Genomic DNA, 55,075 nt, shown 5'->3' with positions numbered 1-55,075 from the left:
GCGACCACCGGGCTGGGCGTGGCGCAGGCGCAGCCAAGGCCGGGCCAGCCCCTGGCATTGGTCTTCCCGCCCGGCATCACGGAAGGCGCTGCGCTGCTGCGTGTGCTGGCGGAGCCGGGCTGGGACCCGATCACGATCCGCCGGCTCGGCCCTGTCACCCTGGCGCTGGTCGCGCCCACCAGCCTTGCCTCGGCCAGCAACCCGGCCGGCACCTGGCTGGTGCTGCCTGCCTTCGGCCGCGCGCCCTGTGCCGGCGCAGTACGCCCCGACCTTTCCGGAAAGCCGATCTGAATGAACCTGGACCACATCCGCCGCAGCAGCGGCCGGGCCCTGTTGTGGCTGCTCGTGGCCCTCGCGGCGATCACCGGGCCGGTCGCCTGGCTGTCCGGCGGCGAAGGCCTGGAGGTCTGGGGCGGCGCCGGCCTCGCCACGACGGCGGCGCTGGCCGCGCTCGGCGCCGGGCTGCGGGATGCCGCGGCGCCGGCGGCGCGGCAGATGATCGCCGTGGCGCTGATGGTACAGGTTTCGGTGCTGGTCTGGGTGGTGGCGCCCTGGCTGCGCACCGACATGCACATGGCCTATTTCGCGGCGCTGGCCACGCTGGCCGGGCTGGTGGACCGCCGCGCCATCATCCTGGCTGCCGCCACCGTCGCGCTGCATCACACCGTGCTGAACGAATTGGCGCCGATGGCGGTGTTCGGCGGCGAGGGCACGCTCGGCCGCGTGGCGCTGCATGCCGGGATCCTGGTGGCGGAGGCCGCCGCCCTGCTGATGGTGCTGACCTATCTGGAACGCGCCGCCGCCGCCGCCACCGCCGCCGAGGCCGAGACCGCGGCCGCCCGGCAGCGGGAGGAAGCGGAACGGGCGCGGAAGGAGGCCGAGAAGGCCACCGCCGCCCGCCTGGCGCAGGATATGCGCCTCGCCCTGGCCGGCCAGATGGAAGGCGAGATCGGCGGCTGCAGCCGCCAGCTCACCTTCGCCGCCCGCGACCTCGGCTCCGCCGCGGAGGGCCTGGCCCATGCCGCCCGCACCGGCACCGACGCGGCGCAGGTCGCCGCCTCGGCGACCGCCGAAGCGGCGATGGATGTGCAGACCGTGGCCTCGGCGGCGGAGGAACTGGCCGCCTCGGTGCAGGAAGTGACGCGCCAGGTGGCCAGCGCCGCCAGCGTCGCCCGCAGCGCCGCGGAACGCGCGCGCAATACGGACGGCATCGTCACCGGCCTTTCCGAGGGCGCCGGGCGGATCCATGAGGTGGTGCGCCTGATCGGTGCCATCGCCAGCCAGACCAACCTGCTGGCGCTGAACGCGACGATCGAGGCGGCGCGGGCCGGGGAGGCGGGCAAGGGCTTCGCCGTGGTGGCCGGGGAAGTGAAGGCGCTTGCCGCGCAGACCGCCCAGGCGACCGAGGAAATCGGCCGCCAGGCCGGCGGCATCGAGACGGCGACAGGCGAGGCGGTGCTCGCCATCCGCGGCATCGTGGAGGTGGTGGCGGAACTGGAACAGGTTTCCTCCGCCATGGCCGCGGCGGTGGAGGAACAGGGCAGCGCCACCCAGGAAATCGCCCGCACCGCGCAGCGCGTGGCGCAAAGCACGGAACGCGCCTCCGGCGCCGTCAGCAACGCGGAAGGCGCCATCGGCGCCACGGCCAAGGCGGTGGAACAGCTCGAAGCCACCGCTCGCACGCTGGATTCCAACGCCGACTCCCTGCGAACCTCGCTGCAGGCCACGGTGGCCGGGCTGCGCGCGGCCTGAGGCGGGCCGGATGGCACGGCACGGGCTTCAAGTCCTTGCCGCGCCCCACCGGGACGCTTAGGTGATGGCCAGCACGCCGACCCCACTCCGCGAGTCAGAACACCCGATCCATGAGCGATACCCAGGACACGCCGACCCCGGCCGAAACCGCCGCGGCCGAAGCCCAGAACGGGGCTCACGCCGGGGCAAAGCCGGGCACCGACACCGCCACCCCGCCCACCGACGCCGAACGCATCGCCGCGCTGGAAGCCGAACTGGCCCAGATGCGGGACAAATGGCTGCGCGCGGAAGCGGACATGCAGAACCTGCGGACCCGCACCAAGCGGGAAATCGAGGATGCGCGCCTCTACGCCGTGCAGAAATTCGCACGTGACGTGGTGGAAACCGCCGAAAACCTGCGCCGTGGCCTCGACAGCCTGCCGCCGGCCGCCGACGACGAACCCGAATTGCTGGCCAAGCTGCGCGGCGGCTTCGACAGCGTCGAACGCGCCTTCGTGACCATGCTGGAACGCCACGGCATCGCCAAGGTGGACGCCCAGGGCCAGCAATTCGACCCGGAACTGCACCAGGCGATGGCTGAGCAACCCGCACCGGAAGGCACCACCCCCGGTACCGTCATCCAGGCCTGGACCCCCGCCTGGACCCTGCACGGCCGGCTCCTGAAGCCGGCGATGGTGGTGGTTGCGGGGAAGTAGGCAGCGCAACTGCGCTGTTGGTTCACGAGGGGCGTTGCCCCTCGCCCTCAAGGCATGGGTTCAAAGGGCCAAAGCCCTTTGTGGGGGGTGCCGGGGGGCAAAGCCCCCGGCGGGCCACCCGCGCAACGCGTCCGCCTATTTCGCCGGCTTCCGCCGCCGTCGTCGCATCCTGATCCAGACCAGGCCCGCGACCACGGGGACCAGGGCGGCGAGGATGATGTCGAGGCGGATTGGGCCCCAGGGCAGGGGTTTCAGCGCGTAGCCTGCCAAGGACAGCACGTAGTAGCTGATGCCGGCGACCGACAGGCCTTCGACGGTTTCCTGCAGGCGGAGTTGGGCGCGGCCGGTTTCGGCCATGGCGGCCAGCAGTTTCTGCGTCTGCGCTTCCTGGGCGACGGCGACGCGGGCGCGCAGAAGGTCTACGGCGCGGCCGCAGCGGACCGAAAGGGCGGAGATGCGGGCGCCTGTCGCCTGGATGGTGGCGAGTGCCGGGTCCAGCCGGCGTTCCAGGTATTCGGTCAGGGTGGGCAGGCCGTGCAGCCGTTCCTCCCGCAGCACCTGCAGGCGGCGTCCGACCAGGGCGTGGTAGGCATTGGCGGCGGAGAAGCGGTCCGCCGTGGCATTGGCGATCTGTTCGATGCCGGTGGCGAGTTCCGATAGTTCCTCCAGCGCCGCCCGTTCCGCTTCCAGCTCCGCCAGCCCGGTCAGCCGGTCGGACAGCGTCGCCAGGCGGTCCGAGGCGCGGGCGAGTTCGCCGGAGGCGGCGCGGGCTGGCGGCAGGGCCAGCAGGGCGAACAGCCGGTAGGTCTCGATTTCCCACAGTGCCTGGGCCAGGCGGCCGGCCAGCGCCGGGGTCAGGCCGTGATCCTGCAGCAGGATGCGGGTGAAGCCATCCGGGCCGAGGCGGAAATCGGTCCAGGCGGTGGCGGCACCGCCGGACAGGCTGGCGCCGGCCAGGCCATCGGGCGCGAAGCAGCCGGGGGGCGGGGGTTCGTCCTCGCCGGCCGTGGCGTGCACGGCGATATGGGCGGCGACCAGCGTGCGGCCGGGCAGGGCGGCCAGCCAGTCGGTCGGCACCGCGGCGATGGCGGTGAAGGCGAAGGGGTCGTCCGGGTGGTCGGACAGGCCGGGGCGCAGGAAGGTCCAGCCATCGAATTCGGTGTGGCGTTCGTAGCGCACGCGGAAAACGCCGAAATCCGCCATGACGAAGTCGGACCCTGGCGCCGGCGGGGTGACGCCGTAGCGGCGGCACAGATTGGCCAGATGGGCCACCCCCGCGCCGCGTTCGCCGCCCGCTTCACCGGACAGGGCCAGCCGGCTGATCGCCACCGGCGTCTGCAGCGGCAGCGGCGGCCGGGCGTGCAGTTCGCCCGTCAGGATGTCGCGTTGCGGGTGGGGAGGCAGGTGCTGGATCATCTCGCAGCCGCACCTTACCGGCGCGGTGCGGCCAGGAATACGGGAATCGCGAGTCTTTCCAAGGCCTCGGCGCGGCGAAGGTCTTGTCCACCCCGCCTTGCCTGAATACATGACGGTCACGCGGCGAGGCAGGGTGTTCCCTGTTGTCGCCGCCTTATCACCCACCCCGCATCCGTCACGGATCAGGGGGCGGGAACGGTGCCGCAAGGGCCGTACCCGTCCGCCGCACAGGAGAGACACTCGGATGAGCAAGGTCATCGGCATCGACCTCGGCACCACCAATTCCTGCGTCGCCATCATGGAAGGCAAGGACGTCAGGGTCATCGAGAACGCCGAGGGTGCACGTACCACCCCCTCCATGGTTGCATTCGCCAAGAATGGCGAGCGCCTCGTCGGCCAGTCCGCCAAGCGCCAGGCGGTCACCAACCCGACCAACACGCTGTATGCCGTGAAGCGCCTGATCGGCCGTCGCTTCGACGATCCGATGGTGAACAAGGACAAGGGCCTGGTGCCCTACACCATCACCCGCGCCGCCAATGGCGATGCCTGGGTCGAGGCCGATGGCAAGCAGTATGCGCCGCAGCAGATCAGCGCCAACATCCTGACCAAGATGAAGGAGACCGCCGAGGCCTATCTCGGCGAGAAGGTCACCCAGGCGGTCATCACCGTCCCGGCCTACTTCAACGACGCCCAGCGCCAGGCGACCAAGGAAGCCGGCGCGATCGCGGGCCTCGAGGTGCTGCGCATCATCAACGAGCCGACCGCGGCGGCGCTCGCCTATGGCATGGACCAGAAGAAGGGCGGCACCATCGCGGTGTACGACCTCGGCGGCGGCACCTTCGACGTCTCGATCCTCGAGATCGGCGACGGCGTGTTCGAGGTGAAGTCGACCAATGGCGACACCTTCCTCGGCGGCGAGGATTTCGACGCCCGGGTGATCGACTACCTGGCGGACGAGTTCAAGAAGGAGCAGGGCATCGACCTGCGCGGCGACAAGCTCGCCCTGCAGCGCCTGAAGGAAGCGGCCGAGAAGGCGAAGATCGAGCTGTCTTCTTCCAAGCAGACCGAGGTGAACCTGCCCTTCATCACCGCCGACGCCTCCGGGCCGAAGCACCTGGTGATGCAGCTGAGCCGCGCGAAGCTGGAAGCACTGGTCGACGACCTGATCACCAAGACCCTCGAGCCCTGCAAGCAGGCGCTGAAGGATGCGCAGGTTACCGCCGGCGAGATCGACGAGGTGATCCTGGTCGGCGGCATGACGCGCATGCCGAAGGTGATCGAACTGGTGAAGCAGTTCTTCGGCAAGGAGCCCGCGCGCAACGTCAACCCGGATGAGGTGGTCGCCATCGGTGCCGCCATCCAGGGCGGCGTGCTGAAGGGCGACGTCAAGGACGTGCTGCTGCTGGACGTGACGCCGCTGTCGCTGGGCATCGAGACGCTGGGTGGCGTGTTCACCCGTCTGATCGACCGCAACACGACCATCCCGACCAAGAAGAGCCAGGTCTTCTCGACGGCCGATGACAACCAGTCCGCGGTCACCATCAAGGTGTTCCAGGGCGAGCGCGAGATGGCGGCCGACAACAAGCTGCTCGGCCAGTTCGACCTGACCGGGCTCCCGCCGGCGCCGCGTGGCGTGCCGCAGGTGGAGGTGACCTTCGACATCGACGCCAACGGCATCGTCTCGGTCTCCGCCAAGGACAAGGCGACGGGCAAGGAGCAGCAGGTCCGCATCCAGGCCAAGTCCGGCCTCTCGGATGCCGATATCGAGCGGATGGTGCGTGACGCCGAGGCGAATGCCGAGGCCGACAAGCAGCGCCGCGCGGCGGTCGAGGCCCGCAACGGCCTGGATGCCTTGGTGCACTCCACCGAGAAGACGATCCGCGAGAATGGCGACAAGGTCCCGGCCGCGGAGAAGGCCGAGGTCGAAGCCGCCATCGCCGCGGCGCGCACCGCGATGGAAGGCCAGGATGTCGAGGCCATCACCAAGGCCAACGAGACCCTGTCCCAGGCCGCGATGAAGATGGGCGAGTCGCTCTACAAGGCGCAGGCAGCGGAAGCCGGCGCCGCGGAAGGCGCCCCCGGCGGCAATGCCGGCGGCAAGCCCGACGACAAGGTGGTTGACGCCGAGTTCGAGGAAGTCGACCCGACCAAGAAAAAGCCTTCGTAAAGCCGGGCTTTTTCCGGATCTGCTCGAGCGGCGCGCCCGGCTTCGCAAGAAGTCGGGCGCTGCCATGTTGACCACGCCGCCCCGCGAGGACCCACGGGACCATGGCCAAGCGCGACTACTACGAAGTCCTGGGCGTCGCCCGGGACGCGAGCGAGGAAGACCTGAAGAAGGCCTACCGCAAGCTCGCCATGCAGCACCACCCGGACCGCAACAAGGGCGACACCGGTTCGGAAGCGAAGTTCAAGGAAGCCAATGAGGCGTATGACGTCCTCAAGGACGCCGAGAAACGCGCCGCCTATGACCGCTTCGGCCATGCCGCCTTCGAGCAGGGCGGCGGCGGTGGTGGTGGCGGTGCCGGCATGGGCGGCAACCCCTTCGGCGGCGCCTTCGAGGATATCTTCGAGGAGATGTTCGGCGGCCTCGGCCGTGGCGGGCGTGGCGGTGGCCGTGCTGCCGCGGGGCGCGGCAACGACCTGCGCCACCAGGTCGAAGTCACGCTGGAGGAAGCCTTCGGCGGCACCAAGAAGACGGTCCGCGTGCCGTCCTCCGTGGTCTGCGAGGCCTGCAAGGGCACGGGAAGCGAAGGCCCGGCGGCGCAATCCGCCAGCACCTGCCCGACCTGCAACGGCGCCGGCAAGGTGCGGGCGCAACAGGGCTTTTTCCTGATCGAGCGCACCTGCCCGACCTGTTCCGGCAGCGGCCGCATCATCAAGAACCCCTGCAAGATCTGCGCTGGCCAGGGCCGCGTGCAGCGCGACCGCACCCTGGCCGTGACCATCCCGGCCGGCGTCGAGGACGGCACCCGCATCCGCCTGTCCGGCGAGGGCGAGGCCGGGCTGCGCGGCGCGCCGGCGGGCGACCTGTATGTGGATGTTGCGGTGCGCCAGCACGCCATCTTCCAGCGCGACGGCGCCAACATCTTCGTTCGTGTGCCGCTGCGGATGACGCAGGCGGCGCTCGGCGGTGGCGTTGAGGTTCCGGTGATCGATGGCGGGCGCGCGCGCGTCACCATCCCGGCCGGCACCCAGACCGGGGACCAGTTCCGCCTGCGCGGCAAGGGTTTCTCGGTGCTGCGTTCGGCTGCGCGCGGCGACATGTATGTGCAGGTCGCCGTCGAGACGCCGCAGAACCTGTCGAAGCGGCAGCAGGAACTGCTGGCCGAGTTCGAGAGCGAAAGCGAGAAGACCGGCCGCAGCAACCCGGAGACGGAAGGCTTCTTCGCCAAGGTGAAGGAGTTCTGGGACGGTCTCGGCCGCTGAACCAGGGCGTGCGCGGGGGATGCAACCCGCGGCGCCCCGGCACGTTCTGACCGGGCCATCGCATCCCCCCTGCGATGGCCCTGGCAGGCGGCGGCGCGGTACGCAGGTCCCACCCGTGTCGCCGCCCGCCCCCCCCTCTCCTCCCTTCCGCTTGACCATGACCGCGCTGGCGGGCAGCTTCGATCGCCTCGCCGGGAGGGGCCTTCACGCATGATCCGCATTGGCATCGCCGGCATTGCCGGACGCATGGGCGTGTTGCTGGCCTCGGAGATCGAGCGGGCGGGCGAGAAGCTGGCCGGCGGCACCACCCGCCCCGGAAACCGCCCGCCGGCGGAATGCGCCGGGCCGCTGCTGGTGGATGCGGCGGCGCTGTTCGCCGCCAGCGATGTCGTCATCGACTTCACCCATGCCGAGGAAGCCGTTCCCCATGCCACCCTGGCCGCGCGGCATGGCGTGCCGCTGGTGCTCGGTTCCTCCGGCCTGTCGCCGGAACAGTCGCGCGTGGTGGCGGAGTCCTCCGCCTTGGTCCCGGTGGTGCATGCCGCCAATTTCGCACCCGGCGTGAACCTGGTGCTGGCGCTGGCGGAGAAGCTGGCGGCGGCGTTGCCGGCCGAGAGCTACGATGCCGAGATCGTCGAGATGCACCACCGGCAGAAGGTGGACGCCCCCTCCGGCACCGCCATCGCCATGGGCCGAGCGGTGGCGGCCGGGCGGGGCATGACGCTGGAACAGGCCGGGATGGAAAGCGGGCGGGATGGCCACACCGGCGCCCGCGCCACCGGCACCATCGGCTTCGCCGCGCTGCGCGGCGGCCAGGTGGTGGGGGAGCATACGCTGCTTTTCGCCGCGGCCACCGAACACATTGCGCTGACCCATCGCAGCTTCGACCGCCGGTCCTACGCGGTGGGCGCCGTGCGCGCGGCGCAGTGGATCATCGGGCGGAAGCCGGGGCTGTATTCCATGATGGACGTGCTGGGCATGCGCTGACCGCCACGGGAATGGCGGCCGGCTGACTGGCAAGGGCACAACTCCGGCGTGCAGGTCGCGGCTCAATCGGGGCGCGCCAGCCTTGACCCCGCCACATCGCACTGCAATACGCCGCTGTCCCGGATCCACCGGGCCACCTAGCCAGGCCGGGGCGAACCGGCCCTCCCGCGACAAGAGGCCGAACCACGCCATGCGCGACAAGGGCGAATACCTTTTCACGTCCGAGAGCGTCTCCGAAGGCCACCCGGACAAGGTGGCGGACCGCATCTCGGATACCGTGCTCGACGCCTACCTTTCGGCTGACCCCTATTCCCGCGTGGCTTGCGAGACTCTCGTGACCACCAACCGGGTCGTTCTGGCCGGTGAGACGCGTGGCCCGGGCAGCGTGACCCCGGAACTGCTGATGCACCTGACGCGGATGGCGATCCGCGACATCGGCTATGAGCAGGATGGCTTCCACTGGCAGAATGCCAGCGTGGAATGCCACTTGCACGCCCAGTCCGCGCATATCGCGCAGGGCGTGGACGCGGCCGGTAACAAGGACGAGGGTGCCGGCGACCAGGGCATCATGTTCGGCTATGCCTGCACCGAGACGCCGGAGCTAATGCCGGCGCCGCTGTACTACGCCCACCTGATCCTGCGCCGCATCGCCGAGATGCGCCGCGCCGGTGACGTGGCCGTGGCCGGGCTGCTGCCGGACGCCAAGTCCCAGGTGACGCTGCGCTACGTCGATGGCAAGCCGGTTGGCGCGACCAGCGTGGTGGTCTCGACCCAGCACGAGGAACGCCTCGACCAGGCCGAGATCAAGCGGATGATCCGCCCGATCATCGAGAGCAGCCTGCCCAAGGGCTGGATGTGCCCGGACAACGAGCTCTACGTGAACCCGACCGGCACCTTCGTCATCGGCGGGCCGGACGGTGACTGCGGCCTGACCGGGCGCAAGATCATCGTCGACACCTATGGTGGCGCGGCCCCGCATGGCGGCGGCGCGTTCAGCGGCAAGGATCCGACCAAGGTCGACCGTTCGGCCGCCTATGCGGCGCGCTACGTGGCGAAGAACGTCGTGGCCTCCGGCCTCGCGGACAAGTGCACCATCCAGGTGAGCTACGCGATCGGCGTCTCCAAGCCGCTGTCGGTCTATTTCGACCTGCACGGCACGGGCAAGGATGTCGATGAGGCGAAGCTGGCCAAGGTGATGGACGGGCTGATGAACCTTTCACCGCGCGGGATCCGGGAGCATCTGCACCTGAACCGCCCGATCTACGCGGTGACCAGCGCCTACGGCCATTTCGGCCGCACGCCGGATGCCGAGAAGGGCACCTTCACCTGGGAGAAGACGGACCTGGCGGATGAGATCCGCCGCGCCTTCAACCGCTGATCCGTTCCCGGCCCGCGCTTCGGCGTGGGCCGGATCTGCCTGATTGGGCGGCGGGCGCAGGTCCGTCGCCTCTTTTCGTTTCGGGGCGCTTCATGACCGCAGACCGTCCGCCGCTGGCCGAGGGCGTGCCGGACCGGCTCTATGGCCGCCAGCGCGGCCACAAGCTGCGGCCGCGCCAGCAGATGCTGCTCGATGCCACCCTGCCGCGGCTGCGCCTGCTGCCCGACCAGGCGGCCGACCCGCTTTCCGCCTTCGGCATGCCAGGCGCCAGGCTGTGGCTGGAGGTGGGCTTCGGCGGCGGCGAGCATGCGCTGGAACAGCACCGCGCGAACCCCGACGTCGCCTATATCGCCTCCGAGGTTTTCGAGAACGGGCTGTGTTCCCTGCTGACCCGGCTGGTGCCGGATGGCGGGGAGGCGACGGCGCCGCTGCCGCGTGGCCTGAAGCTGTGGCCGCAGGATGCCCGCCATCTGCTGGGCCTGCTGCCGGATGGCGCGCTGGATCGGCTGATGCTGATGTTCCCCGACCCCTGGCCGAAATCCCGGCACGCCAAGCGCCGCTTCGTGCACCCGGAACTGCTGCCGCTGGTCGCCCGCGTGCTGCGGCCGGGCGGCGAATGGCGCATTGCCAGCGACGACCCGACCTACCAGGCCTGGGTGACGGAGGTCTTCGCCGACCAGCCGTTCTTCACCCAGGCCGAGCGCCACACCACCCGCCCCGAAGGCACCCCCGGCACCCGCTACGAGGCGAAGGCGGTGCGGGCGGGGCGGCAGCCGGTCTGGTGGGTATTCGTCCGCCGGTAGCGACCCGCTGCCACTGATGCCCCGCTGGCGACCCACCGCCAGCGCCGCGAACGGCTCTATCAGGCTGCGGAGATTCGCCTTGAAAGCCCTCTCGCCCCGCTGGGTGGAGAGGGCTTTTCCTCAGCCTGCCAGGTCAGCGCCGCTGGCGGCGACGCCGCAGCAGGCCGAGGCCGACCATGCCGGCGCCGAACAGCGCCAGGGATGCCGGCTCCGGCACCGGCACCGCCCGCTTGGCCACGGTCAGGTGCGAGACATCCTCGCTCACTTTGCCCGGCGGCAGCTCGAAGGGCGGGTTGAAGAAGGGGGTGGTCCAGACGCCCTCCGAGAACAGCTCGTTCAGCAGGAAGGCGGTCAGGTTCGTGCCGGGGCCGTCCTTGAAGACGACGATGTAGTCGAACAGCGTGAAATCGACGTTGCTGATGGCCCAGGTGCCGAACTGGCCGGTGCTGGCGGCATCCGCCAGCAGGGTCTGGCCGTTATCCTGCCAATCGGCGAAGCCGAAGAAGCCGGCCGCGTTGATGTTGGCGATCTCCGCATCATTGCCGGCATCGGCCGGCGTCACATACTGGCAGGCGCTGGCGGCGGATTGGGTGCCGGCGAAGTTCTCGACCTGGGCCCCGAGATCCGAGGTGTAGAGGGGCGGACAACTCATCAGGTCCGCCGCGGCGGGCTTCGCCGCCAGAAGGGCGGCGCATAGCGCGGCCGCCAGGACGCATGAACCAGGACCGCTCCACTTCGTCATCTAGGCCTCCACACGCTTTGATGTGATTGCAGACCAAGTCTCCGCCGGGAGGGACACAGCAAGCGCAATGCCAATATTGCGAATCAACAACTTGCACGGTGCAGGGCCCCGTTTCATGCGTTCGGCGTCAATTCCGCCGACGCGGGCTCGCAACGGTGGGTGCCGCCGATGCCGTGGCGCTTGCGGCGGCTGCTGATCGGACATATAGTATGTTCACGAGATCGCTTTCCGACCTGTCCGGGAGGTGGCCCCTAACCGGGCCGCCTTTTTTGTTGGCCGCTTCCCGGCCCCGGGCTCGTCGGCCTGGAAGGCATCAATGGACGACGACCAACCCCATCACGAGGGCCTCGAGGCCCGCATCGCCACGGCGATCCTGCCCACGCTGGGCCAGCTCGGCTACGAGCTGGTGCGCGTGCAGGTCAGCGGCAAGGAACGGCCGGTGGTGCAGATCATGGCCGACCGGGTCGATGAGGCGACCTTCCGCGTGGAGGATTGCGAGATCATCAGCCACGCCGTCGGCGCCGTGCTCGACGTCGAGGACCCGATCCGCAGCGAATGGTCGCTGGAGGTTTCCTCCGCCGGCATCGACCGGCCGCTGACCCGGGTCAAGGACTGGAACCGCTACGCCGGCCAGCTTGCCACCGTGGATCTGCAGGTGCCGCAGGATAATCGCCGGCGGCTGCGCGGCATCGCGCTCGGCGCTGATGCCAATGAAGTTCGCATCCGGCTGGAGGATGGCACGGAGATGGTGGTGCCGCGTGGCAACATCCGCCGCGCCAAGCTGGTGCTGACGGACGAGCTGATCGAGCACAGCGCGGCGCTCGCCGCCGTGGCCGATGCCCGCCGCGCGGCGCTCGAGCCGCCCGTCGCAGACCAGGATTCCGCTGAAGCGCCGGAGGTGGAGGAGGAGGACCCTCCCGCCCCACCCCGTCGCCGCTCAACCCCGAAGAGGAACTGACGCCATGGCGATGGATGTCGCGATCGCGCGCCCTGAACTGCTGCTGGTGGCGGATGCCGTCGCCCGCGAGAAGATGATCGAGCGCGACGAGGTGCTCGAGGCGATGGAGCAGGCCATCCAGAAGGCCGGCCGCGCCAAGTATGGCCACGAGAAGGACATCCGCGCCGTCATCGACCGCAAGTCGGGCGAGGTGAAGCTCTCCCGCTGGACCGAGGTGGTGGACGCCGAGCCGGTGGAGAACGAGGCGACGCAGCTCAGCCTGCGCATCGCCCAGAAGATCAAACCGGGCATCAAGACCGGCGAGTTCATCATCGACCCGCTGCCGCCGATCGATTTCGGCCGCATCGCCGCGCAGACCGCCAAGCAGGTGATCGTGCAGCGGGTGCGGGAGGTCGAGCGCTCCAAGCAGTTCCACGAATACAAGGACCGCGTCGGCGAGATCATCAACGGTGTCGTCAAGCGCACCGAGTACGGCAACCTGATGGTCGAGCTCGGCAAGGCCGAGGCCCTGCTGCGCCGCGACGAGACCATCCCGCGCGAGGCTTTCCGGAACGGCGACCGCGTTCGGGCGTATATCTATGATGTGCGCGAGGAGCCGCGCGGGCCGCAGATCTTCCTCTCCCGTACCCACCCGGGCTTCCTGGCCAAGCTGTTCGCGCAGGAAGTGCCGGAAATCTACGACGGCATCATCGAGATCAAGGCGGTGGCGCGCGACCCCGGCAGCCGCGCCAAGATGGCCGTGATCAGCCGCGACAGCAGCATCGACCCCGTCGGCGCCTGCGTCGGCATGCGCGGGTCGCGCGTGCAGGCGGTGGTGCAGGAACTGCAGGGCGAGAAGATCGACATCATCCCCTGGTCGCCCGACCAGGCGACCTTCATCGTCAACGCGCTCGCCCCGGCCGAAGTCACCAAGGTGGTGCTGGACGACGATGCGCGGCGGGTCGAGGTTGTGGTGCCGGATGACCAGCTTTCGCTGGCGATCGGGCGTCGTGGCCAGAATGTACGTCTTGCATCTCAGCTCACGCGTTACGATGTGGACATCCTGACGGAAGCCGAGGAATCGGAACGCCGCCAGGAAGACTTCCGCAAGCGCAGCGGGCTGTTCGTCGAGGGGCTGGACGTCGACGACGTTATTGCCGGGTTGCTGGTGACCGAGGGCTTCGGCTCGATCGAGGACATCATCAACGTCGATGACGAGGAACTCGCCGAGATCGAGGGCTTCGATGAGAACGTGGCGACGGAGCTGAAGCGCCGCGCCCAGGCCTTCCTCGACAAGCGCGAAGGCGAGATGGACGACAAGCGCCGCGAGATGGGCGTCGAGGATGCGGTGGCCGAGGTCGGTGGCTTCTCCCCCGCAATGCTGGTGGCGCTCGGCGAGAAGGGCGTGAAGTCGCTGGAGGATCTGGCGGATCTGGCCGGCGATGAGCTGGTCGAGATCCTCGGTACGGATGCGGTGGATGAGGAGACGGCGAATGCCGTCATCCTCGCCGCCCGTCAGTCGGCCGGCTGGTTCGGCGACGAGGATGTGGTAGGCGCGCTGGCCGCGCAGAACGGCGAATACGAGTACGCCGAGGGTGAGGAAGCAGGGGCTGAGGATTCTGAAGGCACGGAAGGCGACGCCCAAGGGGAAGAGCTCCCGGAAGGCGACTCCGAAAGCGGCGCCGAAGCGGCACCGGAGGGGGAACCCGATGGGGAACAAGACGACGCAGCCAGGACCTGATTCCGCGCCGGAGCTGACCGGCCCGGCGGTGCTGCCGCCGCCGGCGGTCTTCCACCCGGACAGCCTCGCCATCGAGGCCGACGATGCGGAGGAGCCGGAAACCGGCCCGCTGCGCCGTTGCCTGGTGACGCGTGAGCGGCTGCCGAAGGAAGTGATGCTGCGTTTCGTGCTGTCGCCGGACCGCGAACTGGTCCCCGACCTGAACGCAAGGCTGCCCGGCCGGGGAATGTGGTTGAGCGCCCGGGCCGATGTGATAGAACGTGCCGCAACCCGCGGGGCCTTTGCCAAGGCCGCGCGTGGCTCGGTGCACGTGCCCCCCGACCTTCGCGCGCGGATTGAAACCGGCCTACATGGCCGCGTCCGCGATCTTGTTGGTTTGGCACGGCGGGCCGGGCAGGCGGTGAGCGGGTGGCAGGCAGCCCTCGAATGGCTGCAGGCGGGGCGTGCGGCGTTGCTGGTCCAGGCCTCGGATGGCAGCGCGGCGGAAAGGGCCCGGTTGGTTGGGCTCCGGCAGGTGCCAGCGGTAACCCCGCTGACCGGCGCGGAGCTTGGGGCGCTGTTCGGTCGTGACCGGGCGGTGCATGTTGCGGTGGCGCCGGGCAGACTGGCGCTGGCGATCGCGGCGGAAGCCGCACGGCTCGCGGGCGTCGCCGCCGCAGCCGCAAGCAAGGGTGGTGCGCCAACAGGGGGAGTTCCTCCGGCGCCGCCCTAGGCGGACCGCCCCCCGGCGGCGACCGGGGACCATTCGGCCGTGGCCGGACGGGGACATGATCGCTGTGCTCCGCGGTTTCGGGGTGCGGTTACGACTTCACCCGCGCTTGCGCGGAAGCACAGGGTGCCGCGTTCAACGCGCGGCTGGACATGACGGACGAAAGATCAGGTTCGGATCGGCGGATGAGCGACCAGAACGACCAGGATGCGGCCAAGGGCCGGCTTTCCCTCCGACCGGGGGGGCGCCTGGAACTGGGCAAGACGGTGGATGCTGGCAGCGTGCGCCAGTCGTTCAGCCATGGCCGTAGCAAGGTGGTGCAGGTCGAGGTGCTGAAGAAGCGCGCCGCGACCCCAGGCGCGCCCGCAGCGCAGCCCAAGCCCGGCGTTGCCGGCCCGGCTGCGGCAGGGCCGCGCCCGGCAGGTGGACCGCCGCGCCCGGCAGGTGCCGGCCCGGCGGGCAAGCCACCCGCCGCGGCGGGTCGCCCGCTGACGCAATCGGAACTCGCCACGCGCCAGCGCGTGCTCGAGGAACAGCGCCGCGCCGAAGCGCAGCGGCAGCGGGAGGAGCGCGAGCGCCAGGCGCTGCAGGTGCGCTCGGCCGCCGAGGAAGCGGCTCGCCGCGCCGAGGAGGACCGCCGTCGCGCCGAGGATGAGGAGCGCCTGGCCGCCGAGGAGGCGCGTCGCGCCGCCGAGGAAGCCCGTCGCGCCCCGCCCCCGGTGGCGGAGGAGCCCGAGCAGGAGCCCGCACCGACCCGTGCGGCTGAGCCCCCGGCCGAGGCTGCGACCCAGACCCCGGCGCAAGCCCCGGTGCAGGCCGCCCCGGCACGTGCCGAGGCGCCCGTGCCGCCGCGCCGTGATGCGCCGCAGCAGACGCGTGCCGCCGAGCCGGCGCGCCCGGCTGGCCGGCCCGCCATGCCGGCGCCGCCGCGTCCCGTCGCGCCGCCGCTGCGGACCGGTCGTCCCGGCCCGGTGCCGACGGCGCTCGGCGCGCGTCGCCCGACGCCGGCTCCGGCCGCGCCGCAGGGCGCGCCCGGTGCCGTGGCGCCTGGTGCCAAGCCGGCCGCCGCCGCTGCCGCCACGGCAGAGACGCCCGCCGCCAAGCTGACGCTGAAGGCGCGCGCGCCGATGGCGGAGGATGAGGAGGCACCGCGTGGTGTCGTCCGTCGTCCGGGCATGCCTGGCCCCGCTGGCGCCGTGAAGAAGGCGGTCATGCCGCCGGCCAAGAAGTCGCTGGTGCCGGGTGGCGATCGTCGCCGCGACGGCCGCATCGACGTATCGGCCGCGATCGAGGGAGAGGATGAGCGCACGCGCTCCATCGCCTCCGTCCGCCGTGCGCGTGAACGCGAGCGCCGGCAGCAGGAGCTGCAGCGCCTGCGCTCGGGTGCCGAGAAGGTGGTGCGCGACGTGGTGGTGCCGGAAGCCATCACCGTGCAGGAACTGGCGAACCGCATGGCCGCGCGTGGCGGCGAAGTGGTGAAGGCCCTGTTCCGCATGGGCGTCATGGCCACGCTGACCCAGTCGATCGATGCCGACACCGCGGAGCTCGTGGTGCAGGAATTCGGCCACCGCATCCGCCGCGTGGCGGAAGGCGACGTCGAGATCGGCCTGGAGGGCGAGGTGGATGTCGATACCGACATGCTGCCGCGGCCGCCGGTCGTGACCATCATGGGCCATGTCGACCACGGCAAGACCAGCCTGCTGGATGCGTTGCGCAAGGCCGATGTGGCGGCGCGGGAAGCCGGTGGCATCACCCAGCATATCGGCGCCTATCAGGTGACGCTGCCGGGTGGGCAGAAGGTCACCTTCATCGACACGCCGGGCCACTCCGCCTTCACCGCCATGCGTGCCCGTGGCGCCAGCGTGACGGACATGGTGGTGCTGGTTGTGGCGGCCGATGACGGCGTCATGCCGCAGACGATCGAGGCGATCAGCCATGCGAAGGCGGCAAACGTGCCGATCATCGTGGCGATCAACAAGATCGACAAGGAAGGCGTGCGGCCGGAGCGCGTGAAGCAGGAATTGCTGCAGCACGAGATCGTGGTCGAAAGCCTGGGCGGCGAGACGCAGGAGATCGAGGTCTCCGCCACCAAGAAGCTCAACCTCGACAAGCTGCTGGAGGGCATTGCCCTGCAGGCCGAGATCCTCGACCTGCGGGCCAATCCGAACCGTGCGGCGGAAGGCACCGTCATCGAAAGCCGGCTGGACCGCGGGCGTGGCCCGGTGGCCACCGTGCTGGTGCAGAAGGGCACGCTGAAGACCGGCGACATCGTCGTGGCCGGCGCCGAGTGGGGCAAGGTTCGCGCCATGCTCGACGACAAGGGCCGCCAGGTGAAGGAAGCCGGACCCTCGCTGCCGGTGGAGCTGCTCGGCCTGTCCGGCGTTCCCACCGCGGGCGAGAACTTCGTCGCGGTGAAGGACGAGACGCAGGCCCGCGAGATCAGCGAATTCCGCCAGCGCAAGCTGCGGGAGAAGCAGGTGGCGGCGGTTTCCGCCGGCCGCGGCAGCCTGGTCGACATGCTGGCCCGCATCCAGGCGGGCGCGCAGAAGGAAGTGGCCGTCGTCGTCAAGGCGGACGTGCAGGGCTCGGCGGAAGCGATTTCCGTCACGCTCGGCAAGCTCGGCAATGACGAAGTGCGGGTGCGGATGCTGCATTCGGCGGTCGGCCAGATCACCGAAAGCGACATCCAGCTGGCGAAGGCGTCCAACGCCGTCATCGTCGCCTTCAACGTCCGCGCCACGACCCAGGCGCGCGACCTGGCAACGCGCGACGGCGTCGAGATCCGCTACTATTCCATCATCTACGAGGTGGCGGACGACATCGAGGACCTGGTGCGCGGCAAGCTGGCGCCGGTGCAGCGGGAGAAGTTTTTGGGGTATGCCCAGATTCTTCAGGTCTTCGAGGTCAAGCGAATCGGCAATGTGGCGGGCTGCCGCGTGACGGAAGGCGTGGTGAAGCGGGGCTGTGGCGTGCGCCTGCTGCGCGACGGCACCGTCATCCACCAGGGCGAGCTTTCCACGCTTCGTCGCTTCAAGGACGATGTGAAGGAAGTGACCAACGGCTACGAATGCGGCATGTCCTTCGTGAACTACAACGACATCCGCGTCGGCGACCAGATCGAGTGCTACGAGACCGAGACGGTCGCCGGCACGCTCTGACGCTTCAACAGCCGCAGGATGGGGGGCGCGGCAGCGATGCCGCGCCCCTTCTCTTTCAGGAAGAGACCCAGATGGCCCGCAAATCCCGCGATGCCGCGGATGCCCCGCGGCGCGACCCCAAATCCGCCCTGGCGAATGTCGCCCGATCGGCCCCCCGCAAGGGCGGCGCCGAGGGGCCGAGCCAGCGCCAGCTGCGCGTGGCGGAGGAAATCCGCCATGCCCTGTCCAATATCTTCGCGCGGGAGGAATTCCGCGACCCGGATTTGTTCGAGCTGAAGGTAACGGTGACGGAGGTGCGCGCCTCCCCCGACCTGCAGCACATGACCGCCTTCGTCAGCGGGCTCGGGCGCGACCTGTCGCCGGCGCAGCTGGCCGGGCTCAAGCGCATCCAGCCCTTCCTGCGCAGCCAGGTGGCCAAGGCGGTGCGCCTGCGCACGGCGCCGGAGCTGCACTTCCAGGCGGATACCGCCCTCGACTACGCCATGCATATCAGCAAGGTCATGCAGCAGCCGGCGGTCCAGCAGGATCTCGGCAAGCCCGCAGAGCCGCCTCAGGACGCCGAAGAACCGTGAACCACTCCAACCGCCACCGTCACCGCAGCAAGAAGCCCAAGGGCCGCGAGCTGGATGGCTGGCTGATCGTCGACAAGCCCTCCGGCATCGGCTCCACCGATGTGGTGAACAAGGTGAAGCGCGCTTTCGACGCGCAGAAGGCGGGCCATGGCGGCACGCTGGACCCGCTGGCGACCGGGCTGCTTCCGGTGGCCTTCGGTGCCGCGACCAAGACCGTTCCCTATGTGATGGACGGCACCAAGACCTACAACTTCACGCTGAAATTCGGCGAGGCGCGGGACACCGATGATGCCGATGGCGCCGTCATCGCCACCAGCGACGTCCGCCCGACCGATGCCGAGATCGAGGCCGCGCTGCCGGCCTTCCGCGGCGACATCATGCAGGTGCCGCCGATCTATTCCGCCATCAAGATCGCCGGCGAGCGTGCCTACGACCTGGCTCGCGAAGGCCAGGTGGTGGAGATCGCGGCCCGCCCGGCGCGGGTCGATCGCTTCGACCTGATCAGCCGGCCCGATGCCGATACCGCCATCTTCCACGTCGAATCCGGCAAGGGCGTCTATATGCGCAGCCTGGCGCGCGACGTGGCCAAGGCGGTGGGGTCCGTCGGCCACATCACGGCGCTGCGGCGCCTGCGTGTCGGCCCGTTCCGCATGGAGCACGCGATTCCGCTGGACTCGCTGCTCGTAACCGGCGATACGCCTCCCCCTTCCCCGGACCTCCTGCTTCCGGTGACGACCGCGCTGGCCGACATCCCGGCACTGGCCGTCACTGCAGAGGAGGCCGCACGCCTCTACCAGGGCCAGGCGATCAGCCTGGTGGACCTGATGGGGCGCGTTCCCCGTGAAGCCGATCCCGAAGGGGGCCTGCTGCGCGCGATGGCGGGGGAGCGTCTGCTCGGCCTGTGCCGGCTGGAGGCAGGTTGGATGCAGCCCGAAAGGCTGATCCAGCTTGAACCCGGGCAACAGCCAGGCGGCGAAGCTTAACCCCGTACTGGAGGATATGCGATGTCGACGACCACCGAGCCGAGCGCTGCGCCTGCTGCAGCCCCTGCCGAGAAGCCCGCCGTGAAGATCATCGCGGCGACGGATAACGCGGCCCGCGCCGCGCTCATCAAGGAATACGCCACGAAGCCGGGCGATACGGGCAGCCCGGAGGTCCAGGTCGCCCTGATCTCCGCCCGCGTCACCATGCTGACGGAACACCTGAAGGCGCATCCGAAGGATTTCCACAGCCGGCGCGGCCTGCTGGTGCTGGTTGGCCAGCGCCGTGGCCTGCTGGACTATGTGAAGCGCAAGGACCAGAAGCGCTACGAGACGCTGATCGGCCGGCTTGGCCTGCGTCGCTGATCGCAACGCATCTGGCGTACTGAGCGGGGCGGACCTTCGGGTCCGCCCCGTTTGCGTTTAGGGGGGCGGCATCAGGCCCGTACCCAGGTCTCCGAAAAGGCGAGCATCGCCGTGCTGATGGATTGCCCCGCAATCTCACGCGGGATCGGCGTGCCGGGGCGCTTCTGACCGTTCACCGTGACGCTCGCCTGCGCGCAGCCGAGGAAGACGGTCGGCATGTGGTGCCGCCCGGTGGCGGAAAGCGCCGGCGGCAGGGAGAAACAGAAGGGCGCGCCAAGGCCGCTCCACTCCAGCGCCACCGTCAGGTCCCCGGCGCGCACCGTCTCGCTGTAATGGGTGCGGGCATCACCGCCGGTCTGCACATGGTCCAGCTTGCGGAACTGGATGCCGCGCAGCCCGGCCATGCCACGCCAGGCGCCGAAATGAGAGACGTAGCCCTCGATCAGCCAGCGCGCGAGTGGTTCATTGTCCGTCAGGCAGAGATTGGCGCGATCGGCAGGCGGTGCCTCCTCCTCCGGCGATTGCAGCAGCACCAGCGCGTGGCCGCGCCCATGTGGGGACAGCACGACGCGGAAGAAGGAGGCGAGGGTGGTGAAGGGCCCGGCGGCGTCGGTCTTCAGCGAGATGCCCGGGTTCTCCCCCGACCATTCGACCTCGCCCGGAAACAGCAGCGTCTGGCTCATCTGGCTTCTCCCCTTGGTATGGGGGCAGCTTGCGGGCGGCAGCCTGAAACGGCAACGCCGCGCGCCGGGTTTCCCCGACGCGCGGCGCTGTGGTCAAACCTGACGGATCGGGTCAGACGCGGTCCTTGCCGTCCACGGCGTCACGCGCCGCGTCCTTGGTCTCGCCGACCGCGCTCTGGACCTTGCCCTTGGCCTTGTCCATCCGGCCCTCGGCCTCGAGCTTCGCGTCGCCGGTCAGCTCGCCGATGCCCTGCTTGATGGCGCCCTTCGCCTGGTTGCCGGCGCCCTTGATGCGTTCGTTGTCCATGCTGGGTCTCCTATCCTGTACCCGGCCTGGTGGCCGGGCTCGGGGATAGAACGCCGATCGCAAGGATGGGTTCGTTACGTAACCGGCAGACCTGCCAGCGCCGCATCCACCGCATCGCCGAAGCGCGCGACGGTCGCCTCGATATCGGCGGCGGTGGCGATGTAGGGGGGCGCCAGCAGCACATGGTCGCCCTGCCGGCCATCGATGGTGCCGGCCATCGGGTAGCAGGCCAGGCCGCGGGCATAGGCTTCCTGCTTGATGCGGTCGTTCAGCTTGAGCGCCGGGTCGAAGGGCGCCTTGCTGGCGCGGTCGGCGACGAATTCCGCGGCCCAGAACAGGCCTCGGCCGCGGATCTCGCCGACATGGCGATGGTTGCCGAGGCGGTCCACCAGGCGCTGTTCCAGCAGCGCGCCCATGGCCTGGACATTGTCCAGCAGCTTCTCCTCCCGGATCACGCGTTGCACGGCCAGTGCGGCGGCGGCGGCCATCGGGTGGGCCTGGTAGGTGTGGCCATGCATCAGCGCGCCGGAGCCATCGCGCAGCGCATCCATGACGCGGTTGTTCGCCAGGATGCCGCCGATCGGCTGGTAGCCGCCGCCGAGGCCTTTCGCCACCACCTGGATATCCGGCGTGACGCCCTCCTGCTCCCAGGCATGCATGGTGCCGGTGCGCCCCATGCCGCACATCACCTCATCCAGGATCAGCAGCGCCCCGTGCCGGTCGCAGACCGCGCGCATGGCCGGGAAATAGCCGGGCAGGGCGGTGACGCAGCCGAGCGTGGCGCCGACCACCGGCTCCGCGATGAAGCCGATGACGGTGTCCGGCCCCAGGCGCTGGAATTCCGCCTCCAGCTCCGCCGCCAGCCGCGCCACGTAGTCGGCATCCGATTCGGCCGGGCCGCGGTCGCGATAGGCGTAGCAGGGCGCGACATGGCTGAAGGCGTCCGACAGGATCGGCTGGTAGATCGCCTTCCGCATGGCGTTGCCGCCGGCCGCCAGCGCGCCGAGCGTGTTGCCATGATAGCTCTGCCGCCGCGCGATGTACTTTCGTCGATTCGGCTGGCCGGCTTCGACGAAATGCTGGCGGGAGAGTTTCAGCGCCGCCTCCATCGCCTCGGAGCCGGAGGAGCAGAGGTACAGGTGGCTGAGGCCGCCCGGCTCGCCTTCCAGCACCAGGTCGGCCAGCGCCTCCGCGCTCTCGCAGGAATACAGCGCGGTATGGGCGTAGGTCAGCTTGTCCATTTGCGCGCGCATCGCCTCCAGCACGCGGGGATGGCCGTGGCCGAGGCAGGCCACCGCCGCACCGCCGGAGCCATCGATGATGGTGCGGCCATTGGAGTCGTGCAGGAAGATACCCTCGCCACGCAGGGCGAGCGGCGGGTCCTGGCGGAGGTTGCGCTGGATCAGGTGGCTACGCATGGGCAGGCTCTCCGGCCAGGGCGATGCAGGCGAAGGCGACGCGGGCCTCCGTCGGCACGCCGAAGCGCGCGGTGTGGCGCGCCGGCAGGCCGTTCGGGAAGTGCCGCACATATTCGGCGTTGAGCGCGGCGTAGTCGGCCGGGTCGGTGATCAGCATGGTCATTTGCACCACCCGGTCCAGCCCGCTGCCGGCGCCCTCCAGGATGGCGGCGACCTTGGCGAGCGCGTTGCGCACTTCCTCCGCCGGCGTCGCGCCGCGGTGCACGCCGTTCGCAGGGTCATGCGGCGCGGAATGGCCGGAGACGAAGACCAGCCCGCCGGCGCGCGTCGCCTCGCTGAACGGGCGGGGCGAGCCGGATGGTGGCGGGCCGAGGATGTCGAACATCGAAGCCTCTCTCAGGGTGCGGTCAGCATGCCGACCACGGCGCCGGTCATGCAGCAGGCAATGGTGGCGGCCAGCAGCGCCGGCAGGCCGAGCTTCACGATATCCGCCCGCCGCTCGGGACACATCGCCACCATGCCGCCCAGCATGATGCCGACCGAGGCGAAGTTGGTGAAGCCGCACAGCGCATAGGTCAGGATCAGCCTCGACCGCTCGCTCAACCCGAGCCCGCCGGATTGCGCCAGTTCGAGATAGGCGACGAATTCATTCACCACCACCTTGGTGCCGAGCGAGGCGGCGACGGTGCCGGCCTGCTCCGCCGGGATGCCCATGGCGAAGGCGAGCGGCCAGAACAGCACCGCGCAGATGCGCTGCAGCGTCAGCCCGGTCAGCGGCTCCAGCACCATATTGGCCAGCGCCACCAGCGCCACGAAGACGATCAGCGTCGCCATGATGCCAAGCAGCAGGGCGAGGCCATCCTGCGTGCCGCGCACCAGCGCCTCCATCGTGCTGTCGTACAGCCGCGGTGCGGCGGCGGCTTCTTCCACGCCTGGCGCCGGGTCGCCAGCGGCGCGTGGCCGCATCAGCAGCGCCACCAGCACGGCGGCCGGCGCCGAGATCAGGCTGGCGGTCAGCAACTGGCCCGCGGCATCCGGCACCACCGGCGCGATGATCACCGCGTAGACCACCAGCATGTTGCCGGCGATGGTGGCGAGGCCGGCCGTCATCACCACGAACATCTCGCTCAACGAAAGCCGCGCCAGCCAGGGCCGCACCAGCAGCGGCGCCTCCACCATGCCGACGAAGACATTGGCGGCGGTGGCGAAGCCGGCGGCGCCGCCGAGGCCGAAGGCGCGGGTCAGCAGCCGGGCCAGCGCCTCCACGATCACCGGGATGACGCGCCAGTGGTACAGCACGGCTGCCAGCGCACCTACCACCAGCACCAGCGGCAGGCCCTGGAAGAACAGGATGAAGGCGGCGCCGGGGAAGGGTTCCGCGAAGGGCAGCGGGCCGCCGCCGAGATAGCCGAAGACGAAGCTGGTGCCGGCGCGGGTGGCGGCGGCGAGCCCGTTAACCGCGCCGCCGAGCAGCGCGAAGCCGGCGCGCAGCGGCGGAATGTGCAGCAGCGCGGCGGCGAACAGGATCTGCAGGCCCAGCCCGGCGAGGACAACGCGCCAGGACGTGCGCCGATGGAAGCCGCCCAGCGCCCAGGCCAGCAGCGTGAGCGCCAGCAGGCCGAGCCCGGATTGCATTTGCAGCGCGCTCATTCAGCCGCCCTCGCCGTGGCGTCTTCCGGGATGTCGAGCGCGCGGATCGCCTCGCTGCGGCGGATGATCTTCTCCGCCGTGATCTCGATGTCCCGCACATCCTGCTGCATGTTGGCGAAATGCCCGCGCAGCGCGCCGATGCGGCGTTCCAGCCGTGCGGTGTCTGCCGCCAGCGCCTCCACCTCATGCCGGATGCGCCGCGCCTCATCCTGCAGCCGTGCATCCCGTAGCAGGCCGCGCATGGTGTTCAGCACCGCCCACAGGCTGGACGGCCCGACGATATGCACGCCGCGCCGCGCCGCCTCCGCCACCAGCTCGGCATGGGCGGCATGCAGCGTGGCGTGCACCGCCTCCGACGGCAGGAACATCAGCGCGCCCTCCGCCGTCTCGCCGGGGATCAGGTATTTCTGGGAGATGTCGGCGACGTGCCGGCGGATGTCGGCGGTGAAGCGGCGGGTGGCCAGCGCGCGAGCGGCGCTATCCGGCGCGTCCTGCATCGCCGCCCAGGCCTCCAGCGGGAACTTGCTGTCCACCGCGATCGGGCCGGGCGGGAAGGGCAGGCGGATCAGGCAGTCGCAGCGCGTGCCGTTGGACAGCGTGTGCTGCCAGGCGAAGCCGGAGGGCGGCAGCCGATCCGCCACCAGGTCGCGCAACTGCACCTCCCCCAGCGCGCCGCGCGCCTGCTTGTTGCCGAGCACGGCGGCGAGCGAGGTCACCTGGCTGCCCAGCGCCTCGATGTTCTGCCGCGCCGCGTCGATCACGGACAGCCGCTGCTGGATGGCGCTGGCGCTGGCCTGGCTGCGTTCGGCAGCGGCATCCAGCCTTGCGGCGAGGCTGCGTTCCTGGTCCCGCGCCCGGTCCTCGGACAGCCGGGCCAGCCGGTCCTGCGCAGCGGCCAGCGCCTCCATCATCGCGCCGAGCCGGGCCACATCCTCCCCCCGCCTGCCGCGCAGGGCGAGCAGAAGCAGCAGCAGGGCGAGGCCCAGTGCGCCGCCGATCAGCGCAAGCGGCAGCCAGTCGGGCAGGCGAAGTCCTTTCGCGAATCGGGATGCGAGGCGCGCAGCTTCGCATCCCGGCGAAGCTGCTGGCTATGCCGGGGCGAAGGCCCCGTCCTGGGGCTATGCCTGCGCGAATTCGCCATCCGCGCCGAGCAGCATCAGCCGCCCCGTCGCCACGCCGAAATGCGCGCCCTGCAGGGTCAGGCTGCCCGCGGCCACGGCCTCCGCCACCCAGGGGAAGGTCATCAGGTTGGCGAGCGAGACGCGCACCGCCTCCAGCTCGCAGGCCTCCTGCGCATCCTCAACCTTCATGCAGGCCAGCACGCGGCTGCGGGCTTCGCGGGCAATCTGCATCCAGGTCGGCACGAAATCCCGCGCCTCCGGCGGCGCGCCGCGCAGCAGGGCGGTGACGCCGCCGCACATGGCATGGCCCATCACCACAAGCTGCGAGACCTGCAGCACCCGCACGCCGAATTCCAGCGCCGCGCTGGTGCCGTGATACTGGCTGTCCGGCGCATAGGGCGGCACCAGGTTCGCCACGTTGCGGACCACGAAAAGCTCGCCCGGCCCGGCACCAAAGATCACGGCCGGGTCCACGCGGCTGTCGGAGCAGGCGATGATCATGGTGTGCGGGCGCTGGCCGCTGGCGGCCAATTCCTCGAACCGCGCGCGTTCCTGTGGCCAGGTGTCGGCACGGAAGCGGCGGTAGCCATCGAGGAGGCGGTTCATCGACTCAGGGCCCTTGGGTGGTGGGGGACGACGGCGCGCCAGATGGCCCCGCGCCCGGCCGAATGGAAGGCCCGACGCGGGGTGAGATAACGAACCCGTAACTTTCAGTGCCGGAAGTGGCGCATGCCGGTGAAGACCATGGCGAGGCCGGCCTTGTCCGCCGCCGCGATCACTTCCGCATCCCGCATCGATCCGCCCGGCTGGATCACCGCGCTGGCGCCGGCGGCGGCGGCCGTCTCCAGCCCATCGGCGAAGGGGAAGAAGGCGTCGGAGGCGACGACGGAGCCCTCCGCCAGCGGCCGGTCCAGCCCGGCGGCCTTCGCCGCGGCTTCGGACTTCCAGGCGGCGATGCGGCTGCTTTCCACGCGGTTCATCTGCCCGGCGCCGATGCCGACGGTGGCGAGGTGCTTGGCATAGACGATGGCGTTGGATTTCACGTGTTTGCAGACCCGGAAGGCGAAGATCAGGTCCTGCAATTCCTGATGCGTCGGCTGGCGGCGCGTGACGACCTTGAGCTGCTCCAGCGTCACCCGCCCGGCATCGCGCGACTGCGCCAGGAAGCCGCCAGCGACGGATTTGAAGGTAGTGCCCGGCGCAGCCGGATCGGGCAGCGCGCCGGTCAGCAACAACCGAAGGTTCTTCTTGCGGGCGAAGATGGCGCGGGCGGCGGCATCCGCATCGGGGGCCACCACCACCTCGGTGAAGATCGCGGTGATGCGCTCGGCGGCTTCCGCATCCAGCACGCGGTTGGCGGCGACGATGCCGCCGAAGGCGGAAACCGGGTCGCAGCGCAGCGCCGCATCCCAGGCGGCGGCGAGGCTCTCGGCCTCCGCCACGCCGCAGGGGTTGGCGTGCTTGACGATGACGATGGCCGGCTGGTCGAACTCCGCCACGCATTCGAAGGCGGCGTCGGTGTCGTTCAGGTTGTTGTAGGACAGTTCCTTGCCCTGGATCTGCGCGGCGGTGGCGAGGCCCGGGCGCTGGCTGCCATCGGTGTAGAAGCCGGCGCGCTGGTGCGGATTCTCGCCGTAGCGCAGCGTCTGGCGCAGCAGCCCGGCGGTGGACAGGCGGCGGGGAAACTCCTCGCCATTCTGCGCCGCGAACCAGGTGCTGATGGCGCTGTCATAGGCCGCGGTGCGGGCGAAGGCGGCCTGGGCCAGCCGGCGGCGCAGCGCCAGGGTGGTGCCGCCCTGGACCAGTTCGGCCTGCACCTCCGCCAGCTGCTCCGGCTCCGTCACCACGACGACGGAGGCGAAGTTCTTGGCGGCGGAGCGGATCATCGCCGGGCCACCGATGTCGATGTTCTCGATGCAATCCTCGAAGCTGGCGCCCTTCGCGACCGTCGCCTCGAAGGGGTAGAGGTTCACCGCCACCAGGTCGATCGGCGCGATGCCGTGTTCCTGCATCTGCGCCAGGTGATCGGCCAGGTCGCGCCGGCCGAGCAGCCCGCCATGCACCTGCGGCACCAGCGTCTTCACGCGGCCGTCCAGGATCTCGGGGAAGCCGGAATGCTCCGCCACATCCTTCACCGGGATGCCGGCGATGCGCAGCGCCTGAGCGGTGCCGCCGGTGGACAGGATCTCGGCGCCATGCGCCACGAGCTGGCGGGCGAACTCCACGATGCCCGTCTTGTCGGAGACGGAGAGCAGGGCGCGGCGGATGGGGGTGGCATCGGACATGGCTTGGGACCTGGCAGCTTTTCGCGCCGGGGTATGGACCCGGCGCGGGGCCGCTTCAACCGATCCGTCAGGGGGGCTGCCCTGCGCGAGGGCGACCCTTGGGCCTGGACCTGCCCCCCGCATTCACGTTACGCGCCTTTCAGATGTTGAGGAGTTGCCGCATGGACCAGTCCCCGATCGAGACCGTTCGCGCCCGCTACGGCGCCGGCGCCGGGCCGGATACGGCGCTGGTGGCGACCAACCCGGTGCTGGAGACGCTGCTGAACCACCGCTCCATCCGCAACTTCACCGACGAGAAGCTGGCACCGGGCACGCTGGAGACGCTGGTGGCCGCGGCACAGTCGGCCCCCACTTCGTCGAACCTGCAGGCCTGGTCCGTGGTGGCGGTGGAGGATCCGGCGCGGCGCGACCGTCTGGCCGATCTGTGCGGCCGCCAGGGTTTCATCCGCCAGGCGCCGCTGTTCCTGTGCTGGATCGCCGACAATTCCCGCCTGATCCGCCTGGGCGAGGCGCATCAGAAGAAGATGGAGGGGCTGGACTACCTGGAATCCTTCATGGTGGCGCTGGTCGATGCGGCGCTGGCCGCGCAGAACGCGCTGGTGGCGGCGGAATCGCTCGGCCTCGGCACCGTCTATGTCGGCCAGCTGCGGCAGAGCCCGGAGAAGGTGGCGGCGGAGCTGAACCTGCCGCCGAACGCCTTCGCCTGCTTCGGCATGGCGGTCGGCCACCCCGCGGTGCAGGGCGCCGTGAAGCCCCGCCTGCCGCAATCCCTGGTGCTGCACCGGGAACAGTATGGCGCGACCGGGGAGGAGCCCGCGATCGCCGGCTACGACCAGGCGCTGGGCGCCTTCTCGGTCGAACAGGGCATGGCGGCGCAGGACTGGACGCAGCGCATGATGTCCCGCGTCGGTACCGCGGCCGGGCTTTCGGGGCGGCACCGGATGCGGGATGCGCTGACGGCGCTGGGCTTTCCGCTGAAGTAGGGTCCGGTGGCGGCGGCCCGGTCAGGGCTGCCCGATTTCGCGGCATGTGTGGCCAATATATAAAGATATCCTTATGAGTGGCGGGAAAAGCTTGGCCGGTGGCGCTGCGCATGCTACGCGCCGCCAGCCAAGTCAGACGCGACCCAAAGGATTTTCCATGCCCGACGCCGCCGGCCAGACCCAGGACTTCATCGTCAAGGACCTTTCCCTCGCTGCCTGGGGCCGCAAGGAAATCAACATGGCCGAGGACGAGATGCCCGGCCTGATGGCGGTGCGCGCCGAATACGGCAAGCAGCAGCCGCTGAAGGGCGCGCGCGTCGCCGGCTGCCTGCACATGACCATCCAGACCGCGGTGCTGATCGAGACGCTGAAGCATCTCGGCGCCGATGTCCGCTGGTCCTCCTGCAACATCTTCTCGACCCAGGACCACGCCGCGGCCGCCATCGCCGCCGCCGGCACGCCGGTCTTCGCCATCAAGGGCGAGACGCTGCCGGAATACTGGGACTATGTGCAGAAGACCCTGGAGTGGGGCGATGGCGGCACGCCGAACGTGCTGCTGGACGACGGCGGCGACATGACGCTGCTGGTGCATTACGGGCTGCGCGCCGAGCAGGGCGACGTCGCCTTCCTCGAGAAGCCGACCAATGAGGAGGAGGAAGTCTTCTTCGCCCTCATCAAGAAGCTGGTGAAGACGAAGCCGGGCTGGTTCGCGGAACTCGCCAAGTCCATCGTCGGCGTCTCCGAGGAGACCACGACGGGCGTGCACCGCCTGTACGTGATGGCCAAGGAAGGCAAGCTGCTGTTCCCGGCGATCAACGTGAACGACAGCGTCACCAAGTCCAAGTTCGACAACCTGTATGGTTGCCGTGAGTCCCTGGTGGACGCGATCCGCCGCGGCACGGACGTGATGATGGCCGGCAAGGTCGCGATGGTCGCGGGCTTCGGCGATGTCGGCAAGGGCTCCGCCGCCTCGCTGCGCAATGCCGGCTGCCGCGTGATGGTCTCCGAAGTCGACCCGATCTGCGCGCTGCAGGCGGCGATGGAGGGCTACCAGGTGGTGACCATGGAGGATGCCGCGCCGATGGCCGACATCTTCGTCACCGCCACGGGCAATGTGGACGTCATCACCGCCGACCACATGCGCGCCATGAAGCACCGCGCCATCGTCTGCAACATCGGCCACTTCGACAGCGAGATTCAGGTCGCCGCGCTGAAGAACTACAAGTGGGACAATGTGAAGCCGCAGGTCGATGAGATCGAGTTCCCCGACGGCAAGCGCATCATCCTGCTGTCCGAGGGCCGCCTGGTGAACCTCGGCAACGCCACGGGCCACCCCTCCTTCGTCATGTCCGCGTCCTTCACCAACCAGACGCTGGCGCAGATCGAGCTGTGGGCGAACCCGGGCAAGTACGAGAAGAAGGTCTATGTGCTGCCGAAGCACCTGGACGAGAAGGTCGCCGCGCTGCACCTGGACAAGGTCGGCGCCAAGCTGACCAAGATCACCAAGCAGCAGGCCGACTACATCGGCGTGCCGCAGCAGGGCCCCTTCAAGGGCGAGCAGTACCGCTACTGAGACCGGCAATCCTGTCCGGCGACGAGGTTGGAACCTGCTTCCAGCCTCGGTCGCCGGCTGGGACCGTTCCGCCATTCGCCCGCTTTCAGCGGACGCCGACCGGGCAATCAGCCACCGGCCTGATCCAGCCCGGCCTGATCCAGCCCAACCGGTCCTGCCCGGCGCGGCTTGCGCCCGGCCTTGCGTTCGGCGCAAATGCGGCCGTGCTTCAAGCGAGGTAAGCCGCCATGTGGGTCTGGATCATCATCGCGGCCCTGTTCCTGTTCCTGGTCAGCCGGACCATGCAGGAAAACGCCAGCAGCACCCGGTCGGGCGCCGCTGCATTCATCGGCACGCTGGCGGACAGTGCGGCGCTGGTTTTGCTGACGCTCGGCGTCTTCGGCCTGCTGCTGGCCCTGGTGTTCGGCGTGATGGCGCCGGAAGGGCCGCGCCTGGCGGGTGACGGCCTTTATGGAACGCTGCTCTGGAGCGCCGGCCTGCTCGCGGCCGGCGTGCTGCTGATCCTGGCCAGCGGCGGCATCCGCCGCCTGGGTGGCAAGGGCGCACCCGCAAAGGCCTTGCGCGGCGGGCATTGAAGCCCGGCACGCAAGGCCCGTTGCCCGTTCAGCTGTAGCGGCGGGTCGCCAGCAGAACCGTCTTCCGCGTGCCGACCTTGGCACCGACCACGGCCGCCGCGGCGCCCAGCAGCAGCGTGGCGAACAGCCAGTAGGCTCCGGTCGCCGCGGCATTCGCCGCCGCCTCGGCCGCCTGCCGCGCCTCGGTCTCGGCCCGCTCGGTCAGGCGCGTCGCCTCGGCCTCCAGCTCCTGGATGCGCTGCGCCGCCTGGTCCTGCGGCAGTTCGAATTCGGCGGAGGCCAGCGCCGTCAGCCGGTCACGCGCCGCCGGGGTGAAGCTGCCGCTGCGGGCGCGCTCCGCCAGGATGCGGGTGATCTCGGCCCGGCGCTGGTCTTCCGTCATCGTCGTCGGGTCGCCGCCGCTCTGCAGGGCGGATTGCAGCCGCTCCGCCAGCGCTTCCGGGTTCACCGACAGGTCGGCGGCCTGGGGCAGCGCCTCGGATGCTGCGGAGGTTGCCGAGCTGGCCGCGCCCTGCACCAGGGCACCGACGCCGCGTGCCGTGCCGGCCGCGACATTGCCCAGCAGCACCGCCGAGACCAGGAAGGCGATGGCCCAGACGGACAGGCCGTGCAGCACGCCATCCGTATCATCCGCCGTGCCGGACAGCCGCGCCGCGACATAGCCGCCGCAGGCCAGGCCGAGCAGGTTGGACACCAGCAGCCAGATGGCGCCGGCAATGCCGAAGGTGCTGGCATCCGGCGTCTCGCCCGGGATCATCGGGTCGATCGTCCCGGCGCCGACGGCGACGCCAAGGATGTTGAACATGGCGCCCACCGTCACGGCGACCAGGCCGCCGGAGATGATGGCGCCCCAGGAGACGCGGGAGGGAAGCTTGTCGGTGGTGGCGACGGTGGTCTGCGACATTTGTTTTCACTCCGGTGACATCGCGCCCAACGTCCGGAAGTGGTTGAAGTTCAGGCCGAAGTTGCACTTGCCTCCAGAAGATCCATGGTGTGGCGCAGAACCTTCACCTCATCGAACCGCTCCAGCGCCCTTGCGCGGCCGGCCGCGCCCATTGCATGGCGCAGCGCGGCATCCTGCGCCAGGCGCGTCAGGGCCTGCGCCAGGGGCGCCACCTGCATCGGCGGCACCAGCAGCCCGGTCTCGCCCGGTACCACCTGTTCGCGTGGGCCGCGGATATCGGTCGCGACCACCGGCAGCCCGGCCAGCATCGCCTCGATGATGGACATGGGCAGGCCCTCGAAATGCGAGGGCAGGGTGAAGACGTCGGCCGCCGCCAGCAGCGCCGGCACGTCGGTGCGGTAGCCCAGCATCACCAGCCGTCGGCCGAGCGTGGTGGCGGCGCGCTGGAAATGCGGTGTCAGATCCTCCCCATGGTCGCTGACCAGCCGCTCGCCCGCCACCCACAGCACGCAGTTCGGCGGCGTATCCGCCATCGCCGCGAGCAGTTCGCAGAAGCCCTTGTGGCGGACGAGGCGGGAGATGGCGATCACCACGCAATCGTCCTCGGACACGCCCATCCCGGCGCGCAGCCGGGCGCGGGCGGCGGGGTCCGGGTGGAAGCGGGCGGGGTCGCGGCCGTTCAGCACGGCGACCGGGTTGGGGTGGATGCGCAGCCGGCGGGCATCCTCCGCCTCCTCCGCGCTGACGGTCAGGTAGGTGTGGGTGATGCGCCCGGCGGCACGTTCCAGGCCGAGCGCCAGGCGGCCGCGCCACCACGGGCCAGGCTGGTTGAACAGGAAGCCGTGGCAGGTATAGGCGATGCGCGGCACGCCGGCGATGCGCGCCGCGGTGCGCGCCAGCAACCCGCTGATCGGCATATGGGCATGCACCAGGTCGGGCTTCTCCGCCCGCATCACCGCCACCAGCTCGGCCAGGGCGCGGGCCTGTCGCCACGGGTGCAGGCTGCGGGCGAGCGCCACCGGCACCACCCGGAACCCCTCCGCCCGCGGCACCGCCAGCAGCGGCCCGTCGGCGCAGACGCCCACCACCTCATGCCCGCGGTCGCGCAGGCCACGCATCAGCGGCAGGATGAAGTGCAGCAGCGCGAAGTCCACATTGGTGACTTCGAGGATCTTCATCGCGCGGCACTTGCCGCGGCGGCCATGCTGCCGCTCGGCCGGCGAGGAAGCCGGCCGCCACATGCCGCGCCAGGCATTACTCCGGCTGCGGCTCGGGCGCTGCCGGGGCGGTCGCGCTGATGCGGGACAGCGCCCATTGCAGGGCCGTGGCGCCGGCCTCGCTGTGCAGCGCCACCTGTTGGCTGCGGCGCGGCTCGCCGCCGAGATAGATGCTTTCCTCGATCGCCACGCGGATGTCCTTGCCGGCCCTCAGCCGCCAGCCGGCGCCGGAGGGCAGGCGCAGCAGCGCGCCCTGTTCATCCTGCTGCAGGCTGGCGGAGACGGCGGGGTGCAGATGGAAGCGCACGGTGAAGCCGGGCACCGCCACATCCTTGGTGCCCTCCAGCAGATCCTCCCCGATCAGGCTGTCGCCGGAATCGGACAGGAACAGGCGGCGGCGGTGGCGCAGGCCGAATTGCCGCAGCCAGCCATCATGCGTCGCGTCCAGCCACAGCTTGCCGTCTTCCTCGAAGCGGTCGGTGGTGACCGTCTCGACCCGCCGGCCGAGGCCCTCGGGCCGCAGTTCGGAGGAATTGGTATCTGCCAGCACCAGGGTGGAATGCGCCGCGGTGGCGCGCAGCGCGTCGCGCCATTCGCCCTCGGCGGCCGGTGCGGCGCCGCAATTGACGATCAACCTCTCCCGCCCGGCCGACATCTCGAAGGCCAGCGTGCCGGCATGGGCGTTGCGGTCGGCGCCGCGCGGCAGGCCGCCCGGCGCGGCGTCCTTGCGGGCGGCGGCGGGGGCGCCGCAATCCATCAGCACCAGGGTGCGGCTGGCCGCCAGGCGGTGGAAGCCGGTGTCCTGCAGCTGCGCCGGCGCGCGACCGCGTGACTGGCCCTGGGTCAGCACCAGGTCGATGAAGGAGGCCTGTTCGTCCCGCGTGCCGTTGAACAGCGCCAGCCCGCCATCGGCATGGCGCAGCATGCGCAGCGCCGGCGCGGCGCGGTCCAGCGTGGCGGCGAGTTGCGGCGGCGCCTCCACCCCCGCGCCATGCAGCAGGTTGCGGATCTCGATCAGGTCCTGCAGCGCCGCGAGCTGCACGCCCGGGCTGCGCTCCACATGGCCGCCATCCGGGCGGAACTGGCGCTCCAGCTCCTGCGGCAGGAAGCGGACGCAGCGGGCGAGCCAGGTTTCCTCCTCCAGCGCCACGGCGCCGGCCATGCCGCCCTTCAGCGCGACCAGCGCGCCGCGATGCGCGGCTTCCGCCGGCAGCCCGGCGACCACGCCGCGGGCATCCTGCGCCAGCCGCTGCATCAGCTGCTGGCGCAGCCCGTCCTCCGCCGTCGCGGCGAGGAAATCCCAGTGGCCGAGCCAGGCGGAGATGCGCGCGCCGGCCACTTCCGGGGCATCCGCCAGCGGGTCATGCGCGCCATGCGCCAGCCAATCCGCCGCCAGCGCCCGGCCGCGCAACCGCGCCGCATCGGTGCCCAGCGCGCGCAGGTCGCGCAGCCAGGCGAAGGCATGGGCGGCGGCGTACCAGCTGTTGTTGCCGCCTGGCTGGGCGGGGGTCCAGTCCGGCCGGGCCGGGGCGTCCTCGCCATCCTGCGGGCGCAGCGGGCGGGTGGTGCCGTAGGCTTCGAACTCGCCGCGCAGCAGCCTTGCGCCGCGCGCGGCATCGCCGGGCCAGAGGTCGCGGAAGGACCGCGCCGGGCCGTCCGGCACCTTGATCGGCTTGAGGTTGGCGATGATGCGGCGTGCGCCGCGCAGGACCCCCCCGATCATGCGGCCTTCCCTCCTCCACGCAATCCGGCGATCGCGGCCGCGTAATCCGACGTGCCGAAGACGGCTGTGCCGGCAACCAGAACATCCGCCCCGGCGGCCAGGCAATCCGGTGCCGTGGCGGCGGTGACGCCGCCATCCACCTGCAGCGCGATCGGCCGGCCGGTTGCCCGCTGGCTGGCATCGATCATCGCCCGCAGCGTGGCGATCTTGGCGAGCTGGCTGCGGATGAAGGACTGGCCACCGAAGCCGGGGTTCACCGACATCACCAGCACCAGGTCGCAAAGATCCAGCACCGGGGCCACGGCCTCCACCGGCGTGCCGGGGTTCAGCACCACCCCGGCCTGCTTGCCCAGCCCGCGGATGGTCTGCAGCGAACGGTGCAGATGCGGCCCGGCCTCCGGGTGCAGGCTGATCAGATCCGCCCCGGCTTCCGCGAAGGCGGCCAGGAAGGGGTCCGCGGGGGCGATCATCAGGTGGACATCGAAGAACATGGCGGAGGATTTCCGCAGCGCCTTCACCAGCCCGGGGCCGAAGGAGATGTTGGGCACGAAATGCCCATCCATGATGTCGAGATGCAGCCAGTCGGCGCCGGCGGCCTCGATGGCGGCGACTTCCTGGCCGAGCCGGGTGAAGTCGGCGGCGAGCAGGGATGGGGCAATGCGGATGGGAGCTGACATGTCCCCCCGGTTCTAGCCGCGCCCGCCCCCCTGGGGAACAGGGGTTGCGGCCAGGACGCGCGAATGACCGGGAGAGGCGGGCCGGTTGAGCAGGTTGCGGACCGGCCGTTCGAACAGCAGGAAGACCGCGATGGACAGCAGCACCGCGGCCGCCACCGCCACCGGCAGCGCGACGGCCGCCCCCAGCCCGGCCAGCCAGGGGTCCAGCAGCCGGAACAGCATGTGATGCGTCATGTACAGCGCGAAGGACGCCTCCCCCAGCAGCACCGACAGCGGCCGGGACAGCAGCCGGGTCAGCGGGCCGTGCCAGGCGAAGCCCAGGATCAGCAGGCCGAAGGGCGCCAGCAGCACCAGGTTGCGCAGATGCGCCGGCAGCCCGGCGCTGGCCGGGACCAGCACCAGCAGTAGCAGGATGGCGCCGAGTTGAACGACGGTCGCCACGCCCTCTGTCGGCCGCAGGTGCCGCCACAGCGCATGCAGCGCCATGCCGGCGGAGAATTCCAGCAGCCGCGCCGCCGGGTGGAAGTGGAAGAAGCTCGTGAAGGCCTGGTCCAGCGCCACCGCCACCCCTGGCGGCATCAGCACCACCACCAGGGCACAGGCGATGAACAGATGCAGGGCGCGGCGGCCAGCCAGCAGCAGCGGAAACAGCGCGTAGAAGATGATCTCGACCGAGATGCTCCAGGACACCGCGTTGTAGCCCAGCGTGAAGAGATGCCCGCTGAACAGCGCGTGGATCGCCAGGAAATTGGCGACGCCGCTGTTGATCTTCTCGACCAGGCTGTTGCCCCAGCTCGCGAAGAACAGCCAGATCCACACCAGCAGCGTGGCGTAGTGCAGCGGCAGCACCCGCGCCGCCCGCCGGCGATAGAAGGGCAGCGGGCGGAAATCCTCCGGCGCATGGGCGTGGCGCAGGATGAAGCCCGACAGCACGAAGAAGAAGCTGACGCCCAGCGCGCCCTGGCCAAGCGGCACCAGCCCCACGGAGGCCGGCAGAACATAAGGAACGTGAAACAACACCACTGCGAGCGCGGCGAGAAAGCGCAGGGAGGTCAGTGCAGGAAGCGGTTCCGCAGGGCGCTTATTGTTGGGATGTGGATACGACATCCCTCGCGCTTTGGTCGCAGCCTCCGGATGAGGCAACCAAACATTCACGCGATTTCGCTGTCGTAATCAACCGGCGCGGCGCCGCCAGGCGCCGTCGCGCGAGTGGCCTCAGATCGGCAGCGCGGTGGTGCTTTTCACCCGTTCCATGGCGAAGCGCCCAGTCACCTTGCGCAGCGACGGCACCGCCGCGACGAAGCGGCGGTAGAAGGCGTCGTAGCCCGCCATGTCCGGCACCACGACCCGCAGCAGGTAGTCCACATCGCCGCCGAGCCGCCAGCATTCCACGATCTCCGGCAGGCTGGACACCGCCTCCGCGAAGCGGGCGATCCATTCGCCGGAATGGTCGCCGGTCTCCACCGCCACGAAGACGGAGATCGGCAGGCCGACGCGGGCGGGGTCGACGATGGCGACGCGGCCGGTGATGACGCCGGCCTCCTCCATCCGGCGGATGCGCTTCCAGCAGGGGGTCGGCGTCAGCCCCACCTCCTGCGCGATCTCGGCCAGGGAACGCGCGGAATCCTGCATGATGAGGCGCAGGATCTCGCGGTCGATACGGTCCAGCTCAGCGGCAGCCATGATGCGTCGTTCATCCCGAATATGCGGGATGTGTAGCATGATCCTCTCCGCAGCCAAGCCGAGGCGAGGAGCCGGGGAAGGTCCTGCTACAGGATTGGTTCAGGCGCGCCGGAAGCGGGCGGCGAAGAAGCCATCCAGGCCGCCCTGTTCGGCCCACATGTCGGGCCGGGTCCGCAGCGTGCCCCCGCGCACCAGCGCGGTGCGCAGCCCCGGCAGCTCGATCGGGGCGATCGGGTCCGGCACCAGGCCGAGGGCTGCGGCGCGGGCCAGATGCGCCTCCCCCTCCTCCGGTTGCAGCGAACAGGTGGCGAGCACCAGCCTGCCACCGGGGCGCAGCAGCTTCGCCGCCTGGGCCAGCAGCCTTGCCTGCGCCTCGACCAGCGCCACCACGTCCTTCGGGCGCTTCAGGTGGGGGATGTCGGGGTGGCGGCGGATGATGCCGGTGGCGGAGCAGGGGGCATCCAGCAGCACGGCGTCGAAATTCGCCTCGTCCGGCATCCAATGCGCCGCATCGGCTTCCACCACCGTCACGTCCAGCTTCAGGCGGGCCAGGTTCTCGCGTAGCCGCGCCGCCCGCTTGGGGTCGCGCTCCACGGCTGTGACGATGCCCCCGGCGGTGGCGAGCTGCGCGGTCTTGCCGCCGGGGGCAGCACATAGATCCGCCACACGCTCACCCGGCCGCACCGCCAGCAGCCGCGCCGGCAGGGCGGCGGCGGCGTCCTGCACCCAGAACTGGCCTTCCGCCAGGCCGGGCAGGTCGGTCACGCGGGTGCCCTCGGGCAGGCGCCAGGACCCGGTGGGCAGCAGGGTCGCGCCTTCCGGCGGGGTGGCGCCGGGGGCCAGCGTCAGGTCCAGCGGCGCGGCCTGCTGGTGTGCCCGGGCGATGGAGCGCACGCCCCCCGCGCCATAGGCGGCATGCCAGGCGGACCAGAGCCAGGGCGGCGTATCCAGCCTTTCCCGGTCAAGGGATTCGTAGATCTCGGCGCCCTCGGTCGCGACCTTCCGCAGCACCGCATTGACCAGCCCGGCGAAGGGGCGCGGCACCACGGCGACGGTGGCGGCGACAGCGGCATGGGCGGGGGTGCCGAGCAGCAGCAACTCCGCCGCCCCCATCCGCAGCGCGGCGCGCACCACCGGCGGCGGTTCGCGGCGCAGATGGGGTTCGAGCACCGCATCCAGGCTGCCGGCATGGCGCAGCACGGCGGCCGCCAGGCGATGCGCGGCGGCGCGGTCGCGTGGCTCGATCGCGGCCGGAAGCTGGTCCAGCGCCTCCTCCAGCGGCCGGCGGCGGTCGAAGACGGCGGCCAGCAGCAGCAGCGCGGCGGAGCGCGTGCCGGGCGGCGGCGCGCCACGGCTGGCGCGGGCGTTCGGGGGCTTGGCGGTGACCCGCCTGGTAGGGCCGGATGGGGGGACCGATGGGGGATTTGTGGGGGGCATGAGGGGGGTTTATGGCCGCCCGAAGCGCGCCATGCTAGGGCGCAGGGCATGCAGGCGCTCCGCAACTTTCTCAGCCGGGATTTCCTCGACCGGCTGCCGGAGACGCGGCGCCCGCTTCCCTGGCTCGCCTTGCTGTGCCTGCTGCTGTGGCTGCCCGGCTTCTTCAGCATTCCGGCCGGCGACCGCGACGAAAGCCGCTTCGCCCAGGCCAGCCGCCAGATGGTGGAGACCGGCGACCTGGTCCGCATCCGCTTCGGCGAGGTCGAGCGCAACAAGAAGCCCGCCGGCATCCACTGGCTGCAGGCCGGTTCGGTGCGGGTGGTGGAGGCGCTGCGCCTCGGCGATCGCAACGACATCTGGGCCTATCGCATCCCGTCGCTCGCCGGTGCGCTGCTGGCGGTGCTGGCCACGGCGCAGCTTGGCCGGGCGCTGGTCGGGCGGCGGGCCGCCTTCCTTGGCGCGGCGATGCTGGCGGGCTGCTTCGTGCTCGGGGTGGAAACCCACATCGCCAAGACGGATGCGGCGCTGCTCGGCACCATCGTGGTGGCGATGGGGCTGATGGGGCGTGCCTATGTGCATCCGAACGGTTTCGGCGCCGGGGCGGCGGCCAGCTTCTGGCTGGTGCTTGGCGTGTCGATCCTGCTGAAGGGGCCGATCGGGCCGCTGGTGGCCGGCCTCGCCGCGCTGACGCTCGCCATGGCCGATCGCGCCTGGACGGCCGGGGCCCCCTGGCTGCGCGTGCTGCGGCCGGGCTGGGGCGTGCCGCTGATGGTGCTGGCCGCCGCGCCCTGGTTCATCGCCGTCACCATCGCCACGGAGGGCCGCTTCCTGACCGAGGCGCTGGGCGGCGACATGCTGGGCAAGGTCGGTGGCGCCGACGAGAACCATTGGGGCCCGCCCGGCTACTACCTGCTGAGCTTCGGCATCGCCGCCTTCCCCGCCGCCTTCCTGGTGCTGCGCGCGGCGCCGGGCGTCTGGGCCGATCGGCTGCAGCCGGGCACGCGCTTCCTGCTGGCCTGGGCGGTGCCCGCCTGGCTGATGTTCGAGGCGGTGACCACCAAGCTGCCGCACTACGTCCTGCCCACCTATCCCGCCCTGATGCTGCTGGCCGCCGCCTGGGCGCTGGACCCGCTGCGCCAGGCGCCGCCGCGCTGGCTGGCGCTTCTGGCCACGGTTGGCGCCATCGCCACCGCCACCGGGCTCGGCCTTGCCGCCGCGGTGCTGCCGGTGCTGGCGGATGGCGCGGTGGACCCGCTTTCGCTGCTCGGCCTGCCGGCCGCCGCGATCTTCGCCTGGGGCTTGCTGCGGATGCTGCGGGAGGGTGCGCCGGCCCGCGCCGCGCTGCTCGCCGTGCTGCTGGCGGTGCCGCTGCAGGCGGTGGCGCTGGGGCTCGTGCTGCCGCGGCTGGAGGCGCCGTGGATCTCGCCGCGCCTCGCCGAGGCGGTGCGGCAGGCCGCACCCGGCCTGCCGGATGAACGCTTCGGCGTGGTCGGCTACCATGAGCCGTCGCTGCTGTTCGCGCTTGGCGGCGAGATCCGGCTGCTGCGGGACGGTGCCGCGGCGGCGGAGTTCCTGGCCGGTGAGCCGGGGCGGCTGGTGGCCGTGGCGGATCGGCAGCAGGCGCCGTTCCGGGCCGAGGCCGCCGCCCGCGCCCTGGCCGTCACCGAGCGCGGCACCGTTTCCGGCTTCAACTATTCCCGCGGCCGCCGGGTCGCCATCACGCTGTATGGGACCGACCGATGATCGAATGGGTGACGGGCATCGTGGCTGCCGGCGGCTGGCCGGGCGTGCTGGCGCTGATGTTCCTGGAGAATCTGTTCCCGCCGATCCCCTCGGAGGTGATCATGCCGCTGGCCGGCTTCGCCGCCGCGCGCGGGCAGATGTCGCTGGTGCTGGCGCTGATCGCCGGCGTGGTCGGCACGCTGCTGGGCAATGTCTTCTGGTACGAGCTGTCACGGGCCATCGGCGCCGACCGCATCCGGCCGCTGGTCGGTCGCTATGGCCGCTGGTTCGCGGTGGGGGAGGAGGATCTGCTGAAGGCGGAGGCGACGCTGCGGAAATACGGCCCCTTCGCCCTGTCCTTCGGCCGGCTGCTGCCGGGCATCCGCACCGTCATCTCCATTCCCGCCGGGCTGATCCGCATTCCGCGCGCGGTTTTCTATCTGTGGACCCTGCTCGGCAGCGCCGTCTGGATCACCTTCCTGACCTTCGCCGGCTACCTGATGGAAGACCAGTACGACCGGATCGAGGGCTGGCTGGAGCCGCTGGCCTATGTCGTCATCGGCGGCTTCATCGCCACCTATGTCTGGCACATCTGGACAACCCGGGTCCGCCGCCGCTCCTGATCAGCGGCGGCGCTCCCGCACCGGGACCGGGATCGGCGCCAGCAAGGGTTGCAGCACCGGCCGCGGGCGGCCGCGCGGCGGCGGCGGGTCCGGCGAGGCCAGCAGGGCGGTGCCGATGCCGATCTGCACCGCGCCGAAGGTCAGGCCCAGGAACACCCAGAGCAGCGCCGCCGGCCACCAATGCCCGGCGGATCGCAGCAGCAGGAAGCGCGCATCGCCCGGATCGGCCAGCAGCAGCCCCGCCAGGGCCAGCGCGGCGATGCCGAAGCCGGTGGCGCCATGGATCAGCACGAAGCGGATCAACCGGGGCATCCTTCGCCAGAAGACGGGCGGCGACATGGCGGAACCTCCAGCCAGGGAGAGGTTCCAACCAACGCAAGGCGGCGGCCGAGGGTTGCGGCGGTCATGCCAGCCTCCGGTTCAGCCCCAGGGATTGCGGCGCGGTGGGGTGCCACGGGGCGCGCTGGACCAGGGGCCGGGGCGGCCCGATGTGGCTTTCGTGGCAACCACGGGTCGCGCGGGGGCCGCGGGCGGACCCATCCGGCCGGCCAGCGCCCGCAGCGCGGCGACGCGGTTTTCCGTCTTCGGATGGGTGGAGAACAGCCCGTCCATGCGAAGGCCCGATAGCGGGTTGATGATGAACATATGCGCGGTGGCGGGATTGGCCTCCGCCGACTGGTTCACCCGGCCGGCCTTGTAGCCCTCCAGATGCAGCAGGGCGGAGGCCAGGCCTTCCGCGTCGCCGGCGATTTCAGCGCCGATCCGGTCCGCCTCATATTCGCGTGACCGGCTGATCGCCATCTGCACCACCATGGCGGCGAGCGGCGCGAGGACGATCATCAGGATGGTGCCGATCATCCCGAAGGGGTTCTGGCGGTTGTCGCCCCGGCCGAACAGGAAGCCGAACTGCGCCAGCATGCCGATGGCACCTGCGATGGTCGCCGTCATGGTCATGATCAGCGTGTCGTGGTTCTTGATGTGGGCGAGTTCATGCGCGATCACGCCTGCCACCTCACGCTCCGGCATCAGGTCCAGCAGGCCGGTGTTCAGCGCCACCGCCGCCCGTTCCGGGCTGCGGCCGGTGGCGAAGGCGTTGGGCTGGTCCTCATGGATCACGTACAGCGCCGGCATGGGCAGGCCGGCATTGGCGGCCAGGCGCTGGGTCATCTGGTACAGGCGCGGCGCGTCATTCGGGCCGATCGGCTGCGCGTTGTGCATGCGCAGCAGCATCCGGTCGCTGTTCCACCAGGCGAAGACATTCATGCCGCAGGCGACCAGGAAGGCGATCACCATGCCCTGCTGACCGCCGATCATGAAGCCGACGCCGACGAACAGGGCGGTCAGGCCCGCCAGCAGGATCGCCGTCCGCAGATAGCCGCTCATCTCGCCTCCACTCCTCCGCGCTAAACCCTGGGGCTCTGGCGCGTTGGCACTCCGCAGCCGGCAGGGGACGACCTACATGTGGGATATGACCAACGCGAATCACGAGGGACGGCCCATGCCGCCCGCCAATCTTCCTCTCTCCGCCCAGCAGGTACCCCTGCCGCCGCCGGAGCCGCCGACCGCGCCGCCCGGGATGCCGGTGCCGGAGGTGCCGCCGGCGCCGGTCGAGCCGCCGCCCGACGGCATCCCGATCCCGGGCGAGACGCCGCCCCCGCCGGCCGGCGACCCGCCGACGGAGAAGCCGATCCGGCTGGCGCTGCCGCCGGAGATCGGCGGGCCGAAGGGGCCGGAGCCGACGCGCTATGGCGACTGGGAACAGAAGGGCCGCGTCACCGACTTCTAGGCGTCACGGCGTGTTCCGCGACTCGGGCCGCGACTCGGCTGCGACTCGGGGAACGCGCTTGTGGCCCGCTGGCCGGGCGGCCCCCAGATCTTGTGGCCGGGGAACGAATTGCGCGAGTCAGCGATTCGTTCCCGCGACTCGGACCAGTGGCTTGATTCGAAACGTGCGTCTGCCGCAGGCGCGGCGCACGATTCACCCTGCGTTCCAGGGCAGGGGCGAATCGCGAACCGGAACACGCGCCACCCTTTGTCCTCCGGACCCTATCGCCCGCGGCGGGACAGCCAGAAGCCCAGCCCGAGCAACCCCAGCCCGGCGATCACCATCGCCGCCTCCGGGCCGATCGTCGCCCGCCCGGCGCCCATGGCGGCGGGGCCCAGCGACTGGCCGAGGAAGAAGCTGAAGGCGTGCAGCGCCACCGCGCTGCCGCGCGCCATCGGCGCCACCTCCGTCACCCGGGTCTGGATGGAGCTGTGCATCATGTAGAAGCCGAGGCCGAGCACCAGGCAGCCGGCCACCAGCACCGCCGCATGCGGCGCGAAGGCCTGTGCCGCCAGGCCCAGCGCCGCCAGCAGGCCGCCCAGCAGCACCATGCGGGACTGGCCGATCCGGCGCAGCATCAGCCCGGCGAGGGCCGCGAAGACGAAGCCGCCGATGCCGAAGGCGGCGACCGCGAAGCCGGCCTCCGCCACGCCGCCCAGGGCGCGTTCCGCCAGCAGGGGTGCGATGAAGGGGAAGATGCCGAAGATCAGCATGCCTTCCAGGAACACCGCGGCATACAGCACGCGGGCCGCCGGCAGGCTGATGATCTGGCGGTAGCGCCGCAGCGACTCGCCGAGGTTGAGCTTCGGCCCGCGCAGCTCCGGCTTGCCGGGCGGCGAGCGCAGCATGGGCAGCGCCGCCAGCGCCGCGGTGGCGCAGACCAGGGTGACACCGCGCCAGCCGATCCAGGGCTCCAGCGCCGCGGAAAGCAGGGCGCCACCGGCCGAGCCGGTCAGCCCCGCCACCAGCAGCCGCGACAGCGCCACCTGCCGGCGCTCCATCGGCACGTGGTCGCCAATGGCGGCGATGGCGAGCGGGAAGATGCCGCCTGCCGCCGCGCCGGCCAGGATGCGCAGCACGGTGAGGGTGCCGAGATCCGGCGCCATGGCGGCGGCGGCCAGTGCCACGGCCAGGGCGATCAGGCACAGCCGGATGATCCGGCGCTTGCCCGCCGCATCGCCCAGCGGCCCGAGCACCGGCTGCACCAGCGCATAGGGCAGGGCGAAGGCAGTGGACAGCAGCGCGATGGTGGCGGGGCTCGCCATGAAATCCTGCGCCAGCACGCCCACCAGCGGGTCGTAGGCGCGGGTGGCCAGGTTGGAGGCGAGGCAGGCCAGGCCGAGGACGAGAATCAGGCGGCGGGTCTGCCGCCTATCGAAAGGTTCGGCCATCGGGACTGATGCTGCGGGCAAACCGGCCCCTTTCGCAACCGCGCGCTCTGCAACCCTGATGGGCGACGAGCGGTTACGCTTTCAACAAGCCCGTGGCGTGGTGTAGAAATTCATGACTAATTTATCTTTTCCTGGATGATCCGCCCGTGACCCCGCGCTTTGCCACCGCCTTCCAGCCCATTGTCGATGTCGAGACCGGCCAGACCCTGGCGCAGGAGGCGCTGGTGCGCGGTCCGGGGGGTGAACCCGCCGCCAGCGTGCTCGGCGCCATCCTGCCGGAGGAGCGCTACGCCGCGGATGTGGAAATCCGGCGGGAGGCGGTGGCGGAAGCGATGCGCCTCGGCCTGCCCGCCACCGGCGCGGCGCTGACCCTGAACATCTTCCCCGGCTGCATCGGCCAGCCCGATTGCTGCGCCAGCCGCACCGTGGCGGAGGCCGAGGCGATGGGCTTCCCGGCAGATCGCCTGGTGTTCGAGATCAGCGAGATGGAGGCGGTGGAGGACCCGCAGGCGCTGGCCCACGCCCTGACGGCGCTGCAGCGGCGCGGCATCCGCGTGGCGCTGGATGATGTCGGCACCGGCCATGCGCGCATCCCGCTGCTGATGCTGTGGCGCCCGGACGGCGCCAAGATCGCGCGGGAGGTCATCATGGGCCTGGACCAGGACGAAGCGCGGTTCGAGCGGGTGCGGGCGACGCTGGAACAGCTGCAGGCCTTCGGCATGGCGCCGGTGGTGGAGGGCATCGAGACGCCGGGCGAATTGGCCGCGCTGCGTCGCCTCGGCGTGCGGGCGATGCAGGGCTACCTGTTCGCCCGGCCGGGGTTCCGGGCGCTGCCGGTGCCGGTGGTGCCGCGGCCGTTCGGCATCAGGTCGGCCGAGATCGCCTGATGCCACGGAAACCGCGACAGGAAGCGGCCTAGCCGACCCGGTTGTCCACCAGATCCTGCACCACGCCGGGGTCGGCCAGCGTCGAGGTATCGCCCAGCGCATCCGTCTCATTCGCCGCGATCTTGCGGAGGATGCGGCGCATGATCTTGCCGGAGCGGGTCTTCGGCAGGCCCGGGGCCCATTGGATGGCGTCGGGGCTGGCGATCGGGCCGATCTCCTTGCGGACCCAGGCGATGAGCTCCTTCCGCAGCGCCTCGGTCGGCTCCTCGCCGGTCTTCAGGGTGACATAGGCGTAGATGCCCTGGCCCTTGATCTCATGCGGCATGCCGACCACCGCGGCCTCCGCCACCTTGGGGTGGGCGACGAGGGCGGATTCGACCTCCGCCGTGCCCATGCGGTGGCCGGCGACGTTGATCACGTCGTCCACCCGGCCGGTGATCCACCAATAGCCATCCGCGTCCCGGCGGGCGCCGTCGCCGGTGAAATAGGTGCCCTTGAAGGTGGAGAAATAGGTCTGCACGAAGCGGTCATGGTCGCCATAGACCGTCCGCATCTGGCCGGGCCAGCTATCCAGCAGCACCAGGTTCCCCTCGGTCGCGCCCTCCAGGAGGTTGCCGTCATTGTCCACCAGCGCCGGCTTCACGCCGGGCAGCGGCAGGGTGGCGGAGCCGGGCTTCTGGGCGATGGCGCCGGGCAGCGGCGAGATCAGGATGCCGCCGGTTTCCGTCTGCCACCAGGTGTCCACGATCGGGCAGCGCTCATCGCCCACCACGCGGTAGTACCAGAGCCAGGCCTCGGGATTGATCGGCTCGCCGACGCTGCCCAGGATCCGCAGGCTGGCCCGGCTGGTCTTCTTCACCGGGGCTTCCCCATCCCGCATCAGGGCGCGGATGGCGGTGGGGGCGGTGTAGAAAATGTTGACCTGGTGCTTGTCCACCACCTCCCAGAACCGGGACACGGTCGGGTAGTTCGGCACGCCCTCGAACATCAGCGTGGTCGCGCCATTCGCGAGCGGGCCGTAGACGATGTAGGTGTGGCCGGTCACCCAGCCGACATCGGCGGTGCACCAGTAGATCTCGCCGTCGCGATAGTCGAAGACGTTCTGGTGGGTGAAGCTGGCCCAGACCATGTAGCCGCCGGTGGTGTGCAGCACGCCCTTCGGCTTGCCCGTGCTGCCGCTGGTGTAGAGGATGAACAGCGGGTCCTCCGCGTTCATCTTCTCCGGCTCCGCGGTTTGCGGCTGGCTGTCGCAGGCATCCGACCACCAATGGTCGCGCCCGGCTGCCATCTGCACCGCGCCGCCGGTGTTCTTCGCGACGATGACATGGCGGATCGAGGGGCAGGTCTTCAGCGCCTCATCCGCATTGGCCTTCAGCGGCACCTTGCGGCCGCCGCGGCGGCCCTCATCGGCCGTGATCAGCATCACGCAATCCGAATCCTGGATCCGGGACGCCAGGCTGTCCGGGGAAAAGCCGCCGAAGACGATGGAATGCACCGCGCCGATGTGGGCGCAGGCCAGCATGGCGACCGCGGCCTCGACGATCATCGGCAGGTAGATGCAGACCCGGTCGCCCTTCTGCACGCCCATGCCGCGCATGGCGTTGGCCAGCTGGCAGACGCGGGCATGCAGCTCCCGGTAGGTCACCTTGGCGTCGCTGGCCGGGTCGTCGCCCTCCCAGATGATCGCCACCTGGTCGCCACGCGTCGCCAGGTGCCGGTCGAGGCAGGAGACGGAGGCGTTGAGCACGCCATCCTCGAACCACTTGATCGAAACCTTTCCTGATTCGCCGCCGAAATCCGTGTTCTTGATGACCGTCGGCGCCTGCATCCAGGCTATGCGCTGCGCCTCCTTCGCCCAGAAGGCGTCCGGGTTGGCGGCGGCTTCCGCGTACATCGCCTTGTAGCCGGCCGCGTCCACATGGGCGCGCGCGGCGATGCCGGGCTTCACGGCGATCAGGGTGGTTTCGGTCATCGGGCGTCCCCCAGGTCTCTACGCCGGGTCTTACCGGCGCATCTCGTTCCGGCCTATTGGCCGGTTCATACAGGGCGAATGGGGCACGCGGCGTTGTGCTGCGTCAACCGGCACGAGGACGGGCGGCAGGAGCGATGGGGATGGAGGATGGCTGGCGCGACTCGGCCGCGTCCTGGATCGCGTGCCAGGGCGAAGCTGGCGATTACGGCCGCCGCTTCGTGCTGGATGCGCCGATGCTGGCACGGGTGGATCTGGCACCGGCGCGCCTGGCGCTGGATGTCGGCTGCGGCGAGGGTCGGTTCTGCCGCATGCTGCGCGCCCGCGGCATCGCCACCATCGGCATCGACCCGACCGAGCCGCTGCTGGAGGAAGCCAGGCGCCGCGATCCGGAGGGCGACTACCGCGCGGCGCGGGCGGAGGCGCTGCCCCTGCCGGATGGCGCCTGCGACCTGGTGGTGAGCTATCTCAGCCTGATCGACATCCCGGATCTGCCCGCCGCCATCGCGGAAATGTCCCGCGTGCTGGCCCCTGGCGGCCGCCTGCTGATCGCCAACCTGAACCCCTTCTTCACCGCGGGGCTGCCGGATGGCTGGGTGCGGCACGGCGATGCCGCGCATTTCGCCATCGACCACTACCTGGAGGAGCGCGCCGAGTGGGTTGGCTGGCGCGGCATCCGCATCCGCAACTGGCACCGGCCGATGAGCCGCTACATGGCCCTGCTGCTGGGCCAGGGTCTGGTGCTGACCCATTTCGATGAACCGGCGCCGCGCGAGGGCGGCGACCCGCACGCGGCGGCGCGCTACCGCCGCGTGCCCTATTTCCACATCATGGAGTGGCGCAAGCCTGACCTGGTCAGCTCTGCGCCGTGATCCCCCGCTCCCGCGCGATGGCGGCGAAGGTGTCGATGGTGCCGTCGAACTGCGCGGCGAATTCCGCCGGGCCGAGGCCGGAGGGCGCGAAGCCCAGCTCGGCCAGCCTTTCCCGCACCGTCGCATCGGCCAGCGCGGCCAGGATCGCCTGGTGCAGCCGCGCCTGGATGGGGGCGGGCGTGCCGGCGGGGGCGAACAGCCCGATCCAGGTGTCCTGCACGAAGCCGGGCGCGATGGTCTCCGCCGCCGTCGGCACCGATGGCAGGCTTGCGGGCCGCTCCGCGCCGGTGACGGCGAGCGGCACCAGCAGGCCGGATTGCGCATGCGGCAGGCCGGCGCTGAAGGTCAGCACGGCGGCATCGAGGATGCCGGCCAGCAGGTCCTGCACCACCGGGCCGCCGCCGCGATAGGGCACATGCTCCACCCGCAGCCCGCCCGCCGCGCGCAGCAGCAATTCGCTGGTCAGGTGCTGCGAGGCGCCGATGCCCGGCACGCCGACATTCAGCGCCCCCGGCCGCGCACGGGCGGCGGCGGCGAAATCCTGGATGCTGGCGAGGCCCGATTTCGGATGGGTGAAGATCGCCTGCGCGGCGGTGATCACCTGGGTGATCGGCACGAAGGCCCGGCGCAGCGCCGGGGCGCCGTCCACCGGCAGCGCCTCGGTCGCGGCGAAGGTGTCGTTCGCCAGCAGGATGGTGTGGCCATCCGCCGCGGCCCGCGCCGCGGCCTGCCCGCCGACCCGTCCGGCGGCGCCGCCGATATTCTCGACGACGATGGGCTGGCCCAGCTCCGCCGCCAGCGCCGGCTGCAGGATGCGCGCCAGCACCCCCACCGCGCCGCCCGGCGGCCAGGGCACCACCAGACGGATTGGCCGGTCCGGATAGGCGGCGGCGCGGGCCTGGGGCGCGAGGAGAGGCAGGCTGCCGGCGGCGGCCAGGGTCTGCAGCAGCAGGCGGCGGCGGAACCGCTGCGACGTGGGAAGGGGCATGACAATCTCCGGGGGCTGCGGATCGCGCCGACGCTGTCGGGCGCAAAATCCGGCTGTTCTTGGAAGATATTTTCTCCAAACCGTCCGGAGCGGTCAAACGAAAGACGAATTTTCTCCCTGACGCGCGCCCGCGCAAAAGCTGCGCGCCTTGCCGGCAGCGCGGCGCCGGATTCGTCGCCCTCGGTCCGTGAAGTCGGCTACAGCCCCGCGCCGGCCGGCACGATCACGCGCCCATCCGCATCCACCCGCGCCGGCACCGATTCCAGGCTTTCCCCGTAGCAGGGGCCGGAGGTGCATTCCCCATCCTCGATCCGGAACCGCGCGCCATGGGCGGAGCAGATGATGGCGCTGCGCTTGGCATCCAGGAAGCGATGCGGCGCCGGGTCCAGTGGCAGGCCGATATGCGGGCAGGAATTCACATAGACGAAGACCTGCGCCCCGCGGCGGATCGCGAACAGGCCGGTGAAGGCGCCCGGCGCCGGGTTGAAGCCGCGGCTTTCGCCATCGGGGATGTCCTCCAGCCGGCACAGCACCCGTTCATCGGCCGCCACCTCGCTCATCATTTCTCCAGTCCCAGCCGTGCATGCCATTCGGCGATGCTTTCCTTCGGGTATTCGCGGTGGCGCCGGTCGCCATCGGCGAAGCAGGGCTCCACCCAACTCGCCTTGGAGCCGAGCATCAGGTGGGTGTGTTCCGGCGGCACCGGCAGCTTCGTGTCGATGGCGGAGGCGAAGGGGTGCAGCAATTCGGGCCAGCGCGGGTCGAACAGCCACAGCGCGCTGCCGCATTCGCCGCAGAAATGGCGCTGGCCGGGGCTTTTGCGCGTGCGCTGGCCAGGCTCCCGCAGCCGCGCGTTGTAGACCTTCAGGTGCTTCGCGCCGCGCACCCGCAGCGTTGCCGCGTCGGCGGAGATGTTGATGGCATAGCCGCCGCCACCCTGGGTCTTGCGGCAGATCGAGCAGTAGCAGCGCTGGTAGGGGTAGGGATGCGCGCTTTCGCAGCGGAATCCCACCTTGCCGCAATGGCACGAGCCTTCCAGCCGCATCGCCTTACTTCCCTTTCCAGCCACCCAGTTTGCAGAGCTTCTTCCAATGCTCGGCCGAGACCGGCATCACCGAAAGCCGCGACATCCGGACCAAGGCGAGTTCGGTGAAATCCGGGTCCGCCTTGATCTCGGCCAGCGTCACCGGCTTCGGCATCGGCCCCACCGCCTTCATGTCGACGCAGACCCACTCCCCCTTGGTGCCCGGCTCCACGGACGGGTCGGGGTAGGCCTCGCGCGCCACCTCCACCACGCCCACGATCTCCTTGCCGATATTGGAGTGGTAGAAGAAGGCCAGGTCGTCCTGCTTCATCGCCTTCAGGTTGGCCTTGGCCATGTGGTTCCGCACGCCGGTCCAGGGCTCGATGCCGTTCGCCACCTGCTGGTCCCAGGAAAATGCGTCCGGCTCCGACTTCACCAGCCAGTACTGGCGTGCGGATGGCATCAGACCATCGCCCCGTCCTTGAAGACCATGCGGAAGGGCCGCACCTGCACCGTCTCGAACAGCCCGGCCTTGGCGTAGGGGTCGCCGGCGGCGAAGGCCTCCGCGGCCGCCTGGTCCTCGGCTTCCACCACCAGCAGGCTGCCGCAGGGCTTGCCCTCGGCATCCAGCACGGGCCCGACCACCACGAAGCGCGCCATTTCGGACTTCAGGTATTCCAGATGCGTCGGCCGCGTGGCCATGCGGAGGTCCAGGGAATTGGGCTTGTCGGTGCAGGTGATGGCGAACAGCATGGACGTCTCCCGGCGGGACAGGTTCAAATGGGCAGGGCTGGAAAGCAGCGGTTGCAATAAACAGACCTAACGCCCCCGGGCAACGGCTTCAATCCGGCGCGAAGCACCCTTACTCTAGGGGCGTGGACGCCAGACCCCTCATGCCCCGCGAACCGGGCCAGCCCATCGCCGCCCCGCCAGCGGGCGCGCGGTCCCTGCATCGCTTTGCCAATCCGGGGCGCTTCCTGCGGATGACCGGGCGGCTCATGCCCTGGCTCTGGGCGCTGGCGCTCGGCGTCACCGCCTGGGGCACCGCCTGGGCGCTGGGCTTCGCCCCGGCCGATTGGCAGCAGGGCGAGACGGTGCGGATCATGTATGTCCATGTGCCGATGGCCTGGCTCGCCATGGGCGGCTATTTCGGCCTCGGCATCCTTTCCATCATGTCGCTGATCTGGCGGCACCCGCTGGCGGACCTGGCGGCGCGGGAACTGTCGCCGGTCGGCGCCGCCGTCACCGCGCTCTGCCTGGCCACCGGCAGCCTATGGGGCAAGCCGATGTGGGGCACCTGGTGGGTCTGGGATGCGCGGCTGACCAGCGTGCTGGTGCTGTTCTTCCTGTGGCTCGGCCATGCCGCGCTGGTGCGCGCCTTCGACGAGGCCGATCGGGGGGCGCGCGCGGGCGCCATCCTGGCCCTGGTCGGGCTGGTGAACCTGCCGATCGTGAAATTCTCCGTCGATTGGTGGAATACCCTGCACCAGCCGGCCAGCGTCACCCGGCTGGATGCGCCGGGGATGCATGTGGACATGCTGTATCCGCTGCTGGTCTGCGCCCTGGGGTTTTCGCTGCTGTTCGGCGCCGTGGTGCTGGCCCGAACCCGCTCCGCGGTGATGGAACGCCGCATCCGCGCGCTGGAAACGGCCCGTGCCCGCCGCGCCGATATGAACGCGCAGGCGGGTTGATCCATGACAAGCCACTGGATTCACATCACGCTATCCTGGGCCGGTACGCTGGCTGTCTTCGGCGGCATGGCACTGGCCGCGGTGCTGCGGCAGCGCCAGGCGGTGGCGAAACTGAAGCGCCTCGATCCCCGGGGTGAGAGAGAGACATGACCCGCAAGCGCCGGCGCCTCTGGATCCTGCTGCTGTGTGCCATCGGCGTGGGCAGCGCCACCGCGCTGACCCTCACCGCCTTCCAGGACAATATCGTCTTCTTCCGTTCCCCCTCCGACATCGTGGCGGAGCGCCCGGCGCCGGAACGGTCCTTCCGCCTCGGCGGGCTGGTCGAGGCCGGCAGCGTGGAGCGGGAGCAGGCCGCGGCGGGAGATCGCCCGACCATCCGCTTCCGCGTGACGGATGGCGCCAACACCATCCCCGTCACCTACCAGGGCGTGCTGCCGGACCTGTTCCGGGAGGGCCAGGGCGTGGTCACCGCCGGTCGCTTCGGGCTGGATGGCATGTTCCGCGCGACCGAGGTGCTGGCCCGCCACGATGAGACCTACATGCCCCCCGAGGTCGCGGATGCGCTGAAGCGCGCCGGCCATTGGCAGCCCGAACAGGGCACGCCACCGCCGGCCGCCACCTGGAACACGCTGCAGCCAGCGGCGGGGCAACCCACCCGCACGGGCGGCAGCGGCACATGATCGCCGAGCTCGGTCATTTCGCGCTGGCGCTGGGCCTGATCCTGGCGCTGGCACAGGCGATCCTGCCGCTGCTGGGGGCGGAGATGCGGAACGGGCGGATGATGGCCACCGGCGCGCCCCTGGCGCTCGGCCAGTGCCTGGCGATCGCCACCGCCTTCGGCTGCCTGATGTATTCCTATGCGATCAACGACACGACGGTGGTGAACGTCGTGCAGAACAGCCATTCGGCCAAGCCGATGCTGTACAAGATCACCGGCACCTGGGGAAACCACGAGGGCTCCCTCCTCCTCTGGATCATGATTTTGGGAATTTGCGGCGCGGCGGTTTCCGCCTTCGGGCGCGAGCTTCCCACCGCGCTCCGCGCCCGCGTGCTCGGCGTGCTCGGCCTGATCTCGGTCGGCTTCCTCGCCTTCACCATCCGCACCTCGAACCCCTTCGAGCGGGTGTGGCCGCCGGCGCCGGATGGGCAGGGGCTGAACCCGATCCTGCAGGATATCGGGCTGGCGATGCATCCACCGCTGCTCTACCTCGGCTATGTCGGCTACGCCGTCACCTTCGCCTTCGCCATCGCCGCCCTGATCGAGGGCCGCGTCGATGCCGCCTGGGGCCGCTGGGTGCGGCCCTGGTCGCTGGCCGCCTGGTCCTTCCTGACGCTCGGCATCGCGCTGGGGTCCTGGTGGGCCTATTACGAGCTCGGCTGGGGCGGCTACTGGTTCTGGGACCCGGTCGAGAACGCCTCCCTGCTGCCTTGGCTGATCGGTACCGCCCTGCTGCATTCCGCCATCGTGGTGGAGAAGCGGGAGGCGCTGAAGACCTGGACCATCCTGCTGGCGATCATCGCCTTCGGCATGTCCCTGCTCGGCACCTTCCTGGTGCGCTCGGGCGTGCTGAACTCGGTGCATTCCTTCGCCAATGACCCGGAGCGCGGGCTGTTCATCCTCGGCCTGCTGATGTTCTACCTGGCCGGCGCCTTCCTGCTTTTCGCCTTCCGCGCACGCGCCATGATCCCCACCGGGATCTTCGCGCCGGTGTCCCGCGAGGGCGCGATCGTGCTGAACAACCTGCTGATCTGCTCCATCACCGCGGTGGTGTTCGTCGGCACGCTGTGGCCGCTGTTCGCGGATGCGCTGTTCGGCACCAAGGTCTCGGTCGGGCCGCCCTTCTTCAACTCGGCCAGCTTCCCGCTGGTGGTGCCGCTGCTGCTGGCCATGGCGGCGGGGCCGCTGATGCCCTGGAAGCGCGCGCAGTTTTTTCCAATCGTGATGAAGCTGTGGTGGGTGGCGGTGATCGCCTTCGGCGTCTTCTTCCTGGCGCTGCTGGCCTCGGGCCAGAAGGTCTTGCCGGCGGTGGGCTTCGCCTTCGCCGCATGGGTCATCGGCGCCGCCTTTGCCGATATCGCCGACCGCACCGCGCTGTTCCGGACCAATTTGAGAAATGCCTTCAGCCGGGCGAAGGGCCTGCCGCGCGCGGCCTGGGGCGCGGCCATTGCCCATGCCGGCATCGGCATCACCGCCGCCGGGATCGCCGGCATGGGGCTGGCGCAGGAACGGCTGGTCTCGCTGGCTCCGGGCGAATCCACCACGCTCGCCGGCTATGAATGGCGGCTCGACAGCGTCCGGGACGAGGTGGGCCCGAACTGGACCGCCCGCCGCGCCCACATCACCCTGCTGCGCGACGGGGCGGAGGTGCGGGTGATGACCCCCGCCCGCCGCTTCTTCCCGCTCGCCCGCCAGAACACCACCGAGGTCGCCATCCACACCAACCTCATCGCCGACCTCTACGCCGTGATCGGGGAGGAGGAGGCCGCGACCGGCCGCGCCGTGATCCGCCTGCACTACAACCTGCTGGCGCCCTGGATCTGGCTCGGCGCCGCCATCATGGCCCTCGGCGGCGGCCTGTCGCTGGCCGACCGGCGGGTGCGCGTCTCCGCCCCCAACCGCGCGGCGATCCGCGCCACCGGGGCGGCGCGCGCATGACACCGACCAGCCGCCGCTTGCTGCTGGCCGCGCCCTTCGCCATCGCCGCGGCGGGGGGCGTCGGCTTCTACACCGCGCTGCAGCGCCAGCGTTCCGGCGCCTACAACCCGCGCGGCGTGCCCTCCGCCCTGCTCGGCCAGGCCCCGCCGGCCTTCAGCCTGCCGCCGCTGCCGGAGTCGGGCGTCGAGGCCTTCGGCGCCGAGGATCTGCGCGGCCTGGGCCGGCCGGTTCTGGTGAATTTCTGGGCGAGCTGGTGCGTGCCCTGCATCATCGAACACCCGCAGCTGATGAAGCTGTCGCGCGAGGGCGTGCCGGTCTTCGGCATCGCCTACAAGGACAAGGCGCCCGACAGCCTCCAGTTCATCCGCCGCCACGGCAACCCGTTCCACCGCCTGGCGCAGGATGTGCCCGGCCGCGTCGCCATCGACTGGGGCGTCTATGGCGTACCGGAAAGCTACCTGCTGGATTCCCAGGGCATCATCCGCTGGCGCTATGCCGGGCCGATCACCGACGAAGTGCTGGAACAGGACCTCCGCATTCTCCTCCGTCGTCATGCTTAAGTCATGCCCTCAGACGGCGGGCGGCGGCTCCGCCGCCTTGCCTGATTCAAACCCTCAGACGGCGGGCGGCGGCTCCGCCGCCTTGCCTGCGCGCCCTGGACTGGCATGCCCGGCCGCACGGTTGGTCTGGGCGCGGCGCGCTTTCGCGCGTTCGGCCCGCTTTGCGGGCCGCATGGCGTTCCTTCTTTTGCTGCTGGCCGGCCCGGCCCTCGCCGTCACCAGCCCCGCCGACATGCTGCCCGATGCGGCGCAGGAGGAACGCGCCCGCACGCTGGGCCGCGAAATCCGCTGCATGGTCTGCCAGAACCAGTCGATCGAGGACAGCGAGGTCGGCCTGGCCCGTGACCTGCGGCTGCTGGTGCGCGAACGCATCTCGGCCGGCGACAGCGACGCGCAGGTGAAGGACTTCCTGCACGCCCGCTACGGCGATTTCGTGCTGCTGCGCCCGCCCTTTGCCTGGAACACGCTGATCCTCTGGGCCACGCCGCTGGTCGCGCTGCTGGTAGGCTTCGGCCTGATCCTGCTGGCCCGCCGCGGCACCGCCGGCATCGCACCCCCCGCGCCGCTGAGTGCGGAGGAACAGCGCCGCCTGGCGGAGATCGAGGCCGCGCTCAAGCTCAAGGACGGAACCAAGGCGTGATCTGGCTTCTGCTCGGCGGCCTCACGGTGCTCGCTTTGGCGCCGTTGGGCTGGATGCTGATGCGCCCCGCGCGCCTGCGCGGCCGGGCGGAGGCGGATCTCGCCTTGTACCAGGCCCAGCTGGCGGAGCTGGACCGGGAGTTGGAGACCGGGCGGCTCGATGCCGCGCAGCACCAGGCGGCGCGGCTGGAAGTGCAGCGCCGCATCCTGGCCGCGCCGGGCGACGCGGCCGATATCGGCACGCAAGGCCGCACCCCGGCGCTGCTCGCTGCCCTGCTGTTCCTGCTGCCCGCCGCGGCGCTCGGCCTGTATCTGGTGCGCGGCACGCCG

56 protein-coding genes (2 of these 56 only partly in view) are annotated in these 55,075 nt (G+C 70.5%); 30 read left to right on the top strand and 26 right to left on the bottom strand.

The window, feature by feature from the left end:
• From HB662_RS08130 to HB662_RS08120, 3 genes are all read left to right on the top strand, one after another.
• On the top strand, positions 1–291 hold the 3' portion of the coding sequence (locus HB662_RS08130; RefSeq protein ID WP_168049012.1) for a hypothetical protein. 66 nt of this gene lie to the left of the window's left edge; only the last 291 of its 357 coding nucleotides appear in the window; the start codon falls outside the window, past its left edge; the stop codon is at positions 289–291.
• Positions 292–1,752 (top strand): methyl-accepting chemotaxis protein, encoded by a 1,461-nt coding sequence (locus HB662_RS08125; RefSeq protein ID WP_168049010.1) that lies wholly within the window; start codon positions 292–294, stop codon positions 1,750–1,752.
• 110 nt (positions 1,753–1,862) lie between these two features.
• Positions 1,863–2,447 carry a nucleotide exchange factor GrpE gene (locus HB662_RS08120; protein WP_168049008.1) on the top strand — a complete coding sequence of 195 codons (585 nt, stop codon included), beginning with the start codon at positions 1,863–1,865 and terminating at the stop codon, positions 2,445–2,447.
• A 135-nt stretch (positions 2,448–2,582) separates the two neighbouring features.
• Here HB662_RS08120 and HB662_RS08115 read toward each other — a convergent pair whose 3' ends face one another.
• Complete coding sequence (locus tag HB662_RS08115) at positions 2,583–3,863, bottom strand: DUF3422 family protein (protein ID WP_168049006.1); 1,281 nt, start codon at positions 3,861–3,863, stop codon at positions 2,583–2,585.
• A 244-nt stretch (positions 3,864–4,107) separates the two neighbouring features.
• Between HB662_RS08115 and dnaK the strand changes: the two genes are divergently transcribed.
• The 5 genes from dnaK (at position 4,108) to trmB (ending at position 10,457) form a co-directional block, all read left to right on the top strand.
• Entirely contained in the window at positions 4,108–6,030 is a 1,923-nt protein-coding gene (dnaK, locus tag HB662_RS08110) for a molecular chaperone DnaK (protein ID WP_168049004.1), read from the top strand.
• A gap of 101 nt (positions 6,031–6,131) precedes the next feature.
• A complete protein-coding gene (dnaJ, locus tag HB662_RS08105; protein WP_168049002.1) occupies positions 6,132–7,289 on the top strand; it encodes a molecular chaperone DnaJ in 1,158 nt (385 codons plus the stop codon).
• A 213-nt stretch (positions 7,290–7,502) separates the two neighbouring features.
• Positions 7,503–8,276: a 4-hydroxy-tetrahydrodipicolinate reductase gene (dapB, locus tag HB662_RS08100; protein WP_168049407.1), complete on the top strand. Its 774-nt coding sequence runs from the start codon at positions 7,503–7,505 to the stop codon at positions 8,274–8,276.
• A 190-nt stretch (positions 8,277–8,466) separates the two neighbouring features.
• Positions 8,467–9,654: a methionine adenosyltransferase gene (metK, locus tag HB662_RS08095; protein WP_168049000.1), complete on the top strand. Its 1,188-nt coding sequence runs from the start codon at positions 8,467–8,469 to the stop codon at positions 9,652–9,654.
• 92 nt (positions 9,655–9,746) lie between these two features.
• Positions 9,747–10,457: a tRNA (guanine(46)-N(7))-methyltransferase TrmB gene (gene trmB / locus HB662_RS08090; RefSeq protein ID WP_168048997.1), complete on the top strand. Its 711-nt coding sequence runs from the start codon at positions 9,747–9,749 to the stop codon at positions 10,455–10,457.
• Between the two features lie 133 nt (positions 10,458–10,590).
• Here trmB and HB662_RS08085 read toward each other — a convergent pair whose 3' ends face one another.
• Positions 10,591–11,109 (bottom strand): PEP-CTERM sorting domain-containing protein, encoded by a 519-nt coding sequence (locus HB662_RS08085; protein ID WP_168048995.1) that lies wholly within the window; start codon positions 11,107–11,109, stop codon positions 10,591–10,593.
• A gap of 406 nt (positions 11,110–11,515) precedes the next feature.
• Here HB662_RS08085 and rimP point away from each other — a divergent pair, with 406 nt between their 5' ends.
• The 7 genes from rimP to rpsO all read left to right on the top strand — a co-directional run bounded on the left by rimP (position 11,516) and on the right by rpsO (position 19,662).
• Positions 11,516–12,157: a ribosome maturation factor RimP gene (rimP, locus tag HB662_RS08080; protein ID WP_168048993.1), complete on the top strand. Its 642-nt coding sequence runs from the start codon at positions 11,516–11,518 to the stop codon at positions 12,155–12,157.
• 10 nt (positions 12,158–12,167) lie between these two features.
• Entirely contained in the window at positions 12,168–13,877 is a 1,710-nt protein-coding gene (gene nusA, locus HB662_RS08075; protein WP_168049406.1) for a transcription termination factor NusA, read from the top strand.
• Between the two features lie 31 nt (positions 13,878–13,908).
• Positions 13,909–14,589 carry an RNA-binding protein gene (locus tag HB662_RS08070; RefSeq protein WP_245185534.1) on the top strand — a complete coding sequence of 227 codons (681 nt, stop codon included), beginning with the start codon at positions 13,909–13,911 and terminating at the stop codon, positions 14,587–14,589.
• A gap of 182 nt (positions 14,590–14,771) precedes the next feature.
• Positions 14,772–17,744: a translation initiation factor IF-2 gene (gene infB / locus HB662_RS08065; RefSeq protein ID WP_168048989.1), complete on the top strand. Its 2,973-nt coding sequence runs from the start codon at positions 14,772–14,774 to the stop codon at positions 17,742–17,744.
• Positions 17,745–17,815: 71 nt separating this feature from the next.
• Entirely contained in the window at positions 17,816–18,316 is a 501-nt protein-coding gene (gene rbfA / locus HB662_RS08060; protein WP_168048987.1) for a 30S ribosome-binding factor RbfA, read from the top strand.
• On the top strand, positions 18,313–19,299 hold the full coding sequence (gene truB, locus HB662_RS08055; protein ID WP_168048985.1) for a tRNA pseudouridine(55) synthase TruB: 987 nt from the start codon (positions 18,313–18,315) through the stop codon (positions 19,297–19,299). The genes rbfA and truB overlap by 4 nt, the downstream gene beginning before the upstream one ends.
• A gap of 90 nt (positions 19,300–19,389) precedes the next feature.
• A complete protein-coding gene (gene rpsO / locus HB662_RS08050) occupies positions 19,390–19,662 on the top strand; it encodes a 30S ribosomal protein S15 (protein ID WP_342449475.1) in 273 nt (90 codons plus the stop codon).
• A 71-nt stretch (positions 19,663–19,733) separates the two neighbouring features.
• Here rpsO and HB662_RS08045 read toward each other — a convergent pair whose 3' ends face one another.
• The 8 genes from HB662_RS08045 to purH all read right to left on the bottom strand — a co-directional run bounded on the left by HB662_RS08045 (position 19,734) and on the right by purH (position 27,126).
• A complete protein-coding gene (locus HB662_RS08045) occupies positions 19,734–20,345 on the bottom strand; it encodes a hypothetical protein (protein ID WP_168048981.1) in 612 nt (203 codons plus the stop codon).
• Between the two features lie 112 nt (positions 20,346–20,457).
• Positions 20,458–20,652, bottom strand: coding sequence for a CsbD family protein (locus HB662_RS08040; RefSeq protein WP_168048979.1), 195 nt, complete (start codon positions 20,650–20,652; stop codon positions 20,458–20,460).
• Positions 20,653–20,726: 74 nt separating this feature from the next.
• Entirely contained in the window at positions 20,727–22,070 is a 1,344-nt protein-coding gene (locus HB662_RS08035) for an aspartate aminotransferase family protein (RefSeq protein ID WP_168048977.1), read from the bottom strand.
• Complete coding sequence (locus HB662_RS08030) at positions 22,063–22,455, bottom strand: RidA family protein (RefSeq protein ID WP_168048975.1); 393 nt, start codon at positions 22,453–22,455, stop codon at positions 22,063–22,065. The genes HB662_RS08035 and HB662_RS08030 overlap by 8 nt, the downstream gene beginning before the upstream one ends.
• 11 nt (positions 22,456–22,466) lie before the next feature.
• Entirely contained in the window at positions 22,467–23,720 is a 1,254-nt protein-coding gene (locus HB662_RS08025; RefSeq protein ID WP_168048972.1) for a NupC/NupG family nucleoside CNT transporter, read from the bottom strand.
• A complete protein-coding gene (locus HB662_RS08020; protein ID WP_342449466.1) occupies positions 23,717–24,649 on the bottom strand; it encodes a DNA recombination protein RmuC in 933 nt (310 codons plus the stop codon). Before HB662_RS08020 ends, HB662_RS08025 begins: the two co-directional genes overlap by 4 nt.
• A gap of 189 nt (positions 24,650–24,838) precedes the next feature.
• Positions 24,839–25,447, bottom strand: coding sequence for a carbonic anhydrase (locus HB662_RS08015; protein WP_168048970.1), 609 nt, complete (start codon positions 25,445–25,447; stop codon positions 24,839–24,841).
• 104 nt (positions 25,448–25,551) lie between these two features.
• Positions 25,552–27,126 (bottom strand): bifunctional phosphoribosylaminoimidazolecarboxamide formyltransferase/IMP cyclohydrolase, encoded by a 1,575-nt coding sequence (gene purH, locus HB662_RS08010; RefSeq protein ID WP_168048968.1) that lies wholly within the window; start codon positions 27,124–27,126, stop codon positions 25,552–25,554.
• A 161-nt stretch (positions 27,127–27,287) separates the two neighbouring features.
• Here purH and HB662_RS08005 point away from each other — a divergent pair, with 161 nt between their 5' ends.
• From HB662_RS08005 to HB662_RS07995, 3 genes are all read left to right on the top strand, one after another.
• Positions 27,288–28,109, top strand: coding sequence for an NADPH-dependent oxidoreductase (locus HB662_RS08005; protein ID WP_168048966.1), 822 nt, complete (start codon positions 27,288–27,290; stop codon positions 28,107–28,109).
• Between the two features lie 157 nt (positions 28,110–28,266).
• Positions 28,267–29,682: an adenosylhomocysteinase gene (gene ahcY / locus HB662_RS08000; RefSeq protein ID WP_168048964.1), complete on the top strand. Its 1,416-nt coding sequence runs from the start codon at positions 28,267–28,269 to the stop codon at positions 29,680–29,682.
• Between the two features lie 227 nt (positions 29,683–29,909).
• Positions 29,910–30,257: a hypothetical protein gene (locus tag HB662_RS07995; RefSeq protein WP_168048962.1), complete on the top strand. Its 348-nt coding sequence runs from the start codon at positions 29,910–29,912 to the stop codon at positions 30,255–30,257.
• A gap of 28 nt (positions 30,258–30,285) precedes the next feature.
• Here HB662_RS07995 and HB662_RS07990 read toward each other — a convergent pair whose 3' ends face one another.
• From HB662_RS07990 to HB662_RS07960, 7 genes are all read right to left on the bottom strand, one after another.
• Positions 30,286–31,161 carry a hypothetical protein gene (locus HB662_RS07990; protein WP_168048960.1) on the bottom strand — a complete coding sequence of 292 codons (876 nt, stop codon included), beginning with the start codon at positions 31,159–31,161 and terminating at the stop codon, positions 30,286–30,288.
• A 50-nt stretch (positions 31,162–31,211) separates the two neighbouring features.
• Positions 31,212–32,339 (bottom strand): glycosyltransferase family 4 protein, encoded by a 1,128-nt coding sequence (locus HB662_RS07985; RefSeq protein ID WP_168048958.1) that lies wholly within the window; start codon positions 32,337–32,339, stop codon positions 31,212–31,214.
• A gap of 76 nt (positions 32,340–32,415) precedes the next feature.
• Entirely contained in the window at positions 32,416–34,101 is a 1,686-nt protein-coding gene (locus tag HB662_RS07980; RefSeq protein ID WP_171970226.1) for a heparinase II/III family protein, read from the bottom strand.
• A complete protein-coding gene (gene rpe / locus HB662_RS07975) occupies positions 34,098–34,778 on the bottom strand; it encodes a ribulose-phosphate 3-epimerase (RefSeq protein WP_168048956.1) in 681 nt (226 codons plus the stop codon). The genes HB662_RS07980 and rpe overlap by 4 nt, the downstream gene beginning before the upstream one ends.
• A gap of 12 nt (positions 34,779–34,790) precedes the next feature.
• Positions 34,791–35,885 carry an acyltransferase family protein gene (locus HB662_RS07970; RefSeq protein WP_280863912.1) on the bottom strand — a complete coding sequence of 365 codons (1,095 nt, stop codon included), beginning with the start codon at positions 35,883–35,885 and terminating at the stop codon, positions 34,791–34,793.
• A gap of 108 nt (positions 35,886–35,993) precedes the next feature.
• Positions 35,994–36,461, bottom strand: a complete 468-nt coding sequence (locus HB662_RS07965) for an Lrp/AsnC family transcriptional regulator (RefSeq protein WP_168048952.1) — start codon at positions 36,459–36,461, stop codon at positions 35,994–35,996.
• Between the two features lie 99 nt (positions 36,462–36,560).
• Positions 36,561–37,898, bottom strand: a complete 1,338-nt coding sequence (locus HB662_RS07960) for an RsmB/NOP family class I SAM-dependent RNA methyltransferase (RefSeq protein WP_168048950.1) — start codon at positions 37,896–37,898, stop codon at positions 36,561–36,563.
• A gap of 48 nt (positions 37,899–37,946) precedes the next feature.
• On the opposite strand from HB662_RS07960, the gene HB662_RS07955 reads away from it, so the two are divergent.
• Both HB662_RS07955 and HB662_RS07950 read left to right on the top strand, forming a co-directional pair.
• Positions 37,947–39,641 (top strand): ArnT family glycosyltransferase, encoded by a 1,695-nt coding sequence (locus tag HB662_RS07955; protein WP_168048948.1) that lies wholly within the window; start codon positions 37,947–37,949, stop codon positions 39,639–39,641.
• Complete coding sequence (locus HB662_RS07950) at positions 39,638–40,243, top strand: DedA family protein (RefSeq protein ID WP_168048946.1); 606 nt, start codon at positions 39,638–39,640, stop codon at positions 40,241–40,243. Before HB662_RS07955 ends, HB662_RS07950 begins: the two co-directional genes overlap by 4 nt.
• On the opposite strand, the gene HB662_RS07945 is transcribed toward HB662_RS07950, so the two are convergent.
• Entirely contained in the window at positions 40,244–40,546 is a 303-nt protein-coding gene (locus HB662_RS07945; RefSeq protein ID WP_168048944.1) for a hypothetical protein, read from the bottom strand.
• A 117-nt stretch (positions 40,547–40,663) separates the two neighbouring features.
• Positions 40,664–41,626, bottom strand: a complete 963-nt coding sequence (gene htpX / locus HB662_RS07940; protein ID WP_168048942.1) for a zinc metalloprotease HtpX — start codon at positions 41,624–41,626, stop codon at positions 40,664–40,666.
• A gap of 115 nt (positions 41,627–41,741) precedes the next feature.
• Here htpX and HB662_RS07935 point away from each other — a divergent pair, with 115 nt between their 5' ends.
• Entirely contained in the window at positions 41,742–42,029 is a 288-nt protein-coding gene (locus HB662_RS07935; protein ID WP_245185489.1) for a DUF1674 domain-containing protein, read from the top strand.
• A gap of 260 nt (positions 42,030–42,289) precedes the next feature.
• Here the strand turns inward: HB662_RS07935 and HB662_RS07930 are convergent, their stop codons facing one another.
• Positions 42,290–43,459 carry an MFS transporter gene (locus tag HB662_RS07930; protein WP_168048940.1) on the bottom strand — a complete coding sequence of 390 codons (1,170 nt, stop codon included), beginning with the start codon at positions 43,457–43,459 and terminating at the stop codon, positions 42,290–42,292.
• Positions 43,460–43,605: 146 nt separating this feature from the next.
• Here HB662_RS07930 and HB662_RS07925 point away from each other — a divergent pair, with 146 nt between their 5' ends.
• Entirely contained in the window at positions 43,606–44,346 is a 741-nt protein-coding gene (locus tag HB662_RS07925; RefSeq protein ID WP_168048938.1) for an EAL domain-containing protein, read from the top strand.
• 28 nt (positions 44,347–44,374) lie between these two features.
• On the opposite strand, the gene acs is transcribed toward HB662_RS07925, so the two are convergent.
• Positions 44,375–46,318 (bottom strand): acetate--CoA ligase, encoded by a 1,944-nt coding sequence (gene acs, locus HB662_RS07920; RefSeq protein WP_168048936.1) that lies wholly within the window; start codon positions 46,316–46,318, stop codon positions 44,375–44,377.
• Between the two features lie 140 nt (positions 46,319–46,458).
• Between acs and HB662_RS07915 the strand changes: the two genes are divergently transcribed.
• Positions 46,459–47,187, top strand: a complete 729-nt coding sequence (locus HB662_RS07915; protein ID WP_209443153.1) for a class I SAM-dependent methyltransferase — start codon at positions 46,459–46,461, stop codon at positions 47,185–47,187.
• Here the strand turns inward: HB662_RS07915 and HB662_RS07910 are convergent.
• The 5 genes from HB662_RS07910 to HB662_RS07890 all read right to left on the bottom strand — a co-directional run bounded on the left by HB662_RS07910 (position 47,171) and on the right by HB662_RS07890 (position 49,952).
• Positions 47,171–48,175, bottom strand: coding sequence for a Bug family tripartite tricarboxylate transporter substrate binding protein (locus tag HB662_RS07910; protein WP_168048932.1), 1,005 nt, complete (start codon positions 48,173–48,175; stop codon positions 47,171–47,173). The genes HB662_RS07915 and HB662_RS07910 overlap by 17 nt on opposite strands.
• 197 nt (positions 48,176–48,372) lie before the next feature.
• A complete protein-coding gene (locus tag HB662_RS07905) occupies positions 48,373–48,735 on the bottom strand; it encodes a Rieske (2Fe-2S) protein (RefSeq protein ID WP_168048930.1) in 363 nt (120 codons plus the stop codon).
• Positions 48,735–49,220: a GFA family protein gene (locus HB662_RS07900; protein ID WP_168048928.1), complete on the bottom strand. Its 486-nt coding sequence runs from the start codon at positions 49,218–49,220 to the stop codon at positions 48,735–48,737. Before HB662_RS07900 ends, HB662_RS07905 begins: the two co-directional genes overlap by 1 nt.
• 4 nt (positions 49,221–49,224) lie before the next feature.
• Entirely contained in the window at positions 49,225–49,662 is a 438-nt protein-coding gene (locus HB662_RS07895; RefSeq protein ID WP_168048926.1) for an EVE domain-containing protein, read from the bottom strand.
• On the bottom strand, positions 49,662–49,952 hold the full coding sequence (locus HB662_RS07890; protein WP_168048924.1) for a YciI family protein: 291 nt from the start codon (positions 49,950–49,952) through the stop codon (positions 49,662–49,664). Before HB662_RS07890 ends, HB662_RS07895 begins: the two co-directional genes overlap by 1 nt.
• A gap of 140 nt (positions 49,953–50,092) precedes the next feature.
• On the opposite strand from HB662_RS07890, the gene HB662_RS07885 reads away from it, so the two are divergent.
• From HB662_RS07885 to ccmI, 7 genes are all read left to right on the top strand, one after another.
• On the top strand, positions 50,093–50,890 hold the full coding sequence (locus HB662_RS07885; RefSeq protein ID WP_168048922.1) for a heme ABC transporter permease: 798 nt from the start codon (positions 50,093–50,095) through the stop codon (positions 50,888–50,890).
• A 3-nt stretch (positions 50,891–50,893) separates the two neighbouring features.
• Positions 50,894–51,040 (top strand): heme exporter protein CcmD, encoded by a 147-nt coding sequence (gene ccmD / locus HB662_RS07880; RefSeq protein ID WP_168048920.1) that lies wholly within the window; start codon positions 50,894–50,896, stop codon positions 51,038–51,040.
• Positions 51,037–51,570, top strand: coding sequence for a cytochrome c maturation protein CcmE (ccmE, locus tag HB662_RS07875; protein WP_168048918.1), 534 nt, complete (start codon positions 51,037–51,039; stop codon positions 51,568–51,570). Before ccmD ends, ccmE begins: the two co-directional genes overlap by 4 nt.
• Complete coding sequence (locus HB662_RS07870) at positions 51,567–53,546, top strand: heme lyase CcmF/NrfE family subunit (RefSeq protein WP_168048916.1); 1,980 nt, start codon at positions 51,567–51,569, stop codon at positions 53,544–53,546. Before ccmE ends, HB662_RS07870 begins: the two co-directional genes overlap by 4 nt.
• Entirely contained in the window at positions 53,543–54,106 is a 564-nt protein-coding gene (locus HB662_RS07865; protein WP_168048913.1) for a DsbE family thiol:disulfide interchange protein, read from the top strand. The genes HB662_RS07870 and HB662_RS07865 overlap by 4 nt, the downstream gene beginning before the upstream one ends.
• A gap of 172 nt (positions 54,107–54,278) precedes the next feature.
• Positions 54,279–54,746, top strand: a complete 468-nt coding sequence (locus tag HB662_RS07860; RefSeq protein ID WP_168048911.1) for a cytochrome c-type biogenesis protein — start codon at positions 54,279–54,281, stop codon at positions 54,744–54,746.
• On the top strand, positions 54,743–55,075 hold the start of the coding sequence (gene ccmI / locus HB662_RS07855; protein WP_168048909.1) for a c-type cytochrome biogenesis protein CcmI. The gene runs 465 nt beyond the window's last position; the window shows 333 of its 798 coding nt (coding positions 1–333); the start codon lies at positions 54,743–54,745; its stop codon lies off the right edge, out of view. Before HB662_RS07860 ends, ccmI begins: the two co-directional genes overlap by 4 nt.

It is taken from the genome of Falsiroseomonas frigidaquae, from assembly GCF_012163145.1.
Classification (GTDB): domain Bacteria; phylum Pseudomonadota; class Alphaproteobacteria; order Acetobacterales; family Acetobacteraceae; genus Falsiroseomonas; species Falsiroseomonas frigidaquae.
The sequence above is the reverse complement of the archived record's forward strand: the minus strand, read 5'-3'. Positions and strand labels throughout refer to the sequence as shown.

Bases quoted from the DNA above. Each gene is read 5' to 3' on its own strand.
- HB662_RS08125 (WP_168049010.1), top strand. From the start codon at position 292: ATGAACCTGGACCACATCCGCCGCAGCAGCGGCCGGGCCCTGTTGTGG.
- HB662_RS08120 (WP_168049008.1), top strand. From the start codon at position 1,863: ATGAGCGATACCCAGGACACGCCGACCCCGGCCGAAACCGCCGCGGCC.
- HB662_RS08115 (WP_168049006.1), bottom strand. From the start codon at position 3,863: ATGATCCAGCACCTGCCTCCCCACCCGCAACGCGACATCCTGACGGGC.
- dnaK (WP_168049004.1), top strand. From the start codon at position 4,108: ATGAGCAAGGTCATCGGCATCGACCTCGGCACCACCAATTCCTGCGTC.
- dnaJ (WP_168049002.1), top strand. From the start codon at position 6,132: ATGGCCAAGCGCGACTACTACGAAGTCCTGGGCGTCGCCCGGGACGCG.
- metK (WP_168049000.1), top strand. From the start codon at position 8,467: ATGCGCGACAAGGGCGAATACCTTTTCACGTCCGAGAGCGTCTCCGAA.
- trmB (WP_168048997.1), top strand. From the start codon at position 9,747: ATGACCGCAGACCGTCCGCCGCTGGCCGAGGGCGTGCCGGACCGGCTC.
- HB662_RS08085 (WP_168048995.1), bottom strand. From the start codon at position 11,109: ATGAGTTGTCCGCCCCTCTACACCTCGGATCTCGGGGCCCAGGTCGAG.
- rimP (WP_168048993.1), top strand. From the start codon at position 11,516: ATGGACGACGACCAACCCCATCACGAGGGCCTCGAGGCCCGCATCGCC.
- nusA (WP_168049406.1), top strand. From the start codon at position 12,168: ATGGATGTCGCGATCGCGCGCCCTGAACTGCTGCTGGTGGCGGATGCC.
- infB (WP_168048989.1), top strand. From the start codon at position 14,772: ATGAGCGACCAGAACGACCAGGATGCGGCCAAGGGCCGGCTTTCCCTC.
- rbfA (WP_168048987.1), top strand. From the start codon at position 17,816: ATGGCCCGCAAATCCCGCGATGCCGCGGATGCCCCGCGGCGCGACCCC.
- HB662_RS08045 (WP_168048981.1), bottom strand. From the start codon at position 20,345: ATGAGCCAGACGCTGCTGTTTCCGGGCGAGGTCGAATGGTCGGGGGAG.
- HB662_RS08040 (WP_168048979.1), bottom strand. From the start codon at position 20,652: ATGGACAACGAACGCATCAAGGGCGCCGGCAACCAGGCGAAGGGCGCC.
- HB662_RS08035 (WP_168048977.1), bottom strand. From the start codon at position 22,070: ATGCGTAGCCACCTGATCCAGCGCAACCTCCGCCAGGACCCGCCGCTC.
- HB662_RS08030 (WP_168048975.1), bottom strand. From the start codon at position 22,455: ATGTTCGACATCCTCGGCCCGCCACCATCCGGCTCGCCCCGCCCGTTC.
- HB662_RS08025 (WP_168048972.1), bottom strand. From the start codon at position 23,720: ATGAGCGCGCTGCAAATGCAATCCGGGCTCGGCCTGCTGGCGCTCACG.
- HB662_RS08015 (WP_168048970.1), bottom strand. From the start codon at position 25,447: ATGAACCGCCTCCTCGATGGCTACCGCCGCTTCCGTGCCGACACCTGG.
- purH (WP_168048968.1), bottom strand. From the start codon at position 27,126: ATGTCCGATGCCACCCCCATCCGCCGCGCCCTGCTCTCCGTCTCCGAC.
- HB662_RS08005 (WP_168048966.1), top strand. From the start codon at position 27,288: ATGGACCAGTCCCCGATCGAGACCGTTCGCGCCCGCTACGGCGCCGGC.
- ahcY (WP_168048964.1), top strand. From the start codon at position 28,267: ATGCCCGACGCCGCCGGCCAGACCCAGGACTTCATCGTCAAGGACCTT.
- HB662_RS07995 (WP_168048962.1), top strand. From the start codon at position 29,910: ATGTGGGTCTGGATCATCATCGCGGCCCTGTTCCTGTTCCTGGTCAGC.
- HB662_RS07990 (WP_168048960.1), bottom strand. From the start codon at position 31,161: ATGTCGCAGACCACCGTCGCCACCACCGACAAGCTTCCCTCCCGCGTC.
- HB662_RS07985 (WP_168048958.1), bottom strand. From the start codon at position 32,339: ATGAAGATCCTCGAAGTCACCAATGTGGACTTCGCGCTGCTGCACTTC.
- HB662_RS07980 (WP_171970226.1), bottom strand. From the start codon at position 34,101: ATGATCGGGGGGGTCCTGCGCGGCGCACGCCGCATCATCGCCAACCTC.
- rpe (WP_168048956.1), bottom strand. From the start codon at position 34,778: ATGTCAGCTCCCATCCGCATTGCCCCATCCCTGCTCGCCGCCGACTTC.
- HB662_RS07970 (WP_280863912.1), bottom strand. From the start codon at position 35,885: ATGTCGTATCCACATCCCAACAATAAGCGCCCTGCGGAACCGCTTCCT.
- HB662_RS07965 (WP_168048952.1), bottom strand. From the start codon at position 36,461: ATGGCTGCCGCTGAGCTGGACCGTATCGACCGCGAGATCCTGCGCCTC.
- HB662_RS07960 (WP_168048950.1), bottom strand. From the start codon at position 37,898: ATGCCCCCCACAAATCCCCCATCGGTCCCCCCATCCGGCCCTACCAGG.
- HB662_RS07955 (WP_168048948.1), top strand. From the start codon at position 37,947: ATGCAGGCGCTCCGCAACTTTCTCAGCCGGGATTTCCTCGACCGGCTG.
- HB662_RS07950 (WP_168048946.1), top strand. From the start codon at position 39,638: ATGATCGAATGGGTGACGGGCATCGTGGCTGCCGGCGGCTGGCCGGGC.
- htpX (WP_168048942.1), bottom strand. From the start codon at position 41,626: ATGAGCGGCTATCTGCGGACGGCGATCCTGCTGGCGGGCCTGACCGCC.
- HB662_RS07935 (WP_245185489.1), top strand. From the start codon at position 41,742: ATGCCGCCCGCCAATCTTCCTCTCTCCGCCCAGCAGGTACCCCTGCCG.
- HB662_RS07930 (WP_168048940.1), bottom strand. From the start codon at position 43,459: ATGGCCGAACCTTTCGATAGGCGGCAGACCCGCCGCCTGATTCTCGTC.
- acs (WP_168048936.1), bottom strand. From the start codon at position 46,318: ATGACCGAAACCACCCTGATCGCCGTGAAGCCCGGCATCGCCGCGCGC.
- HB662_RS07915 (WP_209443153.1), top strand. From the start codon at position 46,459: ATGGAGGATGGCTGGCGCGACTCGGCCGCGTCCTGGATCGCGTGCCAG.
- HB662_RS07910 (WP_168048932.1), bottom strand. From the start codon at position 48,175: ATGCCCCTTCCCACGTCGCAGCGGTTCCGCCGCCGCCTGCTGCTGCAG.
- HB662_RS07905 (WP_168048930.1), bottom strand. From the start codon at position 48,735: ATGAGCGAGGTGGCGGCCGATGAACGGGTGCTGTGCCGGCTGGAGGAC.
- HB662_RS07900 (WP_168048928.1), bottom strand. From the start codon at position 49,220: ATGCGGCTGGAAGGCTCGTGCCATTGCGGCAAGGTGGGATTCCGCTGC.
- HB662_RS07895 (WP_168048926.1), bottom strand. From the start codon at position 49,662: ATGCCATCCGCACGCCAGTACTGGCTGGTGAAGTCGGAGCCGGACGCA.
- HB662_RS07890 (WP_168048924.1), bottom strand. From the start codon at position 49,952: ATGCTGTTCGCCATCACCTGCACCGACAAGCCCAATTCCCTGGACCTC.
- HB662_RS07885 (WP_168048922.1), top strand. From the start codon at position 50,093: ATGCCCCGCGAACCGGGCCAGCCCATCGCCGCCCCGCCAGCGGGCGCG.
- ccmD (WP_168048920.1), top strand. From the start codon at position 50,894: ATGACAAGCCACTGGATTCACATCACGCTATCCTGGGCCGGTACGCTG.
- ccmE (WP_168048918.1), top strand. From the start codon at position 51,037: ATGACCCGCAAGCGCCGGCGCCTCTGGATCCTGCTGCTGTGTGCCATC.
- HB662_RS07870 (WP_168048916.1), top strand. From the start codon at position 51,567: ATGATCGCCGAGCTCGGTCATTTCGCGCTGGCGCTGGGCCTGATCCTG.
- HB662_RS07865 (WP_168048913.1), top strand. From the start codon at position 53,543: ATGACACCGACCAGCCGCCGCTTGCTGCTGGCCGCGCCCTTCGCCATC.
- HB662_RS07860 (WP_168048911.1), top strand. From the start codon at position 54,279: ATGGCGTTCCTTCTTTTGCTGCTGGCCGGCCCGGCCCTCGCCGTCACC.